Below are 46,053 nucleotides of genomic sequence, written 5' to 3'. Positions count from 1 at the left end.
CAGAAGCGCCAACGGAGGACACATCATCGACGGTAGAAAACGCGGGGCAGCGCCGGGCAGCTGCATGTGAAATAAGCGCAGCCTAAACTAAATACATTCTTGTCTTGACTCGTGGGTCCACTTTAAACTGCAGCATCTGCCGCCGGACGCTTCGCACCTGCTGCTGAGTGTAGGAGGCAATAATGCACTGATGTGCTTGCCACTTCTGGACACGCCCGTCACTTCCACGGCAGAGACACTGATCTTGCTGGCCAACATTGCGCGCGACTTTGAACTGGCATACCGCAAGGTGCTGCAGGCATGCCTTGCCCTCGCGCTGCCGCTGGTCGTCTGCACTATTTACAACGGCAATTTTCCCGACACGCACTACCAGCAGCGCGCCACGGTAGCATTGACGGTGTTTAACGACGTCATCTTGCGTGTTGCCGTCGAACACGGCCTGAAGGTCATCGACCTGCGCCTGGTCTGTACGTCTTCCGACGACTACGCCAATCCGATCGAGCCGTCCGTCACTGGCGGTGGCAAAATCGCCGGCGCCATTGTGCAGGCTATCACGGAGCCGAACCATGCTGCGCGTGGCGCCAATGTCGTTTCGTAAAGGGGCAAACTTGAACTGGGACTATCCGGATCCCTTCATTCATGCGCTGGCGCCGCGCGCGGAGGATATTGACGGGCTCAATCACGCCAACAACGCGGTGTACGTGCGCTGGTGCGAGCAAACCGGCTGGGCGCACTCCGAAGCACTGGGCCTGGGTATTGCCGACTATCGACGCCTGGACCGCGCCATGGCAATCCGGCGCGGCCTCTACGACTATCTGCTGCCCACCGTCGAAGGCGAACAGCTTACGCTGGCCACCTGGCTGATGGGTGGCGATGGCAAGCTGACGATGGAGCGCAGGTTCCAGCTGGTCAGAAACAGCGACCAGGCAACCGTGCTTCGCGGCCACTGGGACCTGGTCTGCATTGAAATGAGCAGCGGGCGCGCGCGCCGCATGCCGTCCGAATTTATCGCCGCTTACGTGACTGCTAAAAATGCGCTGACGTCATGCGAAGTTATATAGCCAGCAAAAAAATTGGCCACAGCGTTTAGTTGGGCAGCTAGCCGGGGCGGGCGCTGATAGTGGCGCGTGCCTGTGGAGCTGGACTGGTGGCATCCTGACCCAGGCGTTTTTTCATGGGCAAAGCGGGCGGTGCTGGTAGTATGCTGCATCGCAATCATTCCTAATGAACATGGACAGACGAACTGTAATGGCCGCACTCGCGCTCGCGATGGCACTTCCCGCCATGGCGAAAAGCCGCGCCACCAAACTGGTGTCCACCGTGACGTCGACACTTCCCTATCTGCGCTTTCTGCCTAAAGGGTACTCGGCCAAAGGGCCGGGCGTGCCGCTGATCCTGTTCTTGCACGGTTCGGGGGAACGCGGCACGGACCTGGAAAAGGTCAAGGCGTGGGGGCCGCCGGCAATTGCCGAGAAGGATGAAGACTTTCCGTTTATCGTTTTATCTCCCCAACTGGCCGAAGGCGAAGCCTGGCACGCGCTTGCGTTAAAGGGCTTGCTTGACCAGGTGCTCAGGAAGTACAACGTCGACCGCACGCGCGTGTATCTGACGGGCCTGAGCCTCGGTGGCTACGGAGCGTGGGACCTGGCCAGCCGTTACCCGGATTATTTTGCGGCGGTGGCGCCAATTTGCGGCGGCGGCATTGCGCGCGGGGTGGCAAGCATGCGCGCCATACCGACCTGGGTGTTTCACGGAAAAATGGATGATGCAGTGCCGGAAGAGGAATCGGCGCGCATGGTTGCCGCCTTGCAGGCTGCTGGAGGCGACGTGAGATACACCGTGTTGCCGGAAGGTGGTCACGTGGATGCATGGGTGCATGCCTACGGGAAGGCGGGGCTGTTCGAGTGGCTCTTGAAGCAGAGCCGAAAGTAGACTTACTTTGCGCCGTGAACGGGGTAGGGCGGAAAAACAAATGCGCATTCCGCCATGCCGGCGTCAACGGGGCGCATGCATGGCGCAATGCGCTGACGCTTTTGCGCCCTGCGAGCCTACTTCCACATCGCCCGCGCGAGGGCGATGTGGAAATTGCCAACTTGGCCGGTTCAAGCCACCTTAAATATGCAGCGCATGCCCCAGCGCGCGCAACGCCGCTTCCTGGATCGCTTCCCCCAAGGTCGGGTGCGCATGGATGGTGCTGCCGATGTCCTCCAGCCGCGCGCCCATTTCCAGCGACTGCGAAAACGCGGCCGACAGTTCCGATACGCTCTTGCCCACAGCCTGCCAGCCGACAATCAAGTGATTGTCGCGCCGCGCCACCACGCGCACGAAACCATCTTTCGATTCGAGCGTCATGGAGCGGCCATTGGCCGAAAACGGAAACAGCGCATCGATGCAGTCCATGCCCGCCGCCTTGGCTTCCTGCGGCGTCAAGCCCACCACCACCAGCTCCGGATCGGTAAAGCACACCGCGGGAATCGCCGCCGGCATGAAGTGCCGCTTCTTGCCGGCGATGATCTCGGCTACCATCTCGCCTTGCGCCATGGCGCGGTGGGCCAGCATTGGCTCGCCCGTGACGTCGCCGATGGCCCACACGTCGCGCATCGAGGTGCGGCACTGGTCGTCCACCTTGATGAACTGGCCCGCCATGTCAAGCATCAAGCCTTCCAGGCCAAAGCCTTGCGTGCGCGGACGGCGCCCGACGGCCACCAGCACCTGGTCGGCCGCTAGTTCAAACTCGTCGCCATTGGCGCCGCGCACTCGCACGGCATCTTGGCCGGCATTCATGCCCAGCACCGAGCAGCCCAGGTGCAGCTCAACGCCCAGGCCCTTGAGCGAGGTCGCCACGGCCTTGGTCAGGTCGACGTCGTAGGCCGGCAGCACGCTGTCCTTCGCTTCAACCACGGACACGTGCGCACCCAGCTTGCGGTAGGCGATGCCGAGTTCCAGGCCGATGTAGCCGGCGCCAACGACCACCATTCGCTGTGGCGCAACGGTCGGCGAAAGCGCTTCGGTGGCGCTGATCACGCGACCACCAAACGGCATGAAAGGCAGCTCGGTCGTGTACGAACCGGTTGCCAGCAGCAGGTGCTGGCAGCCGATGCGCTGCACCGATTCACCGTCGCCCGTGATCTCGACCGTCTTGCCGTCGATGATGCGGGCGTGGCCCTTGATCACTTGCACGCCGCTTTTCTTGAGCAGGGATGCGACGCCGCCGGTCATGCGGGTAACGATGCCGTCTTTCCAGCGCGTGGTCTGCGCCAGATCGATGCTGGCCGACGGCACCGAGATGCCCAGCGCCGAGCCGTCCGCAAAATGCGTGGTCTTTTCAAATTCGTCTGCCGCGTGGATCAGCGCCTTGGACGGGATGCAGCCGACGTTCAGGCAGGTACCGCCAAGATTGCCGCTCTCGACCAGCGTGGTGGCGATGCCCAGTTGGCCGGCGCGGATGGCAGCGACATAGCCGCCAGGTCCGCCGCCGATAACGAGCAGGGTAGTTGTGTGTGCGTTCATGGATTACTCGACAAAAAGCATGGCTGGGCATTCCAGGAGCACGCGGATAGCCTGGATGAATTCGGCGGCGTGGATGCCGTCGACGACGCGATGGTCGAACGACGACGACAGGTTCATCATCTTGCGCGCGACCATGGCGCCACTGCGGATCATGGGCCGCTCGACGATCTTGTTTACGCCAATGATGGCCACTTCCGGGTGGTTGATGACCGGCGTGGTGACGATGCCGCCCAACGGCCCCAGGCTCGATATGGTGATGGTGGAGCCGGACAGCTCCTCGCGCGTGGCCTTGCCGTCGCGGGCAGCTGCGGCCAGGCGCGCCACTTCAGATGCGCTCGACCACATGTCGCGCGCTTCGGCGTGGCGCATGACGGTGACCATCAGGCCGGCGTCGGTCTGGGTGGCCACACCCATGTGCACGGCGCCGAACTGGGTGACGACGCCAGCGTCGTCGTCAAAGCGGGCGTTCATCTGCGGGAACTGGCGCAGCGCCAGCACCACGGCGCGCATTAACAGCGGCAGCACAGTCAGCTTGCCGCGCTCCTTGCCCCATTGCTCGTTCAGGCGCGCGCGCAGCGCTTCGAGTTCGGTGACGTCGATCTCTTCCACGTACGAAAAGTGCGGAATGCGGCGTTTGGAGTCGGCCATTTTCTGGGCGATCTTGCGGCGCAGGCCAATCAGCGGCACGTTTTGCTCGTCGTTGCGTTCTGCGTAGCGCGCACTGCGCTCGCCGTCCGATGCTGCGCCACGCGCGGCAAAGGCATCGAGGTCTTCCTGCATGATGCGTCCGGCCGGGCCGCTGCCCGCCACGAACTGCAGTTCGATGCCCAGGTCCCACGCGCGGCGGCGCACCGCCGGCGAAGCGATCGGCTTTTCGCCGGCGTCGCGCGCCGGGCCGCTGCGCGCAGCCACCGTTGCCTTGGCTGGCGCTGCTGGGGTGACAGCCGATGGCACGGCCACCGGCGCCGGTGAAGCTGCAACCGTGGTCGGCGCCGGCATGCTCGGCGTGACCATCACGGGCGCGGTAGCCACCGCAGGCACTGTTGCTGGCGCGCCAGCCTTGAGGTTGCCCGCGCCTTCCACTTCAATGTGAATCAGGTCCGAATGGACCGCCATTACCTGGCCGGCCACGCCGCCCAGCGACAGCACCTTGCCGTGCACCGGCGACGGAATTTCAATGGTCGCCTTTTCGGTCATGACGTCGGCCAGGATCATGTCCTCGGTCACGTTGTCGCCCACCTTTACGTACCACATGACCAATTCGACTTCTGCAATACCTTCACCGATGTCTGGCATCTTGATGACATGAACACCCATTTTTATGCCTCCACCGTACGTTTGAATGCCGCAGCGACGCGGTCCGGGCCTGGGAAATAGGCCCATTCCTGCGCGTGCGGATAAGGAGTGTCCCAGCCGGTCACGCGCTCGATGGGCGCTTCCAGGTGGTAGAAGCAGTGTTCCTGCACCAGCGAGACCAGTTCGGCGCCAAAGCCGCAGGTACGGGTCGCCTCGTGCACCACCACGCAGCGGCCGGTCTTCTTGACCGACTTGACGATGGTTTCCAGGTCCAGCGGCCAGATGCTGCGCAGGTCGATAATTTCGGCGTCGATGCCGCTTTCGCTCGCCGCCGCTTCGCACACCCAGACCATGGTGCCGTAGGCAAGCACCGTCAACTGTTCGCCTGGTCGGAATACGGTCGCCACGTCCAGCGGCACGGTGTAATAGCCTTCCGGGACTTCGCCCATCGGGTTTTGCGACCATGGCACCACAGGCTTGTCGTGGTGGCCGTCGAACGGGCCGTTGTACAGCCGCTTGGGTTCCAGGAAGATGACCGGATCGTCGCATTCAATGGCCGAAATGAGCAGGCCCTTGGCGTCGTACGGGTTCGATGGCATCACCGTGCGCAGGCCGCACACGTGGCCGAACACCGCTTCCGGGCTCTGGCTGTGGGTCTGGCCGCCGTAGATGCCGCCGCCGCAGGGCGTGCGGATCGTGAGCGGCGCGGTAAAGTCGCCGGCCGAACGGTAGCGCAGGCGCGCCGCTTCCGACACGATCTGGTCGTAGGCCGGGTAGATATAGTCGGCGAACTGGATCTCGATGCACGGGCGCAGGCCGTAGGCGGCCATGCCGATGCCCACGCCCACGATGCCGCCTTCGGAAATTGGCGTGTCGAACACGCGCGACTTGCCGTACTTTTTCTGCAGGCCTTCGGTGCAGCGGAATACGCCGCCGAAGTAGCCCACGTCCTGCCCGAAGACGACGACGTCGTCGTTTTGTTCGAGCATCACATCCATGGCCGAGCGCAGCGCCTGGATCATGGTCATTGGTGTTGTCTTGCCTTGGTCAGTTGCCATTGTCAGATTCCCAGCTGTTGGCGCTGCGTGCGCAGGTGTTCAGGCATGTCCTTGTAGATCCCTTCGAACATTTCGGCCGGGCTGAAAACGCTGCCGCTGGCCATGCTGCCGAACTTTTCCGCTTCCTTTTGCGCGGCCAATACTTCGGCTTCAAGCGCTTTCTGGGTCTCTTCGTGCTCCTGTTCCGACCAGGCGCCGGCGCCGATCAGGTACTGCTTCAGGCGCGCGATCGGGTCGCCCAGCGGGAAGTGCGCGGGGTCGTCGTTGGGACGGTACTTGGATGGGTCGTCCGAGGTGGAGTGCGGGCCGGCGCGGTAGGTCACCCATTCGATCAGAGTTGGCCCCAGGTTGCGGCGGGCGCGCTGGGCGGCCCAGCACGAAGCGGAATACACGGCCAAAAAGTCGTTGCCGTCCACCCGCAGCGAAGCGATGCCGCAGCCCACGCCGCGCGCGGCGAATGTGGTGTCTTCGCCACCGGCGATTGCCTGGAAGGTCGAAATGGCCCACTGGTTGTTGACCACGTTCAGGATCACCGGCGCCCGGTACACGTGGGCGAAGGTGAGGGCGGTGTCGAAGTCCGCTTCGGCGGTGGCGCCGTCGCCGATCCAGGCCGAGGCGATTTTGGTGTCGCCCTTGATGGCCGACGCCATGGCCCAGCCGACCGCCTGGATGTACTGCGTGGCCAGGTTGCCGGAGATGGAAAAAAAGCCCGCTTTTTTGACCGAATACATGACCGGCAGCTGGCGGCCCTTGAGCGGGTCGCCTTCGTTCGACATCAGCTGGCAGATCATGTCGACCATCGGATAGTCGCGCACCATCAGGATGCTTTGCTGGCGGTAGGTGGGAAAGCACATGTCGTCCAGGCGCAGCGCGAGCGCCTGGGCCGCGCCGATGGCTTCTTCGCCAAGGCTCTGCATATAGAACGACATTTTTTTCTGGCGCTGGGCCAGCAGCATGCGGGCGTCGAAAATGCGGGTCTTCATCATGGCGCGCAAACCGGTGCGCACCACTTCAATGTCGATTTCGGGCACCCAGGGGCCGACGGCCTGGCCTTGTTCGTCGAGTACGCGCACCAGCGAATAGGCCATGTCGCGCGTATCCATTGGCAGCACATCGACTTCGGGCCTGCGCACGCTGCCCGCCGGGGACAGGCGCAGATAAGAAAAATCGGTGGCGCATCCTGGACGGCCGGTGGGTTCCGGTACGTGCAGGCGTAGTGGTTCGTCCTTGCTCATTCGCTTCCTTCTTGCGCGTGGGTGACGCGTCTGTGACGGTGGCTAAGATGGCGCACGGCGGGTAGCCGCTGCCAAACTGATATTGCATGAGGTTGTTTTTCAGGCAGCGCAGCGTACCATATTTATGGTCGCTGGGAAATCGCTACACGCCTTCCCGTGGTCCCCCGGGAACACTGGAAAGTCGTACGATAAAAGCGTATCCTTCTGTTTTCTGGAAGTAACGCTCCAGAAATAGCATGTTTTTCCTTTGTATCTTAGTCGTTACACTTCGGTTCAGCCAGTCCACAGTTCGCCTGGACGAACCCGTTTCACATCCGGAGTACACCCTATGGCAAGCCGCCCGACCCTCGCCGTCGAGACACTCGATGCCAGCAGCATCGCGTCCTATATTTTCGCTGTATTGTTCTTGCTCATGGTACTGCTCGATGGCTTGCTGGGTGCCTTGTTCGCCGGCTTGCTGATGTTTAGCCTGATCCGGCTGATGGCGCCGTTTTTGGGCCGCAAGATCAGCGACGTGCGGGCGCGCATGATCGTCGCGGCCGCGATCGGCCTGATCCTGATCACGGGCATCTCGATGGCGGTGTGGGGGCTGACGGTGCTGCTCAAGACCGACGCCACCAGCATGAGCCACCTGTTCCAGAAAATGGCCGACATCATCGACGCCTCGCGCGGCCAGATGCCGGTGTGGTTGAGCGCGCACATGCCGGTCGACGCCGATTCGGTGCGCAACATGATCACCAGCTGGCTGCGCGAGCACGCATCCGACGCCCAGGCGATGGGCGCGGCGGCGGGCAAGACGCTCACCCGCATCCTGATCGGCATGATCATCGGCGTCATGGTGTCGCTGCATGACACGCTCACGCCGCAATATCACCGCCCGTTTGCCGCCGCGCTGCTGGAGCGGGTGCAGATTCTGGCCGACGCGTTTCGCAACATCGTCTTTGCCCAGGTGTGGATTTCCGGGATCAACACCATCCTGAGCGGGGTTTTCATCCTGGTGGTGCTGCCGATGGCGGACGTGTCGCTGCCGTTTTCCAAGTCGCTCATTGCGCTCACCTTCGTGGCCGGGCTGTTGCCGGTGGTGGGCAACCTGGTATCGAACACGGTGCTGGTGGTGGTGGCGCTGTCGCATTCGCTCGAGACGGCGCTTGCCTGCCTGGCGTTCATGGTCGTGCTGCACAAGCTGGAGTACTTTTTGAACGCGCGCATTATCGGCTCCAAGATCAATGCCAGGTCGTGGGAGCTGCTCATTGCGATGCTGGTGGGCGAGTCGCTGTTCGGGATGACGGGGGTGATTGCGGCGCCCGTGTTTTATGCGTATGCGAAAAAGGAGCTGACGGCGCGCGGCCTGATTTGAGGTAAGGGCATGGGATGCCCTATCGGAATTCTTGCCGTCAATACATAATGCGGGACGCAAACATCGTAGGCAGTCCCAATGAATTTTGTGCAAGAGCTGGTAACAGCATTACATGTCACCGTGATCGTGGCGCAGCAACGCCGGTTTTGGGTGGCACGCGCGCGCTCATTGTTCAGCTGGCCCGTGCTGGCCGCGCTGGCGGTTCCGGCGTCCCTGATGACCATCGCGCTCACCGCGATGGTGCCGTGGCAAGGCGCCAGAGCCGTCGTCGCGGTCTTCGCCATGGTGCTGTGCGCGGCAATCATGTTGCGCGCCTGGTGCCCGCTGCTTGCACGCTTTGCGATGGGCGTTCTGGGCATCAGGCTCCCGGAGCTGCCGCTGCCTTCGCTCCGGCGCTTTTCCGCCTAGTGCGCGCTGACGGCGCTTGTCCTCGCCGTGATCAATAAAGTACCAGTGTTGCTGCCGGATTGGACCCTGTGGATTGTGGTTCCGCTCGCGGCACTGGTCTTCAGCGCGTTCCTGGTGGGCTGCATGTTGTGCGTGCATGCCGACCCCGGCCGCTACAGGAAAGTGCTGAGGATAACCGTTGTTCGGCGGACCCTGGTCTGGATTCCGGTGAGCCTGGTGCCGTTTTTCTTGTTCGCCTTCGGCCTCCGGCTGCTAAGGTCGCAGGCTTGGTGGGATGGCGTCGCCAGGTCAGGGGCGGGCGGCTTGATCAGTTCTGCGCTGGGCTGGACGTTGTTGCTGGCGCTAACGATCCTCATCCTGGTGCTGTGGGCCGCCTTGTCGCTCCAAACACTGCGCTCGCTGCAGAGCGGCCAGGCTGGAAATGCGCCGTTACCCCGCCTGCCTGTGGCGCCTGCAACGCACGCGCAGCGCGGCCGGCGCAAGGCCATTACAGCGCCTGCAAGGGCGACCTCGCGTTCCTGAAAAAGCTGACAGGCATGGATTTGCGGCCAACGTCGGAAACCCTGAGCATGGCCTTGAACTGCGCGGTAGCACGCTCTGACGCTGCGACGGCGACGTACTTGCTCGATAACGGCGCGAGCACGTTTCCCGCTTTTGGCTTCGCCGTCGTAGCCCGGAATATGGCGATGGTGCGGCTGCTTGCGGCGCGCGGCGCGGCGGCCGACCGCTACGAGGGCTACAGCAAGGAGCTCGGCATTGCGGCAACGCATCGCGATTTGCCGTTGATGAAAATCCTGATCGACGGCGGCGCCGTGCAGGACGGATATTCCGATGCCGGACAGGTTGCCATCTACGAATACCTGACGGCCGCGGCGCCTGCCGACGATAGTGTTGCTGCCTGGGAAAAGGTGGTGTCCGATGGGGTCGCGTCCGGGCTGCAACTCAAGAGCCGGTACAAGAAAGCCGATGGCGTGCTGCATTTCGCCGCCAGCAAGGGGTATCTCGGACTGATCGAAGTCTTGCTCGCGCATGGAATGGACCCGCATGCGCCTGGCAAAGACGGTGTGCTGCCCTACATGACGCTGGCGAACTGGTATCCGGGCGGCGCCGAGCCGGGCCCTGCATTCGAGCGTGCATTGCTGGCCTTGTCCAGCGGCGTTGACATCAATGCGCCGGTGACCATGAGCACCCGCAACGCCTCCGGCAAGACGATCCGGCAGCAGGAGAACTGGACAATTGCGCGCCCTGCGGCAATGCATCGGCGCGTGTGGGCGGTGTTTGGCGAGCGGATCGATTACGCCACCGTCGGGCTGTGGCCATTGATCACGCGCGCAGAAGTTTCGGCGCTGCTGGCAGACCTGAGCGACGCCCAGCTGGCCGCCGCACCACCGCTTGCCCCCCATTTACGCGCGCATGGCTGGGAAGACCTGGCGCAGCAGGCAGAGCGGCGCCAGCGTTGACTGTTTGCTTCGGGCTTGCTGCGGCTCGTGCGCGAGGCGGGCGCGGCTCAGGCGGCCCGTTTCAAGCGGCGCGATCTTCGCACGCGCATCACCGCGACTGTCGCAAACGCGCCAATCAGCAGCACCGGCCAGATCCCCACCAGCACCAGTACGAAACTGAGCAAGCCTTCCCAGCCCCCTTTCAATTTTTCACCCAGCTGGCTAAAAAAGCCCGGCCCCGCCTTGCGAAATGCCGCATCGATGTCCGCGCGCTCGCTCTGCACAAGCTTGGACTGCTGGTACATCGACAGCTCGATGGTGCTGAACGCCACCTGGTCTTCGAACTCCTTCTTCTCGAGCAGGGCGGCGTCGCGCGCGCCCTTGACTTCACCGCGCGCGGTGATCGCGTCCGCCTTCTGCCCCAGCTTGCCGCCATCCTGGATGGCTTGCCCCAGTTCTCCCTGCGTTTCCTGGTTGCGAATCGCGTCGAGCTGGCGGCGCAGCAGGTCGAACTGGGCGTCGTGCGCGCTGAAGCTGCGCTGGTCGAGGAATACGATGTGCCCCACGATCGCGCGCAGAAATTCCTGCGTCCTGGCGCTCGGCACGCGCACCACCAACTGCCCCTGCACCTTGTATTCGTTCAGTTCAAGCAGCTTGCCGTCGCCGATCGGGCGGCTCTCTTTTCTGATGCTTTCCGTGGTGATGTGATTCAGCACCACAAAGCCGCCATGCGCGGCGACGGTGTCCTCGATCCCCAGCGCGGCGACGTACACGTCCTTGACGTTAAATTGCGCGCTCGCCTTGCGAATGAACTTGCGCTCGCCATCGACGTACGTGGCCGCGCTCGAACCCATTTGCTGGGTCTGGCTCGCCGTGGTCACCTCTTTGTCGGCGCCGGCGCCGGCGTCGGCGGCGGCGGCCCTGGCCGACGGCTTGGCTACCGGCGCCGGTGCTGTCCTGGTGGCGGAAATTTCCTCTGCCAGCCGCGCAGTCGCCGCGCCCGGCTCCTCCTTCTTGGCGCACGCCCCGATGGCGACGATCAGCGTGAGGCAGCCGGCAGTGCGGGCCAGCGTTTTCAGGTCCATCATATTATTCCTTGGTAAGTGGGGCGAATGTTGTGCCGGTATTCATTAAACGGGACGCGCACGCCAGCGGGGTTAAACCATACAATATAAAATCAGCAACATCCAGACAATGTTGAAATTTACCAATCATTTTAAGGAGCCATGGCATGATCAAGCAGGTCGGTCCCACCACGATCCATGAGAAGCACCTCGCGTCGTGCCATTGCGGGGCAGTCGTGCTCCGGTTGCACCTGCCCGACGGCGTCGTCAATCCACGCCGCTGCGACTGTTCGATCTGCCGCAGGAAGGGCGCCATCGTGGCATCGGTGCCCCTGTCGGCAATCGAGATCGTGCAGGGCCACGACCAGCTCACGCTGTATGAATTCAATACCAACACCGCCAAGCACTACTTTTGCTCCGTGTGCGGCATCTATACCCACCACCAACGCCGCTCCAACCCGGACGAGTACGGCTACAACGTCGGTTGCCTGGAAGGCGTCAACCCTTTCGATATCAAGGGTGTCCCCACCAATGACGGTGTGAATCATCCTGCCGATCAGGCAAGGCGGACCTGATGGGCATGAGGGAATGTCACAAGCAGGTTTAGCAGAAAAAGTAAACGCCAAAAGCCCCGCGAACGGGGCTTTTTTTGCGCCGGCAGGCTTACTTGAGCGAGACGGCGATGTCGAGCACGTTCATGGTGCCGGCGCCGATGACCGACAGCGCGGCATTGGCCGCGCCGTTGACCGGCAGCGCCGCGCCGCTGGCGAGGTCCACGCGGTACAGGCGGCTCGGGCCGGCCCCGGCGGTGCGCAGCGATGCCAGCACCAGGCCGTTGGCGCCACCGGCGATATCCATGCCGCCGTCGCCGGCCAGGTCCAGGCCGAGCGCGCCGATATTGGTCAGCGTGCCGTCGTTGGGCGGGTTTTGCAGCGCCAGGCTGTCGCTGTCGCTGTCGAGCACCATCAGCATGGTGGCGCCGGTCCCGGCAAAGCTGTTGGTGTAGGCGCCGGCCGTCACCACGGGCGTGGCGCCGCTACGGTTGATGCTGCCGTCGGTGGTGGCAGCGCCCGTGTCGACGTTGATGCGCAGACTCTGGCCGGCATTGCTGATCACGCGCAGGCGGTCGGCCACGGGATTGAAGTCGACGGCAAAGTCCGACCCCGCCAGCATGGCATACGGCAGCGTCAGGTCGGCCGCGTCGGCGGCCAGCGCCACCTTGAAGCTGGCCACGCCCGTGACCGGGTCGATGGTGTGGATGCGCCCGGTGGACGAGATGGCGTACATCAAGCCATCTTTTGGACGGATGTCGATGCCCAGCAGTTTTTCGCCGCTTGCCAGACCGGTGATGGCGACATCGGTGTCCAGCGTCGATGGCGTGAGCGGCTTGAAGCCGATCAGGCGCGCGCCGTCGGTCAGGCCGTAGACCACGGGCGATTTGAGCGTGCGCAGGGCAAAGCCCTTGATGTCCTCGGTCACGCCGAGCGCGCTGACCAGCGTGGCCGCGGCGGCGCTGGCAGCCAGATTGACCGCGTACAAATTGCGCGCGCCGCCCACCGTCATGACGGCGTAGCCCTGGTTGTTGCGCGCGTCGATATCAAAGCCGCCGATAATCGAGGCGCTCACGCCCAGCGACACCGGCGTGGTGAGGGTGCCGTTGTTCGGCGGGTTTTGCGTGTACAGCGTGCCATTGCGCGCGTCAATGACGAACAGCGTGGTGTTGGCCGTGCCGGCAAAGGCGTTGGTGTAGGCTGCGGCATTGATGGCCGTGCCGGCAGCGCCGCCGTTGATGGCGCCGTCGGTGGTGGTGGCGCCGGTGTCGACGTTGATGCGCAGGCTTTGGCCCAAGCTGCCGATCACGCGCAGGCGGTCCGCGGCAGGATTGAAGTCGACGCCAAATTCGGTGCCCTCCAGGCTGGCGAAGGGCGCGCTGGTGTCGGCCGCGTCGGCTGCCATGGTCGACTTGACCGTGGCCGCGCCGGTGGCCGGGTTGAGCGTGTAGATGCGGCCCGTGCTGCCCACGCCGTACAGGTTGCCGTCAGCGGGGCGGAAATCGATGCCGAGCAAGACTTCACCGGCTTGCAGGCCAGTGATGGCAACATTGGTGCGCAGCGTGGCGGGCGCGTCGAGATTGAACGAGGCCAGCTTGCCCGACGCGCTCAAGACCACGGCGTCGCCGACGTCGAGCACTGGCGGGGCAGGGGGCACCGGCGTGGCGGGTGCCTGGTAGTCGTCGCTGCCGCCACAGGCGGACAAAGTCAGCGTAATGGCTGCAGCGAGCAACAATTTTGGTAAAGGGGGAGTGTGCATTTTTCAGGCCTCTTGGTTGTCGATGTAAAGATCCCCTTTGCCGGGAGCGCTACCGTTCATACGCAGCAAAGCGCACATTGGATGCGATAAAAATGACTTTTTTGAATAAACTACGGCCATGATGAAAAACAGTTCAAGCGGTACGCTGGTGTATTCCACGGAAGTGGGGCGGATATGCCCGATCTGCGCCAAAGGCGTCTCCGAATGCGCTTGCGGCGCCAACAGCAAAGGCGCCATCGCCGGCGACGGGGTGGTGCGCGTGTCGCGCCAGACCAAGGGGCGGGGCGGCAAGGCGGTAACCCGGGTCTTGGGGCTCGCGCTCGATGCCGCCGCGCTGGCAGCGCTGGGCAAACAATTGCGCACTGCCTGCGGCGCCGGCGGTACCGTCAAGGATGGGGCCATCGAAGTGCAGGGCGACCATTGCGAAGCGGTCATGGCCGCGCTCAAGAAGCACGGCTACAACCCGCGGCAGTCCGGCGGCTGACAGTGCGAATTGCTTTCCGGCACATTCAGTCGGCGATCACGTAAAATGGTTTTTTAGATTGTTTTTCCGTGAACAAAGGCTTGCTGCCATGAACGACGTAAAAAGTGCCGTGACGCCCCAGCGCCTGACGCTGGCGGCGCGCCTGAAAAGCTTCGGCTATGCGCTGCAGGGTATCGCCTTCATGCTCAAGACGCAGCACAACGCCTGGCTGCACGGCGTGGCCACCATCGGCGTGATCGCGCTGGCGCTGTATTGCGGCGTGAGCGCGAGCGACTGGCGCTGGCTGATCGTGGCCATGGGCATGGTGTGGGTTGGCGAAACCATCAATACGGCCGTCGAATACGTGTGCGACGTGGTCTCGCCTGATTATAATCACGCCGTCAAACACGCCAAGGACATTGCCGCCGGCGGCGTACTGATTGCCGCCATCGCCGCGCTGGTCATCGGCATCCTGACCTTTTTGCCGTATTTTTCACGCTAAAACCACCCGCCGGAGAGACGCCACATGAAGCGCCTGACAACACACATCACCACCGTGGCGGCCTTGCTCGCCAGCCTGGCCGGCGCCGGCGCGGCGCATGGCGCCATCGCGGCCAAGCGCATGGCGCCGCCAACCGTTGCCGAAGCTGAGAAATTCGTGGCCGAGGCCGAAGCCTTGCTCACCAAGCTCGATCTCGACAGCGCGCGCAACGGCTGGGTGTACAACACCTTCATTACCGACGACACCGAGGCGTCGGTGGCCCAGGCCGACGAGCAGCGCCTGTCGGCCGCCGGCGAACTGGCCTTGAAAGCGCGCCGCTTCAATGCGCTCAAGCTGCCGCAGGCAACCGCGCGCAAGCTCAAGCTGCTGCAGTTGTCGCTAATGCTGTCGGACGCCGGCGAGCGCGCCAGCTACACGCGCCTGGCCGCCGGCATGAGCGGCGCCTACGGCAAAGGTAAATACTGTCCCAAGCTGGCCGACGGATCGACGCTCCCGTGCATGGCGCTGGGCGAACTGGAAAAAGTGCTGGCCGAAAACCGCGACCCGGCGCGCCTGAAGGAAGTCTGGCTCGGCTGGCATGCGGTGTCGCCAGCCTACAAGCAGCACTACGCCGACTACGTGGCGCTGTCGAACAAGGGCGCGCGCGAGATGGGTTTTGCCGACACGGGCGCCTTGTGGCGCTCCGGCTACGATATGCCCCCTGAAGCTTTTGCCGCCGAGATGGAACGGCTGTGGCAACAGGTCAAGCCGCTGTATGTTGCGCTGCACACCTACACGCGCCACAAGTTGCGCCAGACCTATGGCCCGGCGGTGGTGCCGGCCGACGGCCCGGTGCCGGCCCATTTGTTTGGCAATATGTGGAGCCAGAGCTGGGACAATCTGTATCCGATCCTGAAACCGGCCAGCAACAAGGACGACGATGACCTGGGCCGCGCGCTGGTCGCCAACAAGACCGGCCCGGTCGAGATGACGCGCTACGCCGAGCGTTTTTACACGTCGCTGGGCATGGAAGCGCTGCCGCCCACGTTCTGGTCGCGCTCGCTGCTGACCAAGCCGCAGGACCGCGAAGTGGTGTGCCACGCGTCAGCCTGGGACATGGACGGCAAGGGCGACGTGCGCATCAAGATGTGCATTACCCCGACGGACGAGGATTTCAAGACCATCCACCATGAGCTTGGCCATACGTATTACCAGCTCGCTTACCGCAAGCAGTCCGAACTGTTCAGGAACGGCGCCAACGACGGCTTCCATGAAGCCATCGGCGACACCGTGGCGCTGTCGATCACGCCCGATTACCTGAAACAAATCGGTTTGCGTACTGACGCGCCGGCCGGCAGCGACGACGTGCCCTTGCTGCTCGAACGCGCGCTGGGCAAGGTGGCATTCCTGCCGTTCGCCTACCTGGTCGATAAATGGCGCTGGGACGTGTATTCGGGCAAGACCAAGCCGGCCGACTACGACACTGCGTGGTGGACGCTGCGCGAGCAATACCAGGGCGTGGCGCGCCCGGCGCCGCTGGCGGCCGGCGGCTTTGACGCGGGCGCCAAGTATCACGTGGCTGCCGATACGCCGTATGCGCGCTATTTCCTGGCCACCATGCTGCAGTTCCAGTTCCACCGCGCGCTGTGCCGCGAGGCCGGCTACGTGGGGCCGCTGAGCCGCTGCTCGGTGTACGGCAACAAAAAGGCGGGCGCCAAGCTGCAGGCCATGCTGGCCATGGGCGCCAGCAAACCGTGGCAGGAAGCGCTACAGGCGATCAGCGGCGAGGACAACATTGACGGCGGGGCGCTGATCGCGTATTTCGCACCATTGAAAGTGTGGCTGGATGAACAGAACAAGTTAATGTCCAGCAAATAATAGACCCGCTGCATGGCGGCAGGCGCATCACCCTTGATATAAATGCATGACTGTGTGGGGTAACCGACAGATCAGGTGTACATATGGGAGCGATACTGATCCCGGCGAAATCCTTTATGCCGGAGTCCGTAATGAAATCATCTTGTTTGCTCGTCCTTGCCGTGGGCGCCTGCGCTGCCAGCTTTCAGGCCCAGGCCCAGGCCCAGGCCCAGGCCCAGGCCCAGGCCCAGGCCCAGGCCCAGGCCCAGAACAGCCGGGTGTTCCGGGCCAGCGTCCCCATGTACGGCAGCAAGCGCGCCGTTGCCATTATCGATGTCAGCGATTTGACCGAAGCAGGCACGCCGGACACCGAAACGCGGGTTTTTGGCTACCCTGGCAAGCGCATGGGCCTGGCCGATGCGCCGGCCGCGCGTCCGCTCGACAATATCGACCGCAGCGACCGCAACAACCGCGCCTGGGGTATTTCGGTCGGCTTGCGCGGCGGCCCGGTCACCTTTCGGATTGCCCACCAAAACAAGACTGTCGCCCGCGCCGTCCCGACGATGCCTTTGGGTAACCGCATGGATGCCAAGAATTCCATCATCGCCGCCCATGTCGACCTGGGGCCGATGAAAGCCTACACCGCCTATAGCGCCAGCCGCGGCCGGGGCACGTCACCATTGTGGAACCCGGACAATCCCTACGGGGCGGCGCTCTCGTCCACGTCCTCGACCGACAGCCGCGATGTGCTGGTCGGCCTGGCCATGCCGGTCAGCCGCCAGACCACCTTGCTCACCTCGTTTAGCCGAAAAGACGACCGCGACCTCGCCAACCGCGATGCCGACCAATTCGCTTTTGGCGCCACCTACGCGCAATCGCGCCGCACCGACTTTTACGCCGCTTACACGCACACCCAGATGCGCCATGGCGGCAGCGAGATGGCGGGCGACCTGGTCGCCGTGGGCGGCTCGTCGGCCTTGAACCTAGGCATGCGCCACGCTTTTTGATACCGGCGCGGCAACGCACAGGCCGCCTGCGGCCAACGCGGCGAACTCGGTGGCGGGCACCGGCAGGCTGAACAGGAAACCTTGCACTTGGTCGCAGCCATGTTCGCGCAGAAACTCCAGCTGCTCGTTCGTCTCCACGCCCTCGGCAATGACTTTCAAGCGCAAGCCATGCGCCAGCGAAATGATGGCGCGCACAATGGCGGCGTCATCTTCTTTTAACGCAATGTCGCTCACGAACGACTGGTCGATCTTGAGTACGTCGATGGGAAAGCGGCGCAGGTACGACAGGCTCGAGTAGCCGGTGCCAAAATCGTCGATTGCAATTTGCACGCCAAGCTGCTTGAGGTCGCGCAGGATGGTGATGGCATGGTCGACGTCGCTCATGACCATGCTTTCCGTCACTTCCAGCTCCAGGTGGCGCGCGTCCAGTCCGCATTCCTCCAGGATGGCGGCAATCGACTGCACCAAGCCTTTTTGCGTAAACTGGCGCGGCGACAGATTGACCGCCACGCGCAGTTGGCCCAGGCCGGCCAGCTGCCAGGCCCTGGTTTGCACGCACGCCGCGCGCAGCACCCAAGCGCCAATCGGCATGATCAAGCCCATTTCCTCGGCCAGTGCAATAAAGCGCGACGGCGCGATCGTGCCGTGCTGCGGATGGTTCCAGCGCAGCAGTACTTCCATGCCGACGATATTGCCGCTGATGAGGTCGAGCTGGGGCTGGTAATGCAGCACAAATTGGCCGCGCTCGAGCGCGTGGCGCAGGTCGGCTTCGATTTCGAGGCGTTCGCGGGTGCGCTCGCTCATGGCCGGCGCATAGAACTGCCACGTGTTGCGGCCCATTTCCTTGGCCCGGTACATGGCGATGTCGGCGTGCTTGGTCAGCGTTTCAGCGGTGCCGCCGTCGCTCGGGTAGGCGGCAATACCGATGCTGCAGGTGAGAAAAAATTCATGCGACTGGATCAAGAGCGGCTCGGCCACTGCATCCATGATGTTCTGGATCACTTGCATGCCGGCGTCGCGGCCCGTGCCTTCGGGCAGCACCAGCACGAATTCGTCGCCGCCCATGCGCGCTACGGTGTCGGCCTCGCGCACGGCCAGCTTGAGCCTTTCGGCCAGCGTCTTGAGCAAGATGTCGCCCGCTTCATGGCCCAGCGTATCGTTGATAAACTTGAAGCGGTCGAGGTCGACGAACACCACCCACAGTTCGGTGCCGCCGTGGCGCGCGTTGGAAATGGCGCGTTCGAGCCGTTCGTTGAGCAGGTTGCGGTTGGCCAGGCCGGTGAGGGCGTCGTGCCGGGCCTGGAATTCAAGCTCGGCTTCATAGCGCATCACCGCCGAAATATCGTACTGGGCCACCACGAAGTTGATGATCTCGCCCTCGTCGGTGCGCACCGGCGTGATGTACAGGTCGTTCCAGTAGCCGGTGCCGTCCTTGCGGTAATTGCGCAGCACCGCGTGGCCTTCGCGCTGTTCGCGCAGCGCGGCGCTGATTTCCTCGATGTTCTGGTGATCCTGGCTGGCGCCGGCCAGCGTGCGCAAGCTCTTGCCGATCACGTCGGCGGCGCTAAAGCCGGTAATCGATTCAAAGGCCGGATTGACGTATTCGATGGCGTAGTCGGGCGCCACCGCGCTGCAAATGATGATGGCGTTGGACGAGACCTCGATCACCTTTTCGCGCAGGCGCAGCGACTTTTCGGTGCGCATGCGCAGCGCCAGGTCTTCGGCCAGGCGCAGGTTGTCGTCGCGCAGCGTTCTGGTGCGTTCCGTGGTCACCCGTTCGATGACCGACTTGCGCGACACCACGCTATAGACGGCGCCCGCAGCGAGCAGGCTCGACAAAATGCCGCCCAGCAGCGCGTACAGCGAGCCGCCGGGCGTGGCCGTGAACGGCGCCGGGGCTTGCGCCACTTGCATGAACCAGGGCGTGCCGGCAACGGTGAAGCTGGCGCTTTTCGGCGTGGCATGGTCGTACAGCAACCAGGCGGGAATCAGGCTGTCGGCGGGCAAGGGCCGCGCCGCCTGGCCATCGCGAAAGGCCAGTTGCGACTGCTGGGCCGATGCGGCGGCGTAAATATTGACCGCCATGCCAGGCGTGCCTCGCAGGCCGGCGCGGTTGAGCAGGGTGGCGATCAGGTGGTCTACCCGGAACACGGCGGCCGTTTCGCCCACCACCGCGCGCTGGCGCAGCGCTTCGGTGTCGATCGGGGCGCCACGCAGGTAGACCGGGGCGAGCACCAGGAAACCCGTGTGAAAACCTTTGACCTGGACCAGCGTGAGCAGGCTGGTCGCGGCTGACTGCCCGCTCGTGCGCGAGCGCAGGCGCGCGGCGGCGTGTTCCGGCGTGCGTGAGGTGTCCAAGCCGAGGGCCAGTTCGTTGCCTTCGACTGGCTGGATATATTCGACGACGTTATAATTGTCGCGCTGCGCAGCCGGGCGTTGCGTGCCACCCACAAATTCTGAAATAGTGAAGTTGGGAAAGCGCCGGCGCATTTGCGCTTCATAGCGCTTGCGCTCGCTGTCCATGATCACGTGCTGGTAGCTGAGCGCTTGAATTTCAGGGTAGCGCGCCAGTAAGGGCGCAGTAAAAGAGGCGAATTGTTCAGCGGTGACGTTGCCGAAGGTCCGGAACAAACCGTTGACGACCATCACTTGTTGCACCGCGTCGGACAGGCCGGAAGACACTGCACTGATGCGCAGCGACGCTTCCTGTTCGAAGCGGGCCGTGCGGACCTGCGTCTCGGCGCGCCTGACGGAGGCGAACAGGAGCGCAGTCAACGATAAACCGACGCACAGCGTCAAGGCCGCCGAGACGGAGACCGACAGGCGCACCCGCCGAAACAGATTTTGCATGTGACCCCTCAAATGGCGGCTGGCGCTGGAGCACGGCGCTGACTATTTTTCAATATAAAACATCTATATTGAGGATGTATGTTCGGTTCCGCACATACGAATACTACCCTTATGAAATACATTCTGGTATGAAATTATGCGCCTGCTACACTTTAACAATACTCACAAGATGCCACTGGAAGCAGGGGTAGCCTCACATGTCCAGTAAGAACGATCCTAACCAGAATCACCTGCTCGCGGCCTTGCTCGACGTGCAATCCGACCGCATTTTGCCGCACCTGGAACTGGTGCCGATGAAGCTGGGCGACGTCCTGTATGAATCCGGCGGCAAGCTGCAGCATTTCTATTTTCCGACGACGTCGATCGTGTCGATGCACTATTTGCTGGAAAACGGCGGCTCGTCCGAAATTGCCGGCGTCGGCAATGAAGGCATCCTGGGGGTGTCGTTGTTCATGGGCGGCAACACGACACCCAGCCGCGCCATTGTTCAGACGGGCGGCTTCGGCTACCGCTTGCCGATCGCGGTGCTGATGGAAGAATTCAACCGCGCCGGCCCCGTCATGCGCTTGCTGCTGCGCTACACCCAGGCGCTGCTGACCCAAATGGCCCAGACCGCCGTGTGCAACCGCCACCATTCGGTCGAGCAGCAGCTGTGCCGCTGGCTGCTGCTCACGCTCGACCGCTTGCCCAGCAATGACTTGACCATGACCCAGGAATTGATTGCCAACATGCTCGGCGTGCGGCGCGAGGGCGTGACCGAAGCGGCCGGACGCCTGCAAGGCTATGGCTACATCAGTTACCGGCGCGGCCACATCACCGTGCTCGACCGTAAAGGTTTGGAGGACGACGTGTGCGAATGCTACGCCGTTGTAAAAAAGGAATTCGTGCGCCTGCTGTCGGACGTGCGCCACCGCCAGGAGAGCGCGGGCTAATGGTCACCATGCTCAAGACCGCATCGGTCGAACGGCTCATCCTGGTCGGCTTTGCCGCCACGCTGGCGGTGCTGCTCTTGGTGAGCGGCATTGCGCTGAGCTATGCGGTCGAGTCCCCGGGCGCCGTCAATCTGATCAAGATTAGCGTGATCTTGCTGCTCATTTTCCTGGCGCTGCTGTTCGTGCGGGTGCAAGGCGCGATCAGTGCCCGCAACGCGCGCGAGCGCGCCTTGCACGAGGGACCGATGCTCAAGGCTGGCGCCTTGCAAGATGCCATTTTCAACAGCGCCAATTTTTCCAGCATTGCCACCGATGCGCAGGGCGTGATCCAGATTTTCAATGTGGGCGCCGAACGCATGCTCGGCTACAAGGCGGCCGAAGTGGTCGACCAGCTCACGCCGGCCAAGATTTCTGACCGCCAGGAAATGAACGCGCGCGCCGCCGCGCTCTCGCGCGAACTGAACGAGACCATCGCGCCCGGCTTCGAGTCGCTCGTCTACAAGGCGCTGCGCGGCATGGAAGACATTTACGAGACCACCTATATCCGCAAGGATGGCTCGCGCATTCCGGCCCTGGTGTCGGTCACGGCGCTGCGCGACGCGGTGGGCAAGGTCATCGGTTACCTGCTCATCAGCACCGACAATACGTCGCGCAAGCAGGCCGAGGCGGAGCAAGCCTTGCTCGACCAGCGCTTGCGCGACCAGCACTTTTACACCCGTTCGCTGATCGAATCGAATATCGATGCGCTGATCGCGACCGATCCGCGCGGCATCATCAGCGACGTCAATTCGCAAATGGAATTGCTGACCGGCTGCACCCGCGATGAATTGATCGGCGCGCCGTTCAAAAATTATTTTACGGAGCCGGAGCGGGCGGAAGAAACGGTGGCGCGCGTGCTGCGCGAAGGCAAGGTCAAAAATGAAGAGCTGACCGCGATCTCGCGTGACGGCAAGCAAACCGTGGTGTCGTACAACGCCACCACTTTCTACGACCGCGACCGCAAGCTGCGCGGCGTGTTTGCCGCCGCGCGCGACGTGACGGAACATAAACTGTTCGAGTTGGCGCTGCAGGAATCGAACGCCGAACTGATCACGGCGCGCAAGGCGGCCGAAAAGGCGAACCGCGCCAAGTCCGAATTTTTGTCCTCGATGAGCCACGAGTTGCGCACGCCTCTTAATGCCGTACTCGGTTTTGCGCAGCTGATGTCGTCGGAAGTGCCGCCGCCCCCGCCGCACCAGCAGCGCTCGATCGACCAGATCCTCAAGGGCGGCTGGTATTTGCTGCGCTTGATTAACGAAATCCTCGACCTGGCCATGATTGAATCGGGCAAGGTCACGATGTCGCAGGAATCGATGTCGCTGCCCGACGTGCTGGCCGACTGCCAGGGCATGATTGAACCGCAGGCGGAAAAGCGCGGCATCAGCCTCGAGTTTCCCACCTTCGACAAGCTGTATTACGTGCATGCCGACCGTACCCGCGTCAAGCAGGTGATGATCAACCTGCTGTCGAACGCCATCAAGTACAACTCGACGGGCGGCTCGGTCGTGGTCAAGTGCGTGGTATCGGGCAAGGACCGGATCCGCATCAGCGTGCGCGACACCGGCATTGGCTTGGCGCCCGAGCAAGTAGCGCACCTGTTCCAGCCGTTTAACCGGCTCGGCCAGGAAAACAAGCTGGAAGAGGGCACCGGCATCGGCCTGGTGGTGACCAAGCAATTGGTCGAACTGATGGGCGGCATCATCGGCGTGGAAAGCAGCGTGGGCGTCGGTTCCGAGTTCTGGGTTGAATTTGCCGCCTCCGACCCGCCCGAACTCATGCTCGACAATATGAGCGACAACGCGTTGGAACGGCGCGGCGGGCAACGGGCCGGCACCGCTCAGCCGACGCTGCTGTACGTGGAAGACAACCCCGCCAATCTGGCGCTGGTGGAAGAATTGATCGGCCGCCGCGGCGATCTGCGCCTGTTGACCGCCGTCACAGGGGCGCTGGGCCTGGAGCTGGCGCGCGCCTACCTGCCCGACGTGATCCTGATGGACATCAATCTGCCCGGCATCAGCGGCTACGAAGCGTTGCGCAGCCTGCTGGAAGACCCCGCCACGCGCAACATCCCAGTGCTGGCGCTGTCGGCCAACGCCATGCCGCGCGATATAGAAAAAGGCTTGGAGGCGGGTTTCTTCCGCTATCTGACCAAACCAATCCGGGTGCGCGAATTCATGGAAGCGCTTGATGTCGCACTCGAGCATGCAGCCGAACACAGCCTGTAATGAAGTTCCATCGAAAGATTTTATGTTAGAAGCCTCCGAAATCCTGAACGCCAGCATCCTGATCGTGGACGACCAGGAAGCCAATGTCATGCTGCTCGAACAGATGCTGCGCAATGGCGGATATACCAATATCACCACCACGCAGACGCCCACCGATGTCTATCCCCTGCACAAGGAACATCGCTACGACCTGATCCTGCTCGACTTGCAGATGCCGGTCATGGACGGTTTTGAGGTGATGGAGGCGATCAAGGATATCGAGCCGGGTGGCTATCTGCCGGTGCTGGTCATCACGGCCCAGCCCGGGCACAAGTTGCAGGCGCTCAAGGCCGGCGCCAAGGATTTCGTCAGCAAGCCGTTTGACCTGGTGGAAGTGCAAACGCGCATTCACAACATGCTCGAAGTGCGCCTGCTGTACCGGCGACTGGCGAACTACAATCGCCAGCTCGAGCAAACCGTTGCCGAGCGCACCGCCGAACTGAAGGAAAGCGAAGCACGCTTTCAGCGCTTTACCGAATTGTCGTCCGACTGGTACTGGGAACAAGATGCAGAAGGCAATATGACGCGCTTTTCGGGTCCGGTGGCCGAGATGCTGGGCATCGGCTCGAGTGAAGGGGCCGACGGCGGCTGGAACGCGGATGAACGCGCGCGACTCGACGCGAACATCGCCAGCCGCGCCCCGTTCCTCGACTTTGTGTACACGCGCACGCGCACCAATGGCCAGATCCAGTATTTGCAGGTGAGCGGCGAGCCGATGTTCGATTCGTCCAGCCGCTTTACCGGGTATCGGGGGGTCGGCATGGACATTACCGAGCGCATGCAGTGGCGCCCGCGGGAGGCCGTGCGCCGCGACGAATGAAAATTCGGTAGCCTGTCGGAACTGACTGAGTATCTTTCAACCCACGTTGCGGAGGCCATAATGACAGGCAACAGCACACTCGATCCCGATAACTTTCCGGATCCACCAGACCGTAGGCTGGGCATCGGGCACGGCACCGGGGCGCTCGGCCCGAGCGACTCGTCCGACAGCGGCAGCGACATGATGGGCGCGCGCGGCCTGGCGGGGGAGGAAGACATCCTTGACCTTGGCAGCGGCACCACGTCCGACCTGGAAGCGGGCAGCGCCGGCGGCACCGCCGGGCCCGATGTGGGCGACGCCGACCTGGACAGCGACAGCGATTCCGGCGGCACCGGTGAGCGGGCCGCCGCAGGGCGCGACAGCGTGGTCAGGGATGGGGCCGATATCGATGTCGATCATATCGAGACGATTCCCGACGCGCTGCTCGATGATGACGACCTGGCATTCCTGCACAGCAGGGTGCCGGGCGAGAAACCGCAGTAGACCAGGCGCTACGGGCCGCTTGGCGTTTGTCCAGGATGCGCCCTGTGCATCGCACCGATGTGTAGGGCCGGTGCACAGGAGCGTCATGCAATACGCCAATGCTGCGCCAATGACGCAATTCTTAGCTTTTCAGGTGCTCACGCAAGAACGCCACCGTGCGCGACCAGGCCAGCTTGGCCGCTGCTTCATCATAACGGGGCGTGGTGTCGTTGTTGAAGCCGTGCTGTGCGCCCGCATAGACAAAGTGCAGATAGTTGGCCTTGTTCGCGCTCAGCGCTGCCTCGTAGGCGGGCCAACCGGCGAGCACCCGTTCATCCATGCCGGCGTCGTGAATGAGCAAGGGCGTCTTGATCTTGGAAACCTCGGTCGCCGGCGGCTGCGCACCGTAGAACGGTACCGCCGCATCCAATCCCTTGACCACGGTAGGTAAATAGTTGGCGATGCCGCCACCGTAGCAAAAGCCTACCACGCCGACCTTGCCGCTGCCTTCCGGAAGCTTTTTCAGTACCTCGAACGCAGCCACGAAATCGGCGCGCGTCTTGACCTGGTCGAGTTTGCCGAACAGTTCGCGCGCCTTGTCTTCGTCGCCGGGATAGCCGCCCAGCGGGAACAGCGCGTCGGGGGCAAAGGCGATGAAGTCGTCAAGCGCGAGTCGGCGCGCAATGTCTTCGATGTGGGGATTGAGGCCGCGGTTTTCGTGCACCACCAGCACGGTTGGCATCTTGCCTTTTGCATTGGCCGGCTTGACCAGGTAACCGCGCAGCGTGCCGTAGCCGTTGGGCGACGGGTACTCGACGTACTGTGCCTTGATGCGCGGATCGGCGGGCGCGACCATGGTGGCCGCAAAGCTTGGCGAGAGTGCCGCCAGCAGGCTGGCGGCGGTGGCGCCACCGACCGCGTACTTGCCCGCCTGCGACAGGAAACTGCGGCGATCGATGGCGCCGTGAACGTACCGGTCGAACAGTGCGAGAACCTCGGGATCGAAGTCATGTTGGGTCATGCGTGGCATCGTTTGCGTCTCCTGGTTTTGACAGTGTGGCTCGAAAAACGAGCGCGAAAAAACAATCATAACCCGGTTGCCACGTCAGTGCGGGCACGCTGCAAACTTACCAGGACCAGGCGCAGGGCCATGTCGACGCGGGCTTTGCAAACCAGCGCAGGCAAGCGTCGCGCCAGCCCCCTTTACTGGCCAGCCTGTCGGACTAAACGGAGGCGGCCGAGAAATCCACCTTACCGGCCCCTATTTCACCGCTTTTTTAGTCAATAGAACCACTGACCTTCAAAATCGTCGAAATCTGTCCTCGGACAGCTGAATTTCCGGCTCGCCTCGTCAAGTCCGACAGCGCTGCTAGCGCTTCGGCTGGTAGATCTGGTCGAACAGACCGCCATCGGCGAAGTGCGCCTTTTGCGACTTGGCCCAGTTGCCCGATACTTCATCGATCGTAAACAGCTTCACCTTGGGATACTGCGACGCGTACTTGGCCAGCGTTTTTGGGGCGGTCGGGCGGTAGTAGTTTTTCGCAGCGATTTCCTGGCCTTCATCGCTGTACAGGTATTGCAGATACGCTTCGGCGACCTTGCGCGTACCGTGACGGTCAGCCACCTTGTCGACCAGGGCAACGGGCGGCTCGGCCAGAATGCTGACGGACGGCGCGAGGATTTCTACCTTGTCCGGGCCCAGTTCCTTGATGGCCAGCAGGGCTTCGTTTTCCCATGCCAGCAAAACGTCGCCAATGCCGCGCTCGACAAACGTGGTCGTCGCACCGCGCGCGCCCGAATCGAGCACAGGCACGTTCTTGTACAGCTTGCCGACGAATTCCCTGGCGCTGGCCTCGGTGCCGCCCGGTTGCTTGATGGCATAGCCCCAAGCCGCAAGGTAATTCCAGCGCGCACCGCCAGACGTTTTTGGATTCGGGGTAATCACCGACACGCCCGGCTTGACCAGGTCGCCCCAATCCTTAATGCCCTTCGGATTGCCTTTACGGACCAGAAACACGATCGTCGATGTGTACGGCGAACTGTTGTGCGCAAGACGCTTTTGCCATTGCGGGCTGACGAGGCCGCGCTCGGCGATGGCGTCGATATCGTAGGCCAGACCGAGCGTGACGACATCGGCCTCGAGACCGTCAATCACCGTACGCGCCTGCTTGCCCGAACCGCCGTGCGACTGCTTGACAGTGACGGTGTCGCCAGTCTTGGCTTTCCACTGCTTGGCGAAAGCCGCGTTAAAATCCTGATACAGCTCGCGTGTCGGGTCATACGACACGTTGAGCAGGCTGATGTCTGCCGCGACGGCTGCCTGCGACAGCAGGGCTAGCGCGATCAGTGACTGGCTTATTTTTTTTAACAGCATGGCGGGCACTTTCAAAGTTAGTTCGGGTAGGACTAGAATAAATCCCGCGCTAACGAAAGGACACGAATTAAATCAGTTTTGCATATGCGGTTTTTAATGCGCCTTGGACAGAATAAGCAGCCAGCGGCGCAGCAGCAGCACCTCGACATGGCCGGGTTCGACGCCGGTGTCGCACTCGATGACCGGGTTGACTGGATAGAAGCGTTTACGGAAGTCACGCGTGACCAGCACTTCACGGCGGCCGATGCGCAGCATGAAAGGGGTAGGTGCGTATTCCATACCAAAGTTGCTGTTCAAGGTGGTCATGACAAATTCCTTTTTGTTGGTTTTGCGTCGATCAAGAGAGTCCAGAATATCACAACCACTGTATAAATCCACAGGTACTGTACAAAATCCCAGTATTTTTCTGTTTTGTGGCGTTTACGCAAATTGGATGCATTCATGCAACAGTTCGTTCGCCCGCACGGTCCTCGCGGGCGGCAAACCGCGCTTCGTGCGTAAATGGCGCATTGTCGTCATTAAAGCAAGCCATGAAACAGCGTTTCCCCCGTCTCCATCGGCAGCTTGCCGCGCGTTTCAGTCCAACCGGAACGTTCGGGCTGCATCTGACGCTAGGGGCGCTTGCGATGCTGATGGCGGCGTGGGCGTTTGGCATCGTCGCCAGCGACGTGGTGGCCGGTGCGCCGCTGACGCTGCTCGATGTTCGCCTTGCCAACTGGTTTCACCGGTACGCGCACAGCGGCTGGACCCCGCTGATGCTGTTCATTACTACCTGGCACCAGCAAGCCGGGATCCTGGTCATGGCGCTGGTGCTGGCGCTTTACCTGCGGGCGGAAAAGGCTTTTTACTGGCTGCTGGCGCTGGTATTCGCGGTACCGGGCGGCATGTTGGTCAATGTTTTGTTAAAGTACATATTCCATCGTGCGCGCCCCGGTTTTGATGATCCATTGGTGACCTTGTCGACGTACAGTTTTCCGAGCGGGCATGCGTCCGGCGCAGCGTTGTTCTATGGCTTGCTGGCAGCTTACCTGGTGTGCACGGTGGGGCGCCCGATTTTGCGCGCCGCGGTGCTGTGCGCCGCGGCGGCCATGGTGGCGCTGGTTGCTCTTAGCCGGGTCTACCTGGGCGCGCATTACCTGAGCGATGTACTGGCCGGAGTCGCCTTTGCGCTGGCCTGGCTGGCAGTGTGCATTACCGCCGTATCGACATTCCGGAGGCGCCGCGCGGCGCGCCTCCTTTTAACCGGAGACTAGCCTGACCATCATTGCAGTCATTATCAACGGCAGCGCCGGCAGCGGCCACGACGACGAACAGGCCACTTCTCTGCGCGAAAAATTCGCCGCCCACGGGATGCAGGCGCGCGTCACGCTCGCCTCCAGCGGCGACGAAATGATCGCGGCCGCCAGGGCCGCGCTCGACGAAGGCTTGCAGATCGTGGTGGCGGGCGGCGGCGACGGCACCATCAACGCGGTGGCCTCCGTGATTGCCGGTACCGGGGTGGCGTTTGGCGTGCTGCCAATGGGAACCTTGAATCATTTTGCGAAAGACGTCGGCATTCCCCTGCTGCTTGACGAGGCCATTGCCACGATTGCCAGCGGCGCGCGCAAGCAGGTCGACGTGGGCGAGGTCAATGACAAAATTTTTCTCAACAACTCAAGCCTGGGCCTGTATCCCGACATCGTGCGCGACCGCGAAAAGCAGCAGAACAGGCTTGGGCGGGGCAAGTGGCTGGCGGCCTTGTGGGCGACCCTGGGCGCTTTGCGGCGCTATCCTTTCATTAGCGTGCGGTTGTCGCTTGACGACGGCACCGACCATGCGCGGCGCACGCCGTTCGTTTTTATTGGCAACAACGCTTACATCATGCAGGGGTTCAGTATCGGCGCGCGCGCCGCCCTCGACGGGGGCAAGCTGAGCCTGTATGTGGCGCAGCGGCCGGGCCGCCTGGCCTTGCTGCGCCTTGGCTGGAGTGCGCTGTGCGGGCGCCTGGCCCAGGAGCGCGATTTCGACGTGCTCAGTACCGAAAAAATGGAAATCGACACCCGCCACAAGCGCATCCGCGTGGCGACCGATGGTGAAGTCACAGTCATGCTGACGCCGCTGCGCTACCGGATCCGTCCGGGCGCATTGTCCGTCATCGTGCCTTCTTGAGGAGTTAATCATGCGTACCCTGGTTCATTTGTCCGATCTGCATTTTGGCAAGGTCGACGCCACCTTGCTCGACCCGTTGCGGGACCTGATCCACGCAATCGGGCCGGACGTGGTGGTGGTATCGGGCGACCTGACCCAGCGCGCCAAGAGCGAGCAGTTCGAGGAAGCCAAGGCTTGGCTCGACACTTTGCCCGGGCCGCAGATTATCGTTCCGGGCAACCATGACATTTCCCTGTACAACGTGTTTCGCCGCTTTCTGCAGCCGCTCACGCGCTACAAGCGCTACATCACCGACGATCTCGATCCGATCTATGTTGACGACGAGATCGCGGTGCTGGGCGTGAATACGGCGCGTTCGCTGACGTTCAAGGATGGCCGGGTCAACAAGGAGCAGGTGGAAACGATCAAGCAGCAACTATCGGGCTTGGGTGACACGGTGACGCGGATCATCGTCACCCACCATCCGTTCGACTTGCCCAAGACCTACGACGAAGATGACCTGGTAAACCGCGCGCCCATGGCGATGCAAGCCTTTGCCGACTGCGGCGTCGATTTGCTGTTGGCAGGGCACTTGCATACCAGCCATGCGGGCAGTACGTCGGAGCGGTATCAAATGAGCGAGTACGCGGCGCTGGTGGTGCAGGCGGGCACGGCAACGTCAACGCGGGGGCGGGGCGAGGTCAATTCGTTCAATGTGGTGCGGGTGGAGCATGAGCGCATCGAAGTGGACCGCTATGGCTGGGATGACGTCGGTAAGGCATTTTCGCTGATGAAAACGGAGCCGTTTTTGCGCAGGGGGAATGTGTGGTCGGCGCATACGGAGGGCTTGTACGCGACGGGGCTGTGAGGGTGGGCGAGCGTGTGCGTCTCGACGGCGCTGGTCGGAAAAGGGGGCCGCCCAGGCACCTTCGGCCTCTTCCGACGGTATTTACGGGGCAGGCAAAGCTTTTTCAACAGGCTGCGCGAGGGCGATGCGCTTAACGGACCCGATCAGATCCAGTACTCCGTCAGGCGCGACGCAAATTCTTTGATCCGGTCCGAAATGGGCCTTCTGCGCCATTCTTGCAACGTTACTTCCTTGGAATCGCGCAAGTCTTCCGCGTAAGCGCTTTCCATGTCGCGCCCAAACGCCGGGTCGAGTATCACCACGTTCAATTCATAGTTGTGCAGAAAGCTGCGGCGGTCGATATTAGCCGAGCCCACCGTCGACCAAGTGCCGTCAATGACAGCTGTCTTGGCATGCAGCACCGCTACCTGCAACTGAAAAATCCTCACGCCATTGCTCAGCAATGTTTCATAGAACGCGCGTCCGGCATGCATCACCAGGCCGTGGTCTGATACGCCCGGCAACACCAGCTTGACGTCTACGCCGCGCTTGGCAGCGGCCACCAGCGCATCGACAAATTGCTGGTCCGGCACAAAATAGGCGGACGTGATGTGTACCGAGGTTTTTGCTTCCTGGATGGCGATGATGAAGGCCTTGTAGATCTCCGATTCCCGGTCCGGATCGGTCGCGAGGACGCGCACAATCTTGTCGCCCATCGGCGGCAGCGACGGGAAATAGTCGGCCTCGGCCAAGTCGCCCGCATCCTGGTCGACCCAGGCGTTAATGAAATTCCACTGCAGCGAAGCGACTGCCGGACCTTCGATCTTGATATGCGTGTCGCGCCAGCCGACCTTTTTCTTGTCGACCGTCTCCGGCTTGCGGCTCGAACGGAAAAAGGAACTGTTGGCGTAGGTGCTGCTGATGTTGATGCCGCCGGTAAATGCCGCTTTGCCGTCAACCACCATCAGCTTGCGGTGGTCGCGGTTGTTCAATTCCCATTTGCCGATGCGCTTGGTCGGGTTGACCGGGTTAAATGCCAGGACGTTGACGCCCGCCGCTTTCATACGCGCGAAGAACTCCGGCGGCGTTGCCATCGCGCCCACGCTGTCATACAGCACATTGACCGTCAAGCCCTGCCTGCGCTTTTCGATCAGCAGGTCGGCAAATTGCAGGCCGACCGGGTCCTGGTCGAAGATATAGGTTTCCAGGTTGATCGAGCTTTTTGCCGCGCTCGCCGCCGCCATCATTTCTTTCATGGTGATCGGGCCATCGAACAGCAGCGTCACCTTGTTGCCGGCGATGAGGGGCACACCGGTGGCCGCTTCTTCGAGCAAGGCCAGCGCCTTCATGTCGGGCGTGGCCTTGGCCCAGCGTTTGGCCAATAAGTCAGCGGCCTGCTTGCGGGCAAGGCGTCCTTTGGCGGTGGCGACAATGGGGTTCTCGCGGGCAGCCACCGGCTGCGCGTCCGAATTGACCTGCGGCAGCGAAACGCAGGAGGTCAGCGCAAGCGCGCACGCCAAAAAGGTGGACAGCGCCGCAGCGCGCATGGTGCTCATTTGGTTTCCCCAAAAGGTTCGGTGCCGGGCCGATATGAACAAAAGTTCTTTGGCCCGATAAAAAAATCAATGGGCGCGCCCAGGAAGCGGCGACCCATGGTCTGGACCAGGGACATGCCCTGGGTGAAATGCACCTTGCGCGCGCGCAGCGCCACCCACAGCGCCAGCGAAAAGCTGACCAGCAAGTTGACGCTGCCGATGGCGAGGAAGCCGGCGATCGAGGTGGCGGCCAGCTGCCAGCTCATGTGATGATCGAGGGCGACCAGCGCCGTGGAGAAGTTGGCAGCCGAAAACGTCACGTGGCGGATGTCGAGCGGCAGGCCGAGGCCGTCACCGAGCTTGCCAATGGTGCCCAGCATGACCCCAAATACCAGGTTGCCCATCAGGCCGCCAAGATTGTTTTCGACGTAGAGGGCCAGGCGCGCCAGCCGGTCCGGTCCCAGCAGGCGGCGCAGAGCGCGCAGTTGCGCCACGCGCTGCGCCATCTGGGTGTACAGCGCCTTGTTGTCGTAGTAGCCCGAAATGAGGCCGGCCAGGAACAGGCACACGCCTGCGATGGCGGCGTAGAACAGCGCCAGGCTGTGGAAGGGATCGATGTCGTGCAGCAGGTGGGCCGCCTTTTGCGGCGACGCCAGGTGGGTGCCGGTGATGAGCGGCCAGCAAACGGCGATCAGCCAGGCAATCGGCAGCACGGTGGCCAGGTTGCCGAGCACGGCGATGCACTGGGTGCGAAACACCTTGCTGAGCAAGTCGGCCATGCTGTCGAGGTCGATGTTGCTTCCATCCTTGCTCGACAAGCCGCTGGCAATGCGCGAGGCCGTCATTGCCGGTTGCTTGGTGGCGATGGTGAAATGCAGCATGTGGATCAGCACAAAGCCGAATGAATAGTTCAGGCTGAACAGGAAGGCCTCGACCAGCGGCGCCGTGCGCAGCGTACCCATCAAAATCTTAATGAGCGCCATGAAACCGACAATGACGCCGGCGCCGGCCGAGGACAGGAACATGCCGCGCAGCTCGCTGCGGTTGTCCGCAATGTAGTGCTCGCCAGTGCGGCTGGCGTTTTCGGTAACGTTGCGCGCCAGCAGGTCGATATTGTCGGCAAACAGGTCGCGCACCGTGTACTTGTGGTTGTGCGCTTCGACCAGTTCCTGGGCCAGGGCAATGGCGCCGGCGCGGCGCAGCGAGGTGGGCGGCTTGTCGGCCGGCGTTGCCTGGTCGGCGACCAGTGCCAGGTCGACCGTGGGCGCGGCGGGCAGCTCGCCGCTGACGTCGACCAGGAACAGCAGCTTGCGCAGGCGGTCGATGCTCTGGGTCAGCGCGACGAGTACATAAGTGAGTGCCACGCTGGTGCCCTGCGTGGTGGCGTTCCTGCGCACCTTGTCGATGACGCTGCTGCACTGGTCGAGCATGACGAGGATGGGGCGCGCGTCTTCCAGTGGCGCATCGCGTTCGGCGAGCAGGCGCTGGTAGCCGTCCAGATAGTGATTCACTTCAATGTTTTGCATCAGGAACGGCGAATCGAAGTTTTCGATATCGGCGTGGCTACGAATCAGGCGCGGCTCCAGGCCCAGTGAGCAGACGCGGCAGGAGAGGGTACGGATCGCTTCCAGCATGCCCAGCAGCGTCGTGCGCCCCGGGTCGGCGGCCGGCTTATCAGTGGCAAGCGCAGCGGCCGGCGCGGCGGCGACGAGCACGTCGTACAGCGCCAGCCAGTCTGCGATCGGCACGCCATTGATCCAGGCATAGTCGGTATTCACGTACAAAACCTGGTCGATCGCGTCGTTCAGGTAGACGTCGCCCAAGGCGGGCGGCAGGCAGCGGTAGGAGATGCGCCGTTTCAGCTCAGTAAAAAAGCCATCGTTCGACAGCACTCCGATATCGGTATACAAGCTGGCGTGCCGGCGGCTTTCAAGCAGGCGCGTCAGATAGCTGCGCAGCGCCGAGGCGAGCTGCGGCGTGCCGCCGAGCAGATGGGTCAGCGTGCGGATGCGTGCGCTCGCCAGCGCCGCGTCGCCGGCTTTTTCGGGACGCAGCTGCTGCACCAGTTCGACCAGCATGTCGATACGGTCGCTGTGGGGATTGATGCGTTCTAAGATGCTTAACATGGCAATTATTGCTGCAGATACTAAAAGGCTAGTGTACTTGGCTTACCGCAAGGACTTGTGTACGCTAGCGTACGCATGCGTCGCCAATCGAAAATATATTTATGCACTGAAACATTTTTTTTTGGGGGCAGACCTCCAAAATCTCATTTTTGTACCGGCGACCAATTGTTCTGATAAAAAACGTGATCCTTGAGGCGAGGGCCATTGCCTAGTGACTGGGCGGAAATAATCTCCCCGCAGAGGTCGGACCCCGGTTTGTTGCTGGGGAGCTTTCTTCGGGTACACTTATTCCGGTATTTTTTATAGAGGACCGCATATGTACCTGACTTATTTCAAGGGTCAATGGGCAGAGGGAAATGTTCCCCTGTTCGGCGCCATGGACCACAGCGTCTGGCTGGGCTCGTCCGTGTTCGACGGTGCGCGCGCCATTCGCGGCCATTTGCCCGATTTGCGACCGCACTTGCAGCGCGTCATCCATTCGGCCACGCGGCTTGGCCTGCAGTGCCCGCTGACGGTCGATGAGATGGAAGCGCTCACGCGCGAAGGCGTGGCCAAGTTCCCGGCCGAGGCCGAGCTGTATATCCGGCCCCTCGTGTTCGGTTGCGAAGGCTTTCTGATTCCCGAGCCCCAGCACAGCGGTTTTGCCCTCACGCTGTTCGATTCCCCCATGCCCGCATTCACCGGGTTTTCGGCCTGCTTGTCGCCGCTGCGCCGCCCGGACGCGGACATGGCGCCCACCGACGCCAAGGCGTCAGCGTTGTATGCCAACTCGACGCGCGTCATGCGCGAAGCGAAGGAGCGCGGCTACGATAATGCCGTCGTGCTCGACAGTAAGGGTGCGGTGGCTGAATTTGCGACGTCCAATCTGTTCCTGGTCACGCCCGAGGGCAAGGTGGTCACGCCTGTCCCGAATGGCACGTTTTTGGCTGGCATCACCCGCGCGCGTGTGATTGCCTTGCTGGCCGAGGCCGGCGTGGCGGTCGAGGAGCGCAGCGTGGCGCCGCAAGAGTTAGCGGCGGCGCTGGAGATTTTCAGTACCGGCAACTACGGCAAGGTCACGCCTTGCGTGCGCTACGAGGCGCGCGTGCTGGCCGCAGGACCGGTCGCCACGCTGGCGCGCGAGCGCTATGGCGCGTATATCGAAAGCACCTGAGCTGGGCGGCACCGTTTATGCGCCCGCCACGGCCTGCGCGGCTGCGCTCTCGGCGCCGCTCTAGGTAGGGAAGCAGTAGATCGCCAGCAACCGGGATGTAGGCGACGTGAAAAAACCGGCACCGGCGTCAACTTGCGGTTGACGCCTGGTGCCGGTTTTTTTCGCTTCGTCTGGCCTTTGGCAGCGCCGGAGCGCGATGATCAGCCCTGGCGCTCCGCCACGTAGATCTCGACGCGGCGGTTGCGCGCGCGGCCCGAATCGCTGTCATTCGATGCGACCGGCTCGCGCTCGCCGCGGCCGTCGATCATGATGCGGTTGGGCGACACGCCGCGCTGCGACAGGTAGTCGCGGGTGCGCGCGGCACGGTCCACGGACAGCGGATCGTTGACGCTCGCGCTGCCGGTGCTGTCGGTGTGGCCGATGATCGACACGGTGGCGGCCGGGTTGTCGTTGAGGGTCTGCGCAAAGCGCTCGAGCACGGGACGGAAGTTCGACTTGATGTCGGAACGGCCCGTGTCGAACGAGACGTCGGCCGGAATGTCGAGCTTGAGGCGGTTGTCGGACGTCTGGCTGACCTGGATGCCGGTGCCGCGCGTTGCCGCTTCCATTTCCTGCTTTTGCTTTTCCATCCGGTTCGACCAGATGTTGCCGATCAGCGCGCCTGCTGCGCCGCCCAAGATCGCCCCACGGGTGGCACGGCCGCCGCCGCCGCCGCTGGTGCTGCCACCGATGATGGCGCCCAGGCCGGCGCCGACGCCAGCGCCCGTTGCCGTGCCGCGCTGGGTGGTGGACATGTCGGCGCAACCGGTGGCCATGGCGAGGACGGTCACTGCAACCAATGATTTAGCAATATTCTTATTCATAAACTTCTCCTTGAAAGATTAAATCCGTTTCGCGGTCACGCCAGTAATCCAGGCGTAACTGCGAAACGGATCGGTCATCAAATGATGGCCAGCTACAGCAAGTGCTATATGCCGCGTCCGCTAATCAAGCGAATCAGGATCATGATAACAGCCACGACCAGCAAAATGTGGACGAAGCCACCCAGGGTGTAGGAGGTGACCAGGCCGAGCAGCCACAGGATTAACAGTACGACGGCAATTGTATAGAGCATGATGGGTCCTCGGTAGGGTTGTGTGGGGCGACTAAGGTCGTTGACACAAGTATCCCAAAAACCCTTCTCCGATTCCGTACGTTAGCGTACATTGATTGACAAAATTCTGTCCTATTCGCAATAAATCCTTACAATTAAAAACGCCCGGTCGCAGCTTGCCGACCGGGCGTATCTGGTGCCTGGGCGGCGCCTGCCGCCCCGGGTTCAACCAGCGTGGTGCAGCGCGCCGTTGACGACCTTGATGCGGTCGCCCGAGTTGTAGCCGTTCAGATTTTGCAGGTGGAAGGTGCGCGAAGCGCCATTGTCCATGCGCACATGGACTTCATAGCTAGTGGTCGCTTTCATGTTGCCCTCGACCTGGTTGCCGACCACTGCGCCGCCCACGGCGCCCGCCACGGTGGCCAGTTTTTTGCCGTTGCCGCCGCCAATCTGGTGGCCGAGCAAGCCGCCAAGGATGGCGCCGCCGGCGGCGCCCACGCCGCTGCCCTGGGCGCGCGTCTTGATGGCGCGCACCGAGTCGACGCGGCCGCAATTGCTGCAGACCTTGTGTACGGGCCTGGTGTCCGCTTGCGCCAGGCGCATCGGCTCCTGGTACGACGCTTCGCGGTAGGCCGGCTGCGCCGGTGCGCGCGCGGCAAGGCCGTTGCGTTCGCGCTGGGACACGGTGTCGCGGTCGAGCTGGGCGAGACGGTCGCGTTCGCGCTGGGCTTCCACGCCGGTGTTGCTCACGTTCATGCCGTTGCCGTTACTGTCAGTCAGGCTGGAAGCGAGGGCCGCGCGGTCGCTCGCGGTCAGCTCGCCGCTGCTGGTCTTGCCGCCGAAGCTAGATGGAATCCAGCCCATGATGGCGGCGGTGCCGGCCAAACAGAACAGGATGATGGCGACCGCAGCCAGGATCATCATTGGATGATGGCTTGCCGGTTTGACCGGCGCGTTGAGGGGAGTGTTCATGGTTTTTTTCCTTTTATTGTCAGGGTCGAATGGCGCGAGCATGCGCGGCGCTTTGTTCGATACCGCTCATTGTCCGTTTTAGAGACGGGCGCTTCCGTGCGTCACCGTACATACTTTCATTATTATTATCGCTACGCTGATCGAAATTGTTTGCAAATGTATCCGCACTACTCAATCAGCAAAGTTCCCCGATGATTTCTCCCCTTTTCGTCCGATGTATCATACTGCGCAGCGCTTGCAGGGGCGCGCCATGAGTATCGTGTCGCCCCAAGAAGTCGCTCATCCAAACGGCAACGAACTGCTTGCAGCCTTGCCTGCGCATGACTTCGCGCGCCTGGCGCCGATGCTTGAGCCGGTGCAGATTGACGTTGGCGAAGTGCTGTCCGAGCCGGCGGCGCCGATTCGCCATATCTATTTTCCCAACGACAGCCTGATTTCGCTGCTGGGCGTGGCCGAAGGACGCATGACACTTGAAGTGGGCCTGGTCGGGCGCGAAGGCATGCTGGGCGCCACCGTGGCGCTGGGGCATGACGTGTCGCAGGTGCGCGCCATCGTGCAGCGCGCCGGCAGCGCCAGCCGCATGGACAGCGCCAAGTTTCGCACCGAGTTCGCGCGCAACCCGTCGCTGCAGCGCGTGCTGTACCGCTATACCGATACCTTGCTGGCGCAGGCCATTCAGATTGCCGTGTGCAGCCGCTTTCACGTGCTCGAGGCGCGCCTGGCGCGATCGCTGCTCATCACGCGCGACCGACTCAAGTCCGACAAATTCCATCTCACGCATGAGTTTTTGGCCCATGCGCTCGGGGTGCGCCGGGTCGGCGTGACCAAGGCGGCCAGCGCGCTGCAGCAGCAGGGGCTGATCATTTACAGTCGCGGCAATATTGAGATCCTCGACGTGCAGGGCCTTGCAGCGGCTTCCTGCAAATGCTACGAGATTGTCAAGGATGCCGGCGTGACCGCGCTGTCCACCGCCTTCGTCTGAGCGTCGGTGTAAGGCGTCATTGCGCGGGTCGCCAAACCGGTGTTGATGCCAATCGTTCGCCCCTCGCTCGTCTCTTTGCTCGTCTTTTTGCTCGTCTTTTCGCTGGACTTCGCTTCTCTCTTCACTTTTCGCCGCGCTTGCTTCTCAGCCTGCATCGGCCGCATCTTCTGTGCACGGCCGATCCTGGGCTGTGCCCGCACGCCCCGTGCCTGCCTGGCGGCGCCCGGCGCAAACAACGCGGACAAAAAAATGCCCCGCAAGGCGGGGCGCTTTTGATCGTGCAAGCCGGCGAATTAACGCGTGGTCTTGACCTGGTTGCCGACAACGCCGCCAACTGCCGCGCCGCCGACGACGCCGACCGGGCTGCCGCCGGTCAGTACGCCGCCGATGACTGCACCAGCGCCAGCGCCGATGGCGGTGTTCTTGTCCTGGTTGGACATGCCGGCGCAACCGGTCAGGCCCAGTGCGACTGCAACGAGCGATGCACTAACGACGATTTGTTTGAATGATTTCATTTTGAGCCTCTTGAACAGATATTAAGTCGATTAATTAAGTACGTATTACTTCATGCGGATGTCGTTTTTAACCGACTTCACACCTTTAACGCCGCCAGCGACGCGCGCTGCATTGGCGATGTCGCCGCCTTGTGCGACAAAGCCGCTCAACTGAACCACGCCCTTGTAGGTTTCGACGTTGATTTCAGTTGCCTTCAGTGTTGGGTCGATGGCAAATGCCGATTTCACGCTGGCGGTAATGACGCTGTCGTCCACGTACTCGCCAACGCTTTCGGTTTTCGCGGTAGGGGCGCAGCCGACAACAGTGGTCAGCATCATGGCAGCCAACAGGCTCGATACGATTCGCAGGTTTTTCATGTTATTTTCCTTTAATGGTGGTAAGCGTTTTAAAGCTTCCGGTAAGGCATTTGCTTCACCGATAGACGTAGAGTAGAGCCTGTCTGCCCGGCAAGTCTGTTCGGCAACGCACATAGGCTCCTGGCGTTGCGAAATAGCACCAGCCAAGTCGTGAAAGCTCGGCAACGCTACGACTAACGCACCTTGGTCTGCCCGGGGGGCGGGGCCTTGGGTTTGACGTTGGCGGCCTGCAGTAATTGGGCACACCCGCTGTCCATGCCGGGGCCGGCGTTGATCAGCGGAATCAGGGCTGCCACGGGCGCCGCCAGGCCCAGCGCAATGGCGGCGCCAGCCTTGAGCGCCAGCACCCCCTTGTCGACACTGACATGCGGCTCGCTGAAGCTGCCCCGGACGTACAGCGGTGCGCGCAGCGAAAAGATGCGCAAACCCTTGGTCTCGGGCTTGAGCGTCAAGTCCATCTGCTCGTTGGCCAGGTTGACCGTGCCGCTGGCGTTAATCACCGCTTCGTCGGTGTCGACGACAAACACACGCGTTTGCATGACGCCGCGGGTGACGGCGAAGTCGGACGCCATGCAGTTGAGCTTGACCTGCTTGTCGCCAAATAGCTGGGCCAGAATGATGTTGCCAATATTCAGGCCCATCTTTTCCAGTAGCAGCTTGCTCACTTGACCCTGGTTGATCATTGTCTTGAGCTCGCCGTTGGAGGCCGCCAGCAGCGTTGCCACCGAATTGCCCACGGCCGACAACTGGGCGTCGCCGTTGATTTCGCCCACCGTTGCCTGCATGTCGGGAATGGTGGGAAACAATTCCTTGATCCGGATATGGCGCGCGCTGACCTTGGCGGTGGCGCGGATCGCGTTCTTGCCTTCGCGCCCGCTGCCGTCGAGCTTGATGGTGGAATTGAGCGCGCCCCCGGCCATGACGAAATTGAGCGGCGCCAGATTGAGCACGCCATTGCTGAGCACCAGATGGGTGCTCAGTTTGGAGATAGGCAATTGTTTGTCGCGAATGATGCGCTGGGCGGAGTAGTGCACGTCGGCATCGATGGCGGTCCAGCGTTCGGTGCGGAACGTTTCCACCGGCAGCACTTTGCCGGCCGGCTGGACCGCTGCCACGCCGCGCGCCGTCTTGCTGGCGTTCGAGTCGGCGCCGATCAGCGGGCCCAGGTCGGCAAACTGCAGCAGCTTGGACACGACCGTGCCGCTCAACTTGCCGCGCGGCTTGCCGGTCTGGTATTCGAGCTTGCCGCCGATGTCGCTGCTGCCGACCTTGCCGCTGAACTGATCGTAGGTAAAGTGGCTGCCGTCGGCGCCAATGGCGGCGGTCAGGCGCCCCTCGGTGCGAAACGCGGGCGTTTCGGGCAGCACCAGCCCGCTGACCGCGTACAGGCGCGCCATGCTCGGGGCGGCAAGCTTGAGGCGCACATCGAGCGCGGCTAGCCGGGTCGGCTTGGTCAGCGTGCCTTCCAGCGCGATATGCACGGCGCCGATGCGCATGTCGGCCTGCAGCGGGAAGGGGGCGATCTGCTCCTTGAGCGAGAGCACGGCGCCGGCCTTGCCGGTGCCGGTGACGGGCGCACCATTGAAGGTGCCGCGCGCCTGCCAGCCCACGCCGTAATTGGCGTTGTTTTCAAGCACATCGACGTCGGCCGTGATGTCGGCTTTTTCAATCGCATCCTTGTAGTGAATCACGCCCTTGGTGAAGACGATGCGCTCGACATCCATTTTCCACGACGATGGCTTGTCTTCGTGGCGAAAGGTCCAGTTGTTCTTGCCGTCGGCGCCCCGCAACAGATCGACCTTGGGTTGCTGGAACTGCAGGGTGGGAATATTGATGCGCTTGTCGAGCAGGGCCAGCGGATTGAGCGAGAACGAGAACTGGCTGACGCTGGCCATGTCGCCCGTCACGCCGGTCGGGTTGCCCACGTGGACATCCTTGGCGACCAGGTGCGGCCAGGGAATCCAGTCGTGCCAGCTGCGGTCGCGTTCGGCCAAGGCCGCCTTTTCCCAGGTCAGCGACAGGTCGCCGCCAATGTTGAACGGGCGCCCGATGGCTTCGCTGGTCTTGGCGTTGAGCCACGGACGCGCCTTGTTCCAGTCATACGTGAGCAGAATGACCAGCGCGATGGCGGGAATGACGACCAGCACGGCGAGCACGCCGAGCACGATCTTGGTGGTACGCGTGGTTTTTTTAGGGGAGGAAGGGGGCGCGGCCGGTTGCTCGGGTTGGGCGGCGCCGGCGGTCGCTTCGGCTTGGGTCATGGCAAATCCTCTAGTTAGTAAGGCCAGCTTAGCCTAAAGTGCGGCGGTTTTTCGTGCGCTGACGCACCCAAGGGGGGGGCGCGCCTCCTGCAAATGGCAGCTATGTGCGTCAGCGTACCGATCTTGCCAAAGAATCAGCATATAACGTTATCACGACATTACTAAACATCTCTGGAGAAACAACGATGACGAACCAAACCCGTATTCAGCTGACCAAGGTCTTTTGCGCTGCAGTTGTCCTGACGCTGGCCGCTTGCGCCAGTTCGCAGAAAGCGCCGGCAACGGCTGACGTGGCGGTATCGAAAAATGCTGTCGAAAACGCCGTGAGCGCCGGCGCCGCCGACCTTGCTCCCGCAGAAATCAATCTGGCGCGCGAAAAAATGATGCGCGCCAATGCCGCGCTGGCCGCCAAAGATTACACGCTGGCGCGCGACCTGGCCACCCAGGCGCAGGCGGACGCAAAACTGGCGCAAAGCAAGGCCAATTCTGCCAAGGCAACTGCAGCGGCCAACGCGCTCGACGCCGACCTGCGCGTGCTGCGCCAGGAAGTTGACCGCGCTAAATAATTCAAGGTCCCGGTATGCCGGGCCGTCCCGATCCGTCGCGCCTGTGAGGCGCCAGAACACAAGAATAAGGAATCACCATGAAATCGACTACCCCAATGATGCTCAAATCGGCCGCGCTGGCCTGCGCCATTCTGCTCGGCGCCTGCTCGTCGACCCCGACCACGACCCCGATGCTGGACCAGGCGCGCGGCGACTTCGTCGCTGCCAACAACAATCCCAACATTTCCAGCTACGCGCCGCTTGAATTCAAGCAAGCAAGCGACGCGCTCGAGCAAGCCAACGCTGCCGCCGCCCGCCGCGACAGCATGAACGACATTGACAAGCTGGCCTACATCGCCAAGCAAAAAATTGCTACGGCGCGCGAAGTGGCCCGCACCAAGGGTGCCGAAGCCGACATTGCCAATTCGGGCAAGGTACGCGACCAGGTGCGCCTGGAAGCGCGCACGGCCGAAGCCGACCGCGCCAAGGCTGACGCCGCCGCGGCGCAGGCGCAAGCTGCACTGGCCCAAAATCAGGCGGCGGCCGCCGTCAGCCAGGTGGCCGGCGCTGAAGCGCGCACCCGCGAAGCGCAGGCGCGCGCCGCCGCGCTCGAAGCCATGATGGTTGACCTGCAAGCCAAAAAGACCGAACGCGGCATGATCATCACCATCGGCGACGTGCTCTTTGCCAGCGGCCAGGCCACGCTGACGCAGGCCGGCATGGCCAACCTGCGCAAGCTGGCCGACGTGCTGGCGCAAAATCCGGAGCGCACCGTGCTCGTTGAAGGGTTCACCGACAGCGTCGGCGCCGCCGCCTACAACCAGGACCTGTCGGAGCGCCGTGCGGCCGCCGTGCGCACAGCACTGCTGGGCATGGGCGTGGCGCCCGAGCGCGTAGCCATGAAGGGTTACGGCAAGGCTTATCCAGTGGCCAACAACGATACGCCAGGCAATCGCCAGCTCAATCGCCGGGTCGAGATCGTGCTGTCGAATTCGGGCTCGCCGATCGCCCCGCGTTAATTTTCATTACCGGATCTGAACAAGGAAAACACCATGGAAGACATCAACACACTGGCGCACGGCTTTGACGTCAAGGCAATCCGCGCCGCAGCCGCCAACCTCGATGACGGCGCCGTCACCGACGGCTACCAGGCCGACCGCGAAGCGGTGATCCGCATGCTCAATGACGCGCTGGCCACTGAACTGGTCTGCGTGCTGCGCTACAAGCGCCACTATTACACCGTCAGCGGCGTGGGCAACGGCCCCATCAAGGCCGAGTTCCTCGAACACGCGCAACAAGAGCAAGATCACGCCGACTCGCTCGCCGAGCGCATTGTCCAGCTCAACGGTTCGCCGAATTTCAACCCGGCTTCGCTGGTCCAGCGCAGCCACGCCGAGTACGATGAATCGGAAGACGTGCAGTCGATGATTCGCGCCAACCTGATTGCCGAACGCGTGGCAATCGAGTCGTACAGGCAAATGATTGCCGCCATAGGCGACAAGGATCCGACCACCAAGCATCTGCTGGTCGGCATCATGGCCGTTGAAGAAGAGCACGCGGACGACATGCGCGACCTTCTGGCCAAGTAATTGCATGCCACTACACAGCACCTCACCTATAAACCACCACGAAAATGGAGTCCACCATGTTAGATAACACCACCCCGCGCACCGGCAACGGCACCCTCAACGGCAACATGAGCACGGTGCAGACAGACGTCAAGACGCTGGTCAAGGATGCACAGACGCTGCTGACGGCCGCTGCGGCTCTGACTGGCGAGAAAGCCGAAGAGATGCGCGGGCGCGGCATGGCCATGCTTGACGTGGCGCTGGGCAAGGCTTCGCAGGTGCAGGGCCAAGCTATCGTCAAAGGCAAGGAACTGGCCGCCACTGCCGATGTCTATGTTAAGGACAACCCATGGCGCACCATCGCCGCCGCTGCCAGCGTCGGCTTGCTGGTCGGTGTGATCCTGGGCCGCAAATAATTTTAGCCGGGAGCAGCCATGGACACCTCTACCGCAACAGTACATGGCCCCGGCCTGATGGGTGGCTTGACCGGCCTGGCAAAAAATGTTTTTGGACTGCTCGTGGCGCGCGTCGAACTGGCCGCGCTCGAACTGTCCGAAGTGCGCAACCACGTATTGGCGCTGCTGGCGGTGTTTGCGCTGGCCGTTATCTGCAGCTGGTTCGCGATTGCCTATGGCACCGCGATGATCGTCGCGCTGGCATGGGAAGCCATGGGCTGGAAAATTTTGCTGGTCATGTTCCTGGTGTTTATCGCCGCCACGGTATTGCTGGGCCTGAAAGCCCGCGCAATGCTCAAGGAAGGAAAACTTGCTTTTCCAGAGACGATGAGCGAGCTCAAAAACGACCGCGAGATGCTTCTGTAAGCCAACCAGAGGACGGGGGAATGATCATGGAAGAAAAGAACATCGTTGGACTGTCGCCCGAGGACGGCGGCGCGCAGTCGCTGGCCACGCGCAAGGCGCGCCTCAAGCGTCAGGCTGACTTTTACCGGGTCGGCATCGTGCATGCCAAAGCGGGCATCCGGCAAGGGGCGCGCCCTGAAGCGCTGCTGCACAATGTCCTGGACCATGCAGGCTGGGCGCTGCGCTCGCGGATGGACAGCCTGCTGCGGCCCACGGGCATCAGTGTAGCCGCCATCATGCCGTATGCGGTCAGTATTATCGGCTTCATCACGCGGCGCCGACTGGTCAAGCCGGCGCTCGGCGTGCTGGCCGCCGCTGGCGCCGTTGCATGGTATGTGCAGCAGCGGCGTGCCAAGGCAGCCTACTGACGCACCGTGGTAATGTAGTAAGCCGTCGTCACCGATTTACCCTGCCGGGCACACGTACCCGGCCTAGCAACAACAAATGCAGGATATGGTGGGGCTTGAGCGGCGTCGTAACTTTCGGGTTCGACGCCGTCTTTTTATTTTTGAACATTCACGACGCCATGACAACAGCCAATCCGCTCAATCCCGACAAACTTCCCATCGTGCTGGTGCTGCAAGGTGGCGGTGCGCTTGGCGCCTACCAGGCCGGCGTCTACCAGGCACTGCACGAACATGACCTGGTGCCCGACTGGATTGTCGGCACCTCGATCGGCGCCATCAATGCGGCGCTGATTGCCGGCAACCCGCAGGCGGACCGGCTCAATAAGGTGAAGGCTTTCTGGGACCGCGTCTCGCATCCTGACGCGATGGACATGGGCCAGGTCAGCGACAGCTTGCGCCAGTCGAACATTTGGTTCAATACGCTGGACACGGTAATGCGCGGCGCGCCCGGGTTTTTCAGGCCACGCTTGTTGAGCGGCTTCCCGTTCGGCATGCAAGTGCCGGCCGACGAGGCATCTTTTTATGATACGAGCGAACTGGGCGACACGCTCCAGGAACTAGTTGATTTCGACTATCTGAACGCGCCGGGCGGCATCCGCCTGACCGTCAACGCGGTCAATGTGCGCAGCGGCGAACTGGCCCATTTCGACAGCCGTACCGGTCAGCTGTGCGCGGCGCACGTGCGGGCCAGCACCAGCCTGCCGCCTGCCTTCGCACCCACGCGCGTGGCGGGCGAATTGTATTGGGATGGCGGCTTGTATTCAAATACCCCGCTCGAATCGGTGCTCAACGAAATGCCCGGGACCGACACCATCTGCTTCATGGTCGACTTGTGGAGCGCCGAAGGACCGGAGCCGGTGACGATGGACCAGGTCAGCACGCGTCAGAAGGATGTGACGTTTGCCTCGCGCTCGCGGCGCCATATCGAGGATTACGTCGTCACCCACACCATGCAGCGCAAGCTGCGCGAGATGTACGCCCGTTTGCCGCCGGGCAGCCGTACGGCCGAAGACGAATCGGACTTGCTGGCATTGGGATGCGACGCTACCTTGCACATTGTGCGCTTGCCGTACGCCGGACGCGACTGGCACATGGCGTCCAAAGATGTCAATTTCTCCAAGGGCTCGATTGAGTGGCGCTGGGACCAAGGCTATCGCGACGCTTTGCGCGCGCTCAAGCACGCAGGCTGGCTGCAGCATGTGTCCGAAGAGACGGCCGTGGTGGTGCACGAGCTGCCGCCGGAGTAGGGCGGCGCTGCTGCTATCGGCTGCTGTCGGATGCTCTCTGCTGCTATCGGCTGCTCTCTGCTGCTATCGGCTGCTCTCTGCTGCTATCGGCTGCTCTCTGCTACTGTCGGCTACTGACCGTCGGCGGCCTGGGCCTTTGCGCCTGCCATCTCAAGCTGCTAGTGTAGTGCGTCAAACAGATTGAAGCTTATTAAGTTTGGCACGAGCGCGCGTGACTTTGGCAAGAATGTCG

The 46,053-nt window shown here is 62.4% G+C and carries 46 protein-coding genes; 28 read left to right on the top strand and 18 right to left on the bottom strand.

The features are described from left to right. Window positions 1-190 precede the first annotated feature (190 nt). From ACP7BV_RS24215 to ACP7BV_RS24205, 3 genes are all read left to right on the top strand, one after another. On the top strand, window positions 191-598 hold the full coding sequence (locus ACP7BV_RS24215; protein ID WP_426107429.1) for an SGNH/GDSL hydrolase family protein: 408 nt from the start codon (window positions 191-193) through the stop codon (window positions 596-598). 10 nt (window positions 599-608) lie between these two features. Beyond that, a complete protein-coding gene (locus tag ACP7BV_RS24210; protein ID WP_426107427.1) occupies window positions 609-1,061 on the top strand; it encodes an acyl-CoA thioesterase in 453 nt (150 codons plus the stop codon). 187 nt (window positions 1,062-1,248) lie between these two features. After that, a complete protein-coding gene (locus ACP7BV_RS24205; protein WP_426107426.1) occupies window positions 1,249-1,932 on the top strand; it encodes a prolyl oligopeptidase family serine peptidase in 684 nt (227 codons plus the stop codon). Window positions 1,933-2,112: 180 nt separating this feature from the next. Here ACP7BV_RS24205 and lpdA read toward each other — a convergent pair whose 3' ends face one another. The 4 genes from lpdA to ACP7BV_RS24185 are packed head-to-tail and all read right to left on the bottom strand — an operon-like array spanning window position 2,113 to window position 7,099. Further along, on the bottom strand, window positions 2,113-3,510 hold the full coding sequence (gene lpdA / locus ACP7BV_RS24200; protein ID WP_426107424.1) for a dihydrolipoyl dehydrogenase: 1,398 nt from the start codon (window positions 3,508-3,510) through the stop codon (window positions 2,113-2,115). A 3-nt stretch (window positions 3,511-3,513) separates the two neighbouring features. After that, a complete protein-coding gene (locus ACP7BV_RS24195) occupies window positions 3,514-4,827 on the bottom strand; it encodes a dihydrolipoamide acetyltransferase family protein (RefSeq protein ID WP_426107423.1) in 1,314 nt (437 codons plus the stop codon). Window positions 4,828-4,829: 2 nt separating this feature from the next. Next, window positions 4,830-5,864, bottom strand: coding sequence for an alpha-ketoacid dehydrogenase subunit beta (locus ACP7BV_RS24190; protein ID WP_426107421.1), 1,035 nt, complete (start codon window positions 5,862-5,864; stop codon window positions 4,830-4,832). 2 nt (window positions 5,865-5,866) lie between these two features. Continuing rightward, the gene (locus ACP7BV_RS24185; protein WP_426107420.1) at window positions 5,867-7,099 is read right to left on the bottom strand and encodes a 3-methyl-2-oxobutanoate dehydrogenase (2-methylpropanoyl-transferring) subunit alpha; all 1,233 of its coding nucleotides are present in this window, start codon (window positions 7,097-7,099) and stop codon (window positions 5,867-5,869) included. Between the two features lie 328 nt (window positions 7,100-7,427). Here ACP7BV_RS24185 and ACP7BV_RS24180 point away from each other — a divergent pair, with 328 nt between their 5' ends. The 4 genes from ACP7BV_RS24180 to ACP7BV_RS24165 all read left to right on the top strand — a co-directional run bounded on the left by ACP7BV_RS24180 (window position 7,428) and on the right by ACP7BV_RS24165 (window position 10,324). Further along, window positions 7,428-8,456: an AI-2E family transporter gene (locus ACP7BV_RS24180; RefSeq protein ID WP_426107418.1), complete on the top strand. Its 1,029-nt coding sequence runs from the start codon at window positions 7,428-7,430 to the stop codon at window positions 8,454-8,456. A gap of 78 nt (window positions 8,457-8,534) precedes the next feature. Then, entirely contained in the window at window positions 8,535-8,864 is a 330-nt protein-coding gene (locus ACP7BV_RS24175; protein ID WP_426107417.1) for a hypothetical protein, read from the top strand. 27 nt (window positions 8,865-8,891) lie between these two features. Continuing rightward, window positions 8,892-9,386, top strand: coding sequence for a hypothetical protein (locus tag ACP7BV_RS24170; RefSeq protein WP_426107416.1), 495 nt, complete (start codon window positions 8,892-8,894; stop codon window positions 9,384-9,386). A gap of 14 nt (window positions 9,387-9,400) precedes the next feature. Further along, complete coding sequence (locus ACP7BV_RS24165; RefSeq protein WP_426107414.1) at window positions 9,401-10,324, top strand: hypothetical protein; 924 nt, start codon at window positions 9,401-9,403, stop codon at window positions 10,322-10,324. Between the two features lie 47 nt (window positions 10,325-10,371). Here ACP7BV_RS24165 and ACP7BV_RS24160 read toward each other — a convergent pair whose 3' ends face one another. Next, on the bottom strand, window positions 10,372-11,391 hold the full coding sequence (locus ACP7BV_RS24160) for a DUF4349 domain-containing protein (protein WP_426107413.1): 1,020 nt from the start codon (window positions 11,389-11,391) through the stop codon (window positions 10,372-10,374). Window positions 11,392-11,534: 143 nt separating this feature from the next. Between ACP7BV_RS24160 and ACP7BV_RS24155 the strand changes: the two genes are divergently transcribed. Continuing rightward, the gene (locus ACP7BV_RS24155) at window positions 11,535-11,942 is read left to right on the top strand and encodes a GFA family protein (protein ID WP_426107412.1); all 408 of its coding nucleotides are present in this window, start codon (window positions 11,535-11,537) and stop codon (window positions 11,940-11,942) included. Between the two features lie 88 nt (window positions 11,943-12,030). On the opposite strand, the gene ACP7BV_RS24150 is transcribed toward ACP7BV_RS24155, so the two are convergent. Further along, the gene (locus ACP7BV_RS24150; RefSeq protein WP_426107411.1) at window positions 12,031-13,677 is read right to left on the bottom strand and encodes a DUF4394 domain-containing protein; all 1,647 of its coding nucleotides are present in this window, start codon (window positions 13,675-13,677) and stop codon (window positions 12,031-12,033) included. A gap of 121 nt (window positions 13,678-13,798) precedes the next feature. On the opposite strand from ACP7BV_RS24150, the gene ACP7BV_RS24145 reads away from it, so the two are divergent. The 4 genes from ACP7BV_RS24145 (at window position 13,799) to ACP7BV_RS24130 (ending at window position 17,485) form a co-directional block, all read left to right on the top strand. Further along, window positions 13,799-14,161, top strand: a complete 363-nt coding sequence (locus ACP7BV_RS24145; RefSeq protein WP_426107433.1) for a translation initiation factor Sui1 — start codon at window positions 13,799-13,801, stop codon at window positions 14,159-14,161. A gap of 88 nt (window positions 14,162-14,249) precedes the next feature. Next, complete coding sequence (locus ACP7BV_RS24140) at window positions 14,250-14,642, top strand: diacylglycerol kinase family protein (protein ID WP_426107410.1); 393 nt, start codon at window positions 14,250-14,252, stop codon at window positions 14,640-14,642. Window positions 14,643-14,666: 24 nt separating this feature from the next. After that, a complete protein-coding gene (locus tag ACP7BV_RS24135; RefSeq protein WP_426107408.1) occupies window positions 14,667-16,499 on the top strand; it encodes a M2 family metallopeptidase in 1,833 nt (610 codons plus the stop codon). Between the two features lie 131 nt (window positions 16,500-16,630). After that, entirely contained in the window at window positions 16,631-17,485 is an 855-nt protein-coding gene (locus ACP7BV_RS24130; protein WP_426107407.1) for a porin, read from the top strand. Here ACP7BV_RS24130 and ACP7BV_RS24125 read toward each other — a convergent pair. Continuing rightward, entirely contained in the window at window positions 17,462-20,335 is a 2,874-nt protein-coding gene (locus ACP7BV_RS24125) for a bifunctional diguanylate cyclase/phosphodiesterase (RefSeq protein ID WP_426107406.1), read from the bottom strand. The two genes, ACP7BV_RS24130 and ACP7BV_RS24125, sit on opposite strands and share 24 nt — an antisense overlap. Window positions 20,336-20,532: 197 nt before the next feature. On the opposite strand from ACP7BV_RS24125, the gene ACP7BV_RS24120 reads away from it, so the two are divergent. From ACP7BV_RS24120 to ACP7BV_RS24105, 4 genes are read left to right on the top strand one after another with little or no spacing between them, the layout of a single operon-like run. Beyond that, on the top strand, window positions 20,533-21,267 hold the full coding sequence (locus ACP7BV_RS24120) for a Crp/Fnr family transcriptional regulator (RefSeq protein ID WP_426107405.1): 735 nt from the start codon (window positions 20,533-20,535) through the stop codon (window positions 21,265-21,267). Then, window positions 21,267-23,531, top strand: a complete 2,265-nt coding sequence (locus ACP7BV_RS24115; protein WP_426107403.1) for a PAS domain-containing hybrid sensor histidine kinase/response regulator — start codon at window positions 21,267-21,269, stop codon at window positions 23,529-23,531. The genes ACP7BV_RS24120 and ACP7BV_RS24115 overlap by 1 nt, the downstream gene beginning before the upstream one ends. A 22-nt stretch (window positions 23,532-23,553) precedes the next feature. Further along, entirely contained in the window at window positions 23,554-24,390 is an 837-nt protein-coding gene (locus ACP7BV_RS24110; protein WP_426107402.1) for a response regulator, read from the top strand. A gap of 60 nt (window positions 24,391-24,450) precedes the next feature. Continuing rightward, window positions 24,451-24,873 carry a hypothetical protein gene (locus tag ACP7BV_RS24105; protein ID WP_426107400.1) on the top strand — a complete coding sequence of 141 codons (423 nt, stop codon included), beginning with the start codon at window positions 24,451-24,453 and terminating at the stop codon, window positions 24,871-24,873. A gap of 121 nt (window positions 24,874-24,994) precedes the next feature. Here the strand turns inward: ACP7BV_RS24105 and ACP7BV_RS24100 are convergent, their stop codons facing one another. The 3 genes from ACP7BV_RS24100 to ACP7BV_RS24090 all read right to left on the bottom strand — a co-directional run bounded on the left by ACP7BV_RS24100 (window position 24,995) and on the right by ACP7BV_RS24090 (window position 27,532). Then, entirely contained in the window at window positions 24,995-25,882 is an 888-nt protein-coding gene (locus ACP7BV_RS24100) for a dienelactone hydrolase family protein (protein WP_426107399.1), read from the bottom strand. Between the two features lie 339 nt (window positions 25,883-26,221). Continuing rightward, window positions 26,222-27,226, bottom strand: coding sequence for a sulfate ABC transporter substrate-binding protein (locus tag ACP7BV_RS24095; protein WP_426107398.1), 1,005 nt, complete (start codon window positions 27,224-27,226; stop codon window positions 26,222-26,224). A gap of 93 nt (window positions 27,227-27,319) precedes the next feature. After that, window positions 27,320-27,532 carry a hypothetical protein gene (locus tag ACP7BV_RS24090; RefSeq protein WP_426107397.1) on the bottom strand — a complete coding sequence of 71 codons (213 nt, stop codon included), beginning with the start codon at window positions 27,530-27,532 and terminating at the stop codon, window positions 27,320-27,322. Window positions 27,533-27,756: 224 nt separating this feature from the next. Between ACP7BV_RS24090 and ACP7BV_RS24085 the strand changes: the two genes are divergently transcribed. The 3 genes from ACP7BV_RS24085 to ACP7BV_RS24075 are packed head-to-tail and all read left to right on the top strand — an operon-like array spanning window position 27,757 to window position 30,221. Further along, window positions 27,757-28,479: a phosphatase PAP2 family protein gene (locus tag ACP7BV_RS24085; protein WP_426107396.1), complete on the top strand. Its 723-nt coding sequence runs from the start codon at window positions 27,757-27,759 to the stop codon at window positions 28,477-28,479. Window position 28,480: 1 nt separating this feature from the next. After that, complete coding sequence (locus tag ACP7BV_RS24080; protein ID WP_426107431.1) at window positions 28,481-29,374, top strand: diacylglycerol/lipid kinase family protein; 894 nt, start codon at window positions 28,481-28,483, stop codon at window positions 29,372-29,374. Between the two features lie 10 nt (window positions 29,375-29,384). Beyond that, window positions 29,385-30,221 (top strand): metallophosphoesterase family protein, encoded by an 837-nt coding sequence (locus ACP7BV_RS24075; RefSeq protein WP_426107395.1) that lies wholly within the window; start codon window positions 29,385-29,387, stop codon window positions 30,219-30,221. Between the two features lie 143 nt (window positions 30,222-30,364). Here the strand turns inward: ACP7BV_RS24075 and cls are convergent, their stop codons facing one another. Together cls and ACP7BV_RS24065 are read right to left on the bottom strand one after the other, a co-directional pair. Then, window positions 30,365-31,756: a cardiolipin synthase gene (cls, locus tag ACP7BV_RS24070; RefSeq protein ID WP_426107394.1), complete on the bottom strand. Its 1,392-nt coding sequence runs from the start codon at window positions 31,754-31,756 to the stop codon at window positions 30,365-30,367. After that, a complete protein-coding gene (locus tag ACP7BV_RS24065) occupies window positions 31,753-33,861 on the bottom strand; it encodes a site-specific recombinase (RefSeq protein ID WP_426107393.1) in 2,109 nt (702 codons plus the stop codon). The genes cls and ACP7BV_RS24065 overlap by 4 nt, the downstream gene beginning before the upstream one ends. Window positions 33,862-34,177: 316 nt before the next feature. Between ACP7BV_RS24065 and ACP7BV_RS24060 the strand changes: the two genes are divergently transcribed. Then, window positions 34,178-35,014, top strand: a complete 837-nt coding sequence (locus ACP7BV_RS24060) for a branched-chain amino acid aminotransferase (protein ID WP_426107392.1) — start codon at window positions 34,178-34,180, stop codon at window positions 35,012-35,014. A 200-nt stretch (window positions 35,015-35,214) separates the two neighbouring features. Here ACP7BV_RS24060 and ACP7BV_RS24055 read toward each other — a convergent pair whose 3' ends face one another. The 3 genes from ACP7BV_RS24055 to ACP7BV_RS24045 form a co-directional block, all read right to left on the bottom strand. Further along, window positions 35,215-35,877, bottom strand: coding sequence for an OmpA family protein (locus ACP7BV_RS24055; protein ID WP_426107390.1), 663 nt, complete (start codon window positions 35,875-35,877; stop codon window positions 35,215-35,217). A gap of 104 nt (window positions 35,878-35,981) precedes the next feature. Next, window positions 35,982-36,128, bottom strand: a complete 147-nt coding sequence (locus tag ACP7BV_RS24050; RefSeq protein WP_426107389.1) for a lmo0937 family membrane protein — start codon at window positions 36,126-36,128, stop codon at window positions 35,982-35,984. 204 nt (window positions 36,129-36,332) lie between these two features. Beyond that, window positions 36,333-37,079, bottom strand: coding sequence for a glycine zipper 2TM domain-containing protein (locus ACP7BV_RS24045; RefSeq protein ID WP_426107387.1), 747 nt, complete (start codon window positions 37,077-37,079; stop codon window positions 36,333-36,335). A gap of 250 nt (window positions 37,080-37,329) precedes the next feature. Here ACP7BV_RS24045 and ACP7BV_RS24040 point away from each other — a divergent pair, with 250 nt between their 5' ends. Continuing rightward, window positions 37,330-38,061, top strand: a complete 732-nt coding sequence (locus ACP7BV_RS24040; protein ID WP_426107386.1) for a Crp/Fnr family transcriptional regulator — start codon at window positions 37,330-37,332, stop codon at window positions 38,059-38,061. A 293-nt stretch (window positions 38,062-38,354) separates the two neighbouring features. On the opposite strand, the gene ACP7BV_RS24035 is transcribed toward ACP7BV_RS24040, so the two are convergent. From ACP7BV_RS24035 to ACP7BV_RS24025, 3 genes are all read right to left on the bottom strand, one after another. Further along, a complete protein-coding gene (locus tag ACP7BV_RS24035; protein ID WP_426107385.1) occupies window positions 38,355-38,576 on the bottom strand; it encodes a glycine zipper 2TM domain-containing protein in 222 nt (73 codons plus the stop codon). Window positions 38,577-38,621: 45 nt separating this feature from the next. After that, on the bottom strand, window positions 38,622-38,933 hold the full coding sequence (locus tag ACP7BV_RS24030; protein ID WP_426107383.1) for a BON domain-containing protein: 312 nt from the start codon (window positions 38,931-38,933) through the stop codon (window positions 38,622-38,624). Between the two features lie 173 nt (window positions 38,934-39,106). Next, window positions 39,107-41,194 carry an AsmA family protein gene (locus ACP7BV_RS24025; RefSeq protein ID WP_426107382.1) on the bottom strand — a complete coding sequence of 696 codons (2,088 nt, stop codon included), beginning with the start codon at window positions 41,192-41,194 and terminating at the stop codon, window positions 39,107-39,109. Between the two features lie 185 nt (window positions 41,195-41,379). Between ACP7BV_RS24025 and ACP7BV_RS24020 the strand changes: the two genes are divergently transcribed. The 7 genes from ACP7BV_RS24020 (at window position 41,380) to ACP7BV_RS23990 (ending at window position 45,821) form a co-directional block, all read left to right on the top strand. Next, complete coding sequence (locus ACP7BV_RS24020) at window positions 41,380-41,760, top strand: DUF4398 domain-containing protein (protein ID WP_426107381.1); 381 nt, start codon at window positions 41,380-41,382, stop codon at window positions 41,758-41,760. A gap of 77 nt (window positions 41,761-41,837) precedes the next feature. Further along, window positions 41,838-42,758, top strand: coding sequence for an OmpA family protein (locus tag ACP7BV_RS24015; protein WP_426107379.1), 921 nt, complete (start codon window positions 41,838-41,840; stop codon window positions 42,756-42,758). A 33-nt stretch (window positions 42,759-42,791) separates the two neighbouring features. Next, a complete protein-coding gene (locus ACP7BV_RS24010) occupies window positions 42,792-43,328 on the top strand; it encodes a ferritin-like domain-containing protein (protein ID WP_426107377.1) in 537 nt (178 codons plus the stop codon). 56 nt (window positions 43,329-43,384) lie between these two features. Continuing rightward, on the top strand, window positions 43,385-43,723 hold the full coding sequence (locus tag ACP7BV_RS24005; protein WP_426107375.1) for a DUF883 family protein: 339 nt from the start codon (window positions 43,385-43,387) through the stop codon (window positions 43,721-43,723). Between the two features lie 18 nt (window positions 43,724-43,741). Further along, window positions 43,742-44,128 carry a phage holin family protein gene (locus ACP7BV_RS24000; RefSeq protein WP_426107374.1) on the top strand — a complete coding sequence of 129 codons (387 nt, stop codon included), beginning with the start codon at window positions 43,742-43,744 and terminating at the stop codon, window positions 44,126-44,128. 20 nt (window positions 44,129-44,148) lie between these two features. Beyond that, window positions 44,149-44,535, top strand: coding sequence for a hypothetical protein (locus tag ACP7BV_RS23995; protein ID WP_426107372.1), 387 nt, complete (start codon window positions 44,149-44,151; stop codon window positions 44,533-44,535). A gap of 158 nt (window positions 44,536-44,693) precedes the next feature. Further along, window positions 44,694-45,821: a patatin-like phospholipase family protein gene (locus ACP7BV_RS23990; RefSeq protein WP_426107430.1), complete on the top strand. Its 1,128-nt coding sequence runs from the start codon at window positions 44,694-44,696 to the stop codon at window positions 45,819-45,821. The last annotated feature ends 232 nt before the right edge of the window (window positions 45,822-46,053 follow it).

This window comes from Massilia sp. TSP1-1-2, from assembly GCF_049896185.1.
Lineage (GTDB): Bacteria > Pseudomonadota > Gammaproteobacteria > Burkholderiales > Burkholderiaceae_D > Telluria_A.
The sequence above is the reverse complement of the archived record's forward strand: the minus strand, read 5'-3'. Positions and strand labels throughout refer to the sequence as shown.

Excerpts from the sequence above, each read along its gene's own strand:
- ACP7BV_RS24060 (WP_426107392.1), top strand. The coding sequence starts at position 34,178 with ATGTACCTGACTTATTTCAAGGGTCAATGGGCAGAGGGAAATGTTCCC.
- ACP7BV_RS24075 (WP_426107395.1), top strand. The coding sequence starts at position 29,385 with ATGCGTACCCTGGTTCATTTGTCCGATCTGCATTTTGGCAAGGTCGAC.
- ACP7BV_RS24130 (WP_426107407.1), top strand. The coding sequence starts at position 16,631 with ATGAAATCATCTTGTTTGCTCGTCCTTGCCGTGGGCGCCTGCGCTGCC.
- ACP7BV_RS24205 (WP_426107426.1), top strand. The coding sequence starts at position 1,249 with ATGGCCGCACTCGCGCTCGCGATGGCACTTCCCGCCATGGCGAAAAGC.
- ACP7BV_RS24065 (WP_426107393.1), bottom strand. The coding sequence starts at position 33,861 with ATGTTAAGCATCTTAGAACGCATCAATCCCCACAGCGACCGTATCGAC.
- ACP7BV_RS24215 (WP_426107429.1), top strand. The coding sequence starts at position 191 with ATGTGCTTGCCACTTCTGGACACGCCCGTCACTTCCACGGCAGAGACA.
- ACP7BV_RS24155 (WP_426107412.1), top strand. The coding sequence starts at position 11,535 with ATGATCAAGCAGGTCGGTCCCACCACGATCCATGAGAAGCACCTCGCG.
- ACP7BV_RS24095 (WP_426107398.1), bottom strand. The coding sequence starts at position 27,226 with ATGCTGTTAAAAAAAATAAGCCAGTCACTGATCGCGCTAGCCCTGCTG.
- ACP7BV_RS24030 (WP_426107383.1), bottom strand. The coding sequence starts at position 38,933 with ATGAAAAACCTGCGAATCGTATCGAGCCTGTTGGCTGCCATGATGCTG.
- ACP7BV_RS24025 (WP_426107382.1), bottom strand. The coding sequence starts at position 41,194 with ATGACCCAAGCCGAAGCGACCGCCGGCGCCGCCCAACCCGAGCAACCG.
- ACP7BV_RS24125 (WP_426107406.1), bottom strand. The coding sequence starts at position 20,335 with ATGCAAAATCTGTTTCGGCGGGTGCGCCTGTCGGTCTCCGTCTCGGCG.
- ACP7BV_RS24045 (WP_426107387.1), bottom strand. The coding sequence starts at position 37,079 with ATGAACACTCCCCTCAACGCGCCGGTCAAACCGGCAAGCCATCATCCA.
- ACP7BV_RS24165 (WP_426107414.1), top strand. The coding sequence starts at position 9,401 with ATGGATTTGCGGCCAACGTCGGAAACCCTGAGCATGGCCTTGAACTGC.
- ACP7BV_RS24195 (WP_426107423.1), bottom strand. The coding sequence starts at position 4,827 with ATGGGTGTTCATGTCATCAAGATGCCAGACATCGGTGAAGGTATTGCA.
- ACP7BV_RS24000 (WP_426107374.1), top strand. The coding sequence starts at position 43,742 with ATGGACACCTCTACCGCAACAGTACATGGCCCCGGCCTGATGGGTGGC.
- ACP7BV_RS24150 (WP_426107411.1), bottom strand. The coding sequence starts at position 13,677 with ATGCACACTCCCCCTTTACCAAAATTGTTGCTCGCTGCAGCCATTACG.
- ACP7BV_RS24135 (WP_426107408.1), top strand. The coding sequence starts at position 14,667 with ATGAAGCGCCTGACAACACACATCACCACCGTGGCGGCCTTGCTCGCC.
- ACP7BV_RS24015 (WP_426107379.1), top strand. The coding sequence starts at position 41,838 with ATGAAATCGACTACCCCAATGATGCTCAAATCGGCCGCGCTGGCCTGC.
- ACP7BV_RS24185 (WP_426107420.1), bottom strand. The coding sequence starts at position 7,099 with ATGAGCAAGGACGAACCACTACGCCTGCACGTACCGGAACCCACCGGC.
- ACP7BV_RS23990 (WP_426107430.1), top strand. The coding sequence starts at position 44,694 with ATGACAACAGCCAATCCGCTCAATCCCGACAAACTTCCCATCGTGCTG.
- ACP7BV_RS24105 (WP_426107400.1), top strand. The coding sequence starts at position 24,451 with ATGACAGGCAACAGCACACTCGATCCCGATAACTTTCCGGATCCACCA.
- ACP7BV_RS24085 (WP_426107396.1), top strand. The coding sequence starts at position 27,757 with ATGAAACAGCGTTTCCCCCGTCTCCATCGGCAGCTTGCCGCGCGTTTC.
- ACP7BV_RS24010 (WP_426107377.1), top strand. The coding sequence starts at position 42,792 with ATGGAAGACATCAACACACTGGCGCACGGCTTTGACGTCAAGGCAATC.
- cls (WP_426107394.1), bottom strand. The coding sequence starts at position 31,756 with ATGAGCACCATGCGCGCTGCGGCGCTGTCCACCTTTTTGGCGTGCGCG.
- ACP7BV_RS24110 (WP_426107402.1), top strand. The coding sequence starts at position 23,554 with ATGTTAGAAGCCTCCGAAATCCTGAACGCCAGCATCCTGATCGTGGAC.
- ACP7BV_RS24035 (WP_426107385.1), bottom strand. The coding sequence starts at position 38,576 with ATGAAATCATTCAAACAAATCGTCGTTAGTGCATCGCTCGTTGCAGTC.
- ACP7BV_RS24005 (WP_426107375.1), top strand. The coding sequence starts at position 43,385 with ATGTTAGATAACACCACCCCGCGCACCGGCAACGGCACCCTCAACGGC.
- lpdA (WP_426107424.1), bottom strand. The coding sequence starts at position 3,510 with ATGAACGCACACACAACTACCCTGCTCGTTATCGGCGGCGGACCTGGC.
- ACP7BV_RS24055 (WP_426107390.1), bottom strand. The coding sequence starts at position 35,877 with ATGAATAAGAATATTGCTAAATCATTGGTTGCAGTGACCGTCCTCGCC.
- ACP7BV_RS24115 (WP_426107403.1), top strand. The coding sequence starts at position 21,267 with ATGGTCACCATGCTCAAGACCGCATCGGTCGAACGGCTCATCCTGGTC.
- ACP7BV_RS24020 (WP_426107381.1), top strand. The coding sequence starts at position 41,380 with ATGACGAACCAAACCCGTATTCAGCTGACCAAGGTCTTTTGCGCTGCA.
- ACP7BV_RS24040 (WP_426107386.1), top strand. The coding sequence starts at position 37,330 with ATGAGTATCGTGTCGCCCCAAGAAGTCGCTCATCCAAACGGCAACGAA.
- ACP7BV_RS24175 (WP_426107417.1), top strand. The coding sequence starts at position 8,535 with ATGAATTTTGTGCAAGAGCTGGTAACAGCATTACATGTCACCGTGATC.
- ACP7BV_RS24090 (WP_426107397.1), bottom strand. The coding sequence starts at position 27,532 with ATGACCACCTTGAACAGCAACTTTGGTATGGAATACGCACCTACCCCT.
- ACP7BV_RS24180 (WP_426107418.1), top strand. The coding sequence starts at position 7,428 with ATGGCAAGCCGCCCGACCCTCGCCGTCGAGACACTCGATGCCAGCAGC.
- ACP7BV_RS24120 (WP_426107405.1), top strand. The coding sequence starts at position 20,533 with ATGTCCAGTAAGAACGATCCTAACCAGAATCACCTGCTCGCGGCCTTG.
- ACP7BV_RS23995 (WP_426107372.1), top strand. The coding sequence starts at position 44,149 with ATGATCATGGAAGAAAAGAACATCGTTGGACTGTCGCCCGAGGACGGC.
- ACP7BV_RS24140 (WP_426107410.1), top strand. The coding sequence starts at position 14,250 with ATGAACGACGTAAAAAGTGCCGTGACGCCCCAGCGCCTGACGCTGGCG.
- ACP7BV_RS24100 (WP_426107399.1), bottom strand. The coding sequence starts at position 25,882 with ATGCCACGCATGACCCAACATGACTTCGATCCCGAGGTTCTCGCACTG.
- ACP7BV_RS24160 (WP_426107413.1), bottom strand. The coding sequence starts at position 11,391 with ATGATGGACCTGAAAACGCTGGCCCGCACTGCCGGCTGCCTCACGCTG.
- ACP7BV_RS24050 (WP_426107389.1), bottom strand. The coding sequence starts at position 36,128 with ATGCTCTATACAATTGCCGTCGTACTGTTAATCCTGTGGCTGCTCGGC.
- ACP7BV_RS24145 (WP_426107433.1), top strand. The coding sequence starts at position 13,799 with ATGAAAAACAGTTCAAGCGGTACGCTGGTGTATTCCACGGAAGTGGGG.
- ACP7BV_RS24190 (WP_426107421.1), bottom strand. The coding sequence starts at position 5,864 with ATGGCAACTGACCAAGGCAAGACAACACCAATGACCATGATCCAGGCG.